Origin of the sequence: Streptomyces sp. SudanB25_2051 (assembly GCF_964272635.1) — a bacterium.
Taxonomy (GTDB): Bacteria; Actinomycetota; Actinomycetes; order Streptomycetales; family Streptomycetaceae; genus Streptomyces.
Genome location: NZ_OZ186787.1, coordinates 1141687 through 1197724, shown reverse-complemented (window position 1 = coordinate 1197724; position 56038 = coordinate 1141687). Strand labels below are relative to the sequence as shown.

General features: G+C 75.4%; 48 protein-coding genes and 3 pseudogenes (2 of these 51 running past the window's edge). 31 read left to right on the top strand and 20 right to left on the bottom strand.

Annotated elements, in window-relative coordinates; translation table 11 throughout:
• Positions 1-196, top strand: the end of a protein-coding gene (locus ACSUPT_RS05300; protein ID WP_351963240.1) for a lysophospholipid acyltransferase family protein. 392 nt of this gene lie to the left of the window's left edge; 196 of the gene's 588 nt are visible here — the last part of the coding sequence; the start codon falls outside the window, past its left edge; it ends in the stop codon at positions 194-196.
• Between the two features lie 74 nt (positions 197-270).
• Positions 271-1719 carry a ribosome biogenesis GTPase Der gene (gene der / locus ACSUPT_RS05295; RefSeq protein WP_351963191.1) on the top strand — a complete coding sequence of 483 codons (1449 nt, stop codon included), beginning with the start codon at positions 271-273 and terminating at the stop codon, positions 1717-1719.
• Between the two features lie 60 nt (positions 1720-1779).
• Here der and ACSUPT_RS05290 read toward each other — a convergent pair whose 3' ends face one another.
• Both ACSUPT_RS05290 and ACSUPT_RS05285 read right to left on the bottom strand, forming a co-directional pair.
• Positions 1780-2157 (bottom strand): hypothetical protein, encoded by a 378-nt coding sequence (locus ACSUPT_RS05290; protein ID WP_403502188.1) that lies wholly within the window; start codon positions 2155-2157, stop codon positions 1780-1782.
• 83 nt (positions 2158-2240) lie between these two features.
• Entirely contained in the window at positions 2241-3068 is an 828-nt protein-coding gene (locus tag ACSUPT_RS05285; RefSeq protein WP_351963190.1) for a hypothetical protein, read from the bottom strand.
• Between the two features lie 345 nt (positions 3069-3413).
• On the opposite strand from ACSUPT_RS05285, the gene ACSUPT_RS05280 reads away from it, so the two are divergent.
• Positions 3414-3947: a transglycosylase family protein gene (locus ACSUPT_RS05280; protein WP_404148314.1), complete on the top strand. Its 534-nt coding sequence runs from the start codon at positions 3414-3416 to the stop codon at positions 3945-3947.
• On the opposite strand, the gene ACSUPT_RS05275 is transcribed toward ACSUPT_RS05280, so the two are convergent.
• The 3 genes and pseudogenes from ACSUPT_RS05275 to ACSUPT_RS05265 form a co-directional block, all read right to left on the bottom strand.
• Complete coding sequence (locus ACSUPT_RS05275) at positions 3926-4612, bottom strand: ATP-binding cassette domain-containing protein (RefSeq protein ID WP_365730392.1); 687 nt, start codon at positions 4610-4612, stop codon at positions 3926-3928. The two genes, ACSUPT_RS05280 and ACSUPT_RS05275, sit on opposite strands and share 22 nt — an antisense overlap.
• The gene (locus ACSUPT_RS05270) at positions 4609-7287 is read right to left on the bottom strand and encodes an ABC transporter permease subunit (RefSeq protein WP_436943544.1); all 2679 of its coding nucleotides are present in this window, start codon (positions 7285-7287) and stop codon (positions 4609-4611) included. The genes ACSUPT_RS05275 and ACSUPT_RS05270 overlap by 4 nt, the downstream gene beginning before the upstream one ends.
• A gap of 164 nt (positions 7288-7451) precedes the next feature.
• Positions 7452-7847, bottom strand: a pseudogene (locus ACSUPT_RS05265) (hypothetical protein); the annotation flags it as partial.
• Positions 7848-7921: 74 nt separating this feature from the next.
• On the opposite strand from ACSUPT_RS05265, the gene ACSUPT_RS05260 reads away from it, so the two are divergent.
• The 5 genes and pseudogenes from ACSUPT_RS05260 (at position 7922) to ACSUPT_RS05240 (ending at position 13121) form a co-directional block, all read left to right on the top strand.
• The gene (locus tag ACSUPT_RS05260; RefSeq protein WP_351963186.1) at positions 7922-8542 is read left to right on the top strand and encodes a hypothetical protein; all 621 of its coding nucleotides are present in this window, start codon (positions 7922-7924) and stop codon (positions 8540-8542) included.
• The gene (locus ACSUPT_RS05255) at positions 8520-9848 is read left to right on the top strand and encodes an ABC transporter substrate-binding protein (RefSeq protein WP_436943543.1); all 1329 of its coding nucleotides are present in this window, start codon (positions 8520-8522) and stop codon (positions 9846-9848) included. The genes ACSUPT_RS05260 and ACSUPT_RS05255 overlap by 23 nt, the downstream gene beginning before the upstream one ends.
• Positions 9849-9904: 56 nt before the next feature.
• Positions 9905-11187, top strand: a pseudogene (locus ACSUPT_RS05250) (glycosyltransferase family 4 protein).
• Positions 11184-11987 (top strand): hypothetical protein, encoded by an 804-nt coding sequence (locus ACSUPT_RS05245; RefSeq protein WP_361659646.1) that lies wholly within the window; start codon positions 11184-11186, stop codon positions 11985-11987. Before ACSUPT_RS05250 ends, ACSUPT_RS05245 begins: the two are co-directional and overlap by 4 nt.
• A gap of 69 nt (positions 11988-12056) precedes the next feature.
• Positions 12057-13121, top strand: a complete 1065-nt coding sequence (locus ACSUPT_RS05240) for a helix-turn-helix transcriptional regulator (protein WP_436943542.1) — start codon at positions 12057-12059, stop codon at positions 13119-13121.
• Here ACSUPT_RS05240 and ctaD read toward each other — a convergent pair.
• Positions 13009-14706: pseudogene (gene ctaD, locus ACSUPT_RS05235) on the bottom strand (aa3-type cytochrome oxidase subunit I); the annotation flags it as partial. The gene ACSUPT_RS05240 and the pseudogene ctaD overlap by 113 nt on opposite strands.
• 359 nt (positions 14707-15065) lie before the next feature.
• On the opposite strand from ctaD, the gene ACSUPT_RS05230 reads away from it, so the two are divergent.
• On the top strand, positions 15066-15281 hold the full coding sequence (locus ACSUPT_RS05230) for an I78 family peptidase inhibitor (RefSeq protein ID WP_351963182.1): 216 nt from the start codon (positions 15066-15068) through the stop codon (positions 15279-15281).
• Positions 15282-15376: 95 nt separating this feature from the next.
• Here the strand turns inward: ACSUPT_RS05230 and ACSUPT_RS05225 are convergent, their stop codons facing one another.
• On the bottom strand, positions 15377-16402 hold the full coding sequence (locus tag ACSUPT_RS05225) for a phosphatase PAP2 family protein (RefSeq protein ID WP_436943541.1): 1026 nt from the start codon (positions 16400-16402) through the stop codon (positions 15377-15379).
• A 473-nt stretch (positions 16403-16875) separates the two neighbouring features.
• Between ACSUPT_RS05225 and ACSUPT_RS05220 the strand changes: the two genes are divergently transcribed.
• Both ACSUPT_RS05220 and ACSUPT_RS05215 read left to right on the top strand, forming a co-directional pair.
• Positions 16876-18624 (top strand): MFS transporter, encoded by a 1749-nt coding sequence (locus ACSUPT_RS05220; RefSeq protein ID WP_365729630.1) that lies wholly within the window; start codon positions 16876-16878, stop codon positions 18622-18624.
• A 79-nt stretch (positions 18625-18703) separates the two neighbouring features.
• Positions 18704-19894, top strand: coding sequence for an acyl-CoA dehydrogenase family protein (locus ACSUPT_RS05215; RefSeq protein WP_351963179.1), 1191 nt, complete (start codon positions 18704-18706; stop codon positions 19892-19894).
• A 51-nt stretch (positions 19895-19945) separates the two neighbouring features.
• On the opposite strand, the gene ACSUPT_RS05210 is transcribed toward ACSUPT_RS05215, so the two are convergent.
• Complete coding sequence (locus tag ACSUPT_RS05210) at positions 19946-20380, bottom strand: cell division protein SepF (protein ID WP_351963178.1); 435 nt, start codon at positions 20378-20380, stop codon at positions 19946-19948.
• Positions 20381-20656: 276 nt separating this feature from the next.
• Between ACSUPT_RS05210 and ACSUPT_RS05205 the strand changes: the two genes are divergently transcribed.
• From ACSUPT_RS05205 to ACSUPT_RS05195, 3 genes are all read left to right on the top strand, one after another.
• Complete coding sequence (locus ACSUPT_RS05205) at positions 20657-22048, top strand: DUF5685 family protein (protein ID WP_436943540.1); 1392 nt, start codon at positions 20657-20659, stop codon at positions 22046-22048.
• 170 nt (positions 22049-22218) lie between these two features.
• A complete protein-coding gene (locus ACSUPT_RS05200; protein WP_436943539.1) occupies positions 22219-23169 on the top strand; it encodes a S1 family peptidase in 951 nt (316 codons plus the stop codon).
• A gap of 368 nt (positions 23170-23537) precedes the next feature.
• Complete coding sequence (locus ACSUPT_RS05195; protein ID WP_361659765.1) at positions 23538-24626, top strand: S1 family peptidase; 1089 nt, start codon at positions 23538-23540, stop codon at positions 24624-24626.
• 175 nt (positions 24627-24801) lie between these two features.
• Here the strand turns inward: ACSUPT_RS05195 and ACSUPT_RS05190 are convergent, their stop codons facing one another.
• Positions 24802-25887, bottom strand: a complete 1086-nt coding sequence (locus ACSUPT_RS05190) for a DUF3533 domain-containing protein (RefSeq protein WP_436943538.1) — start codon at positions 25885-25887, stop codon at positions 24802-24804.
• A 189-nt stretch (positions 25888-26076) separates the two neighbouring features.
• On the opposite strand from ACSUPT_RS05190, the gene ACSUPT_RS05185 reads away from it, so the two are divergent.
• From ACSUPT_RS05185 to ACSUPT_RS05175, 3 genes are all read left to right on the top strand, one after another.
• Positions 26077-29643, top strand: a complete 3567-nt coding sequence (locus tag ACSUPT_RS05185; RefSeq protein ID WP_436943537.1) for a DNA polymerase III subunit alpha — start codon at positions 26077-26079, stop codon at positions 29641-29643.
• The gene (locus ACSUPT_RS05180; RefSeq protein ID WP_365728677.1) at positions 29640-30614 is read left to right on the top strand and encodes a DNA polymerase Y family protein; all 975 of its coding nucleotides are present in this window, start codon (positions 29640-29642) and stop codon (positions 30612-30614) included. Before ACSUPT_RS05185 ends, ACSUPT_RS05180 begins: the two co-directional genes overlap by 4 nt.
• A gap of 247 nt (positions 30615-30861) precedes the next feature.
• A complete protein-coding gene (locus ACSUPT_RS05175; RefSeq protein ID WP_399219067.1) occupies positions 30862-31746 on the top strand; it encodes an esterase/lipase family protein in 885 nt (294 codons plus the stop codon).
• 76 nt (positions 31747-31822) lie between these two features.
• Here ACSUPT_RS05175 and ACSUPT_RS05170 read toward each other — a convergent pair whose 3' ends face one another.
• A complete protein-coding gene (locus ACSUPT_RS05170; RefSeq protein WP_351963172.1) occupies positions 31823-32512 on the bottom strand; it encodes a response regulator in 690 nt (229 codons plus the stop codon).
• Positions 32513-32640: 128 nt separating this feature from the next.
• Here ACSUPT_RS05170 and ACSUPT_RS05165 point away from each other — a divergent pair, with 128 nt between their 5' ends.
• The 4 genes from ACSUPT_RS05165 to ACSUPT_RS05150 all read left to right on the top strand — a co-directional run bounded on the left by ACSUPT_RS05165 (position 32641) and on the right by ACSUPT_RS05150 (position 36177).
• A complete protein-coding gene (locus ACSUPT_RS05165) occupies positions 32641-33624 on the top strand; it encodes a Bug family tripartite tricarboxylate transporter substrate binding protein (protein ID WP_351963171.1) in 984 nt (327 codons plus the stop codon).
• Between the two features lie 122 nt (positions 33625-33746).
• Positions 33747-34229: a tripartite tricarboxylate transporter TctB family protein gene (locus tag ACSUPT_RS05160; protein WP_351963234.1), complete on the top strand. Its 483-nt coding sequence runs from the start codon at positions 33747-33749 to the stop codon at positions 34227-34229.
• Complete coding sequence (locus tag ACSUPT_RS05155) at positions 34229-35725, top strand: tripartite tricarboxylate transporter permease (RefSeq protein WP_351963170.1); 1497 nt, start codon at positions 34229-34231, stop codon at positions 35723-35725. The genes ACSUPT_RS05160 and ACSUPT_RS05155 overlap by 1 nt, the downstream gene beginning before the upstream one ends.
• On the top strand, positions 35722-36177 hold the full coding sequence (locus tag ACSUPT_RS05150) for a GNAT family N-acetyltransferase (RefSeq protein WP_351963169.1): 456 nt from the start codon (positions 35722-35724) through the stop codon (positions 36175-36177). Before ACSUPT_RS05155 ends, ACSUPT_RS05150 begins: the two co-directional genes overlap by 4 nt.
• On the opposite strand, the gene ACSUPT_RS05145 is transcribed toward ACSUPT_RS05150, so the two are convergent.
• Positions 36156-36638 carry a DUF402 domain-containing protein gene (locus ACSUPT_RS05145; RefSeq protein WP_351963168.1) on the bottom strand — a complete coding sequence of 161 codons (483 nt, stop codon included), beginning with the start codon at positions 36636-36638 and terminating at the stop codon, positions 36156-36158. The two genes, ACSUPT_RS05150 and ACSUPT_RS05145, sit on opposite strands and share 22 nt — an antisense overlap.
• Positions 36619-37542, bottom strand: coding sequence for a GNAT family N-acetyltransferase (locus tag ACSUPT_RS05140; protein ID WP_351963167.1), 924 nt, complete (start codon positions 37540-37542; stop codon positions 36619-36621). Before ACSUPT_RS05140 ends, ACSUPT_RS05145 begins: the two co-directional genes overlap by 20 nt.
• 72 nt (positions 37543-37614) lie before the next feature.
• On the opposite strand from ACSUPT_RS05140, the gene ACSUPT_RS05135 reads away from it, so the two are divergent.
• A complete protein-coding gene (locus ACSUPT_RS05135) occupies positions 37615-37989 on the top strand; it encodes a GntR family transcriptional regulator (RefSeq protein ID WP_351963166.1) in 375 nt (124 codons plus the stop codon).
• A gap of 78 nt (positions 37990-38067) precedes the next feature.
• Here the strand turns inward: ACSUPT_RS05135 and ACSUPT_RS05130 are convergent, their stop codons facing one another.
• Complete coding sequence (locus ACSUPT_RS05130) at positions 38068-39159, bottom strand: DUF5925 domain-containing protein (protein WP_399219070.1); 1092 nt, start codon at positions 39157-39159, stop codon at positions 38068-38070.
• 385 nt (positions 39160-39544) lie between these two features.
• On the opposite strand from ACSUPT_RS05130, the gene ACSUPT_RS05125 reads away from it, so the two are divergent.
• Positions 39545-40354, top strand: coding sequence for an SGNH/GDSL hydrolase family protein (locus tag ACSUPT_RS05125; RefSeq protein WP_351963164.1), 810 nt, complete (start codon positions 39545-39547; stop codon positions 40352-40354).
• Between the two features lie 277 nt (positions 40355-40631).
• A complete protein-coding gene (locus ACSUPT_RS05120) occupies positions 40632-40895 on the top strand; it encodes a hypothetical protein (RefSeq protein WP_351963163.1) in 264 nt (87 codons plus the stop codon).
• A 339-nt stretch (positions 40896-41234) separates the two neighbouring features.
• Here the strand turns inward: ACSUPT_RS05120 and ACSUPT_RS05115 are convergent, their stop codons facing one another.
• From ACSUPT_RS05115 to ACSUPT_RS05105, 3 genes are read right to left on the bottom strand one after another with little or no spacing between them, the layout of a single operon-like run.
• On the bottom strand, positions 41235-42449 hold the full coding sequence (locus tag ACSUPT_RS05115) for a CaiB/BaiF CoA transferase family protein (protein ID WP_351963162.1): 1215 nt from the start codon (positions 42447-42449) through the stop codon (positions 41235-41237).
• 33 nt (positions 42450-42482) lie between these two features.
• Positions 42483-43265 (bottom strand): ABC transporter permease, encoded by a 783-nt coding sequence (locus ACSUPT_RS05110; protein WP_351963161.1) that lies wholly within the window; start codon positions 43263-43265, stop codon positions 42483-42485.
• Positions 43262-44218 (bottom strand): ATP-binding cassette domain-containing protein, encoded by a 957-nt coding sequence (locus ACSUPT_RS05105; protein ID WP_399219071.1) that lies wholly within the window; start codon positions 44216-44218, stop codon positions 43262-43264. The genes ACSUPT_RS05110 and ACSUPT_RS05105 overlap by 4 nt, the downstream gene beginning before the upstream one ends.
• 63 nt (positions 44219-44281) lie before the next feature.
• Here ACSUPT_RS05105 and ACSUPT_RS05100 point away from each other — a divergent pair, with 63 nt between their 5' ends.
• On the top strand, positions 44282-44989 hold the full coding sequence (locus tag ACSUPT_RS05100) for a TetR/AcrR family transcriptional regulator (protein WP_351963159.1): 708 nt from the start codon (positions 44282-44284) through the stop codon (positions 44987-44989).
• A 157-nt stretch (positions 44990-45146) separates the two neighbouring features.
• On the opposite strand, the gene ACSUPT_RS05095 is transcribed toward ACSUPT_RS05100, so the two are convergent.
• The 3 genes from ACSUPT_RS05095 to hmgA all read right to left on the bottom strand — a co-directional run bounded on the left by ACSUPT_RS05095 (position 45147) and on the right by hmgA (position 48624).
• Positions 45147-46310 (bottom strand): type ISP restriction/modification enzyme, encoded by a 1164-nt coding sequence (locus ACSUPT_RS05095; RefSeq protein WP_436946170.1) that lies wholly within the window; start codon positions 46308-46310, stop codon positions 45147-45149.
• Between the two features lie 181 nt (positions 46311-46491).
• On the bottom strand, positions 46492-47241 hold the full coding sequence (locus ACSUPT_RS05090; protein WP_351963158.1) for a GntR family transcriptional regulator: 750 nt from the start codon (positions 47239-47241) through the stop codon (positions 46492-46494).
• A 48-nt stretch (positions 47242-47289) separates the two neighbouring features.
• The gene (hmgA, locus tag ACSUPT_RS05085) at positions 47290-48624 is read right to left on the bottom strand and encodes a homogentisate 1,2-dioxygenase (RefSeq protein WP_361659689.1); all 1335 of its coding nucleotides are present in this window, start codon (positions 48622-48624) and stop codon (positions 47290-47292) included.
• A 243-nt stretch (positions 48625-48867) separates the two neighbouring features.
• Between hmgA and ACSUPT_RS05080 the strand changes: the two genes are divergently transcribed.
• The 6 genes from ACSUPT_RS05080 to ACSUPT_RS05055 all read left to right on the top strand — a co-directional run bounded on the left by ACSUPT_RS05080 (position 48868) and on the right by ACSUPT_RS05055 (position 55720).
• Entirely contained in the window at positions 48868-49476 is a 609-nt protein-coding gene (locus tag ACSUPT_RS05080) for a TetR/AcrR family transcriptional regulator (RefSeq protein WP_436943536.1), read from the top strand.
• Positions 49477-49691: 215 nt separating this feature from the next.
• Positions 49692-50345: a hypothetical protein gene (locus tag ACSUPT_RS05075; protein ID WP_436943535.1), complete on the top strand. Its 654-nt coding sequence runs from the start codon at positions 49692-49694 to the stop codon at positions 50343-50345.
• 64 nt (positions 50346-50409) lie between these two features.
• Positions 50410-51198, top strand: coding sequence for a class F sortase (locus ACSUPT_RS05070; RefSeq protein WP_436943534.1), 789 nt, complete (start codon positions 50410-50412; stop codon positions 51196-51198).
• A 372-nt stretch (positions 51199-51570) separates the two neighbouring features.
• Positions 51571-52962, top strand: coding sequence for an aldehyde dehydrogenase family protein (locus tag ACSUPT_RS05065; RefSeq protein ID WP_351963153.1), 1392 nt, complete (start codon positions 51571-51573; stop codon positions 52960-52962).
• A gap of 55 nt (positions 52963-53017) precedes the next feature.
• Positions 53018-54100, top strand: coding sequence for a zinc-binding dehydrogenase (locus ACSUPT_RS05060; RefSeq protein WP_351963152.1), 1083 nt, complete (start codon positions 53018-53020; stop codon positions 54098-54100).
• Positions 54101-54367: 267 nt separating this feature from the next.
• Complete coding sequence (locus ACSUPT_RS05055; RefSeq protein ID WP_361659704.1) at positions 54368-55720, top strand: MFS transporter; 1353 nt, start codon at positions 54368-54370, stop codon at positions 55718-55720.
• A gap of 153 nt (positions 55721-55873) precedes the next feature.
• Here ACSUPT_RS05055 and ACSUPT_RS05050 read toward each other — a convergent pair whose 3' ends face one another.
• Positions 55874-56038 carry the 3' portion of a DMT family transporter gene (locus ACSUPT_RS05050; RefSeq protein WP_436943533.1) on the bottom strand. Its footprint extends 750 nt past the window's final position, so the window shows 165 of its 915 coding nt (coding positions 751-915); the start codon falls outside the window, past its right edge; its stop codon occupies positions 55874-55876.

Genomic DNA, 56038 nt, shown 5'->3' with positions numbered 1-56038 from the left:
CAGCGAGCGCCGCGGCCGGTTGATAAAGGGGCTGCCCCCGCTGCGCAGCCGCGTCGACGTCGTCTTCGGCGACGCCTTCGAGGCCGGCGACGGCAGCGGACGCCGCACCCGCAAGGCGCTGGACGACGCCACCGTACGCATCCAGGAGCGGCTCACCGCCCACCTGGAAAACGCCAGGCGCCTCACCGGGCGCTGAGCGACACTTCGAGTAGTGGACCCGGCCCCGGCCGGACCCCACCGACCACCACGAACGCACGAGGAACGGACTTCATGAACGACCAGCACGACCACGGGGCACTTGGCGACGCCGAGTACGCGGAGTTCATGGAGCTCGCCGCCGAAGAGGGCTTCGACATCGAGGACGTGGAGGGCGCCATCGAGGAGGCCGGGCACGGCCCGCTGCCCGTCCTCGCCGTCGTCGGCCGCCCGAACGTCGGCAAGTCCACCCTGGTCAACCGGATCATCGGCCGCCGCGAGGCCGTCGTCGAGGACCGCCCCGGCGTCACCCGCGACCGCGTCACCTACGAGGCCGAGTGGGCGGGCCGCCGCTTCAAGGTGGTCGACACCGGCGGCTGGGAGCAGGACGTGTTCGGTATCGACGCGTCCGTCGCCGCGCAGGCCGAGTTCGCGATCGAGGCCGCCGACGCCGTCGTCTTCGTCGTGGACGCCACCGTGGGCGCCACCGACACCGACGAGGCCGTCGTCAAGCTCCTGCGCCGCGCCGGCAAGCCCGTCGTCCTCGCCGCGAACAAGGTGGACGGCCCGTCCGCCGAGGCCGACGCCGCGATGCTGTGGTCCCTGGGCCTCGGTGAGCCGTTCCCCGTCTCCGCGCTGCACGGCCGCGGCACCGGCGACCTCCTGGACGAGGTCCTCAAGGCCCTGCCCGAGGCGCCCGAGCAGACCTTCGGCACCCCCGTCGGCGGCCCGCGCCGCATCGCGCTCATCGGCCGCCCGAACGTCGGCAAGTCGTCCCTCCTCAACAAGGTCGCGGGCGAGGAGCGCGTCGTCGTCAACGAACTGGCCGGCACCACCCGCGACCCGGTCGACGAGCTCATCGAACTGGGCGGCAAGACCTGGAAGTTCGTGGACACCGCGGGCATCCGCAAGAAGGTCCACCTCCAGGAGGGCGCGGACTACTACGCGTCCCTGCGCACCGCCGCCGCCGTCGAGAAGGCCGAGGTGGCCGTCGTCCTGATCGACACCACCGAGTCCATCTCCGTCCAGGACCAGCGGATCATCACCATGGCCGTGGAGGCGGGCCGCGCGCTCGTCATCGCGTACAACAAGTGGGACGAGCTGGACGAGGAGCGCCGCTACTACCTGGAGCGGGAGATCGAGACGGAGATGCAGCAGGTGGCCTGGGCCCCGCGCGTCAACGTCTCCGCCCGCACCGGCCGCCACATGGACCGGCTCGTCCCGGCGATCGAGACCGCCCTCGCCGGCTGGGAGACCCGGGTCCCGACCGGCCGCCTCAACGCCTTCCTCGGCGAGCTGGTCGCCGCGCACCCGCACCCGATCCGCGGCGGCAAGCAGCCCCGCATCCTGTTCGGCACGCAGGCCGGCACCAAGCCGCCCCGGTTCGTGCTGTTCGCCTCGGGCTTCCTGGAGCACGGCTACCGTCGGTTCGTGGAGCGCCGCCTGCGCGAGGAGTTCGGCTTCGACGGCACGCCGATCCACATCTCCGTACGGGTGCGGGAGAAGCGCGGCCGCAAGAAGTAGCCGCACGGCAGACGGCGGCGGGGCCGGGTGGACGATCGCGTCCCCCGGCCCCGCCGCCGTTCAGTGGCCCCGGCGCGGTGCCGGTGGCAGGGCCGCCTGCGCGGGGCCGCCGTGCGGCCGGGCCGCCGCGTAGCCGCCGTACGCCTGCGCCTGCCAGCCCTGCCCGTATCCGTGCGTGCCGGTCGTGTGGCCCGTGCCGGAGGGCCCGCCGCCCTGTCCCGCGTCCGCGGGATGGGAGGGAGGCAGCGCCCCGAACGCCCGGAACGTGAGGTCCTCCTCGCCGGTGCGGTCCCCGGGCAGCGCCCGGAACGACCGCCGGTACTCCGAGTACAGCGCGTCGTAGATGGGCGTGGCCGAGTAGGACAGCCCGTCCTGCGCCGGGCGCATGGCGGGGATGTGCTGGTACGGCTGGCGGGACGGCTCGTATGAGTGCTGCACGTAGGGGCCAACGACCCCGCCGCCCGGGGGATGCGGTCCACCCCCGGAATTCGCCTTCCACCGGGCGGGGAGCGGGGTGCCCATCAGGACGTGCCGGCGAGCGGCATGGCGGCGGCGACCAGGCGGCCGTTGGCGGCGGCCTTCTCCAGCGCGTCGCGCAGCAGGTCCTCGCGCGGCTGCTGGCCGATGGAGCCGACGGGCGCGGCGAACACCAGCACGGTCTTCGTCTTGTTGACCGTGGTCCGCCAGTCGTCGGTGACCTGGAGCGGCTGGTGCGCCTTCCACCAGGCGACCTGGCCGCCGCCGACCGGGTTCGGCTGGAGGATCGCGTGGAGCTGCCCCACGGCGAGCAGCACCGACCAGCCGCCGAGCAGCGCGGGTGCCGCGTTCAGATCGGACACGGGGTGGAAGCCCTGCTCCATGAGGAGCGGCAGGAACTCGTCCTCCGTGCCGTACGAGCCGGGGCGGGCGATCGGCGCGGTCGGCTCCACGACGAGCGCCGGGTGGAGCGCCCCGTCGATCGCGACCAGCCCGCTCGTCACACCCAGGACGGCCTGCTGGGTGCCCGGCGGGACCTGCGCGGGCGCGGCGCCCTGCGGGGCCTGGGCCGGGGCGGGCGCGGGCCGCTGCGGCTCCTCTCCGGTGATCGACCGGACGGCGCCCTGGAGCTGCTCCTCCGAGACGCGGACGACCTGGGAGGGGATGCAGGTGGCGTGGGCGAAGGCGAGGACGGCGGTCTCGTCGCCGACGAACAGCACCGTGCTGGTGCGTTCCTGCTCGGGGTCGCCCGGGGTGCGGCAGGAGGTGCAGTCGTAGCTGCCCGGGGCGTTCTCGCCGGCGAGCAGCCGGTCGGCTTCGTCGTCGCCGATCTCGGCGCGTACGTCCTCGCTGACGTCGAGCATGCGCGGCACGGGGGGCTCCTCGGACTCGTTGATGCGGGCGGTACCGGGCGGCTCCCGGCACATCTCATGACGAGTTCAACGGCCGAGCGCCGGACGGGGTCACGCGCCCGGGGCAACCGAATCCGGCCACCGGGGTCTGCCGACCGGGTGGGATCGCGCGGCGCGGGCGCGGCGCGCCGGGGCGGGAGCGGCACGGGGGTGCGGGGGCGTGCCTAGCGTGGCGCGATGCCGAAGCAGCTGAAACCTTCCGTCAGCCCGTACGGGCCCCGGGCCGCCGCCCCGCGGGGCGGCACCGCTCCGGACGGGCCGCCCGCGCGGCGCGGGGCCGTCGCGGTGCCGTACGCGCGCACCGGCCTGACGGCGCTCGTACTGGCGCTGGGCCTCGCCCTCGTACCGGCCCTGCCGCAGGGCGCGGCGGCCCGGGCGGCCGTCCCCGCGACGGCGCCCGCGGCCGTCCCCGCCGCCACGTCGGCCGACTGCCCCGGTGACTGGCCCTGGGGGTGCATCGCCCTCTGCGAGTCCAGCGGCCGCTGGGACGCGAACACCGGCAACGGCTTCTACGGCGGGCTGCAGTTCAAGCAGTCCACGTGGGAGGAGTTCGGCGGCCTGGAGTACGCGCGCCGCGCCGACCTGGCGACCCGCGCCCAGCAGATCACCGTCGCGCAGGAGGTGCTGCGCTGGCAGGGGTGGAAGGCGTGGCCGACGTGCTCGCGCCGCTACGGGCTGTCCGGGCGGTACCACACGGTCGAGCCGGGCGACTCGCTGAGCGCGATGGCGCGCCGCTTCCGCGTCGCGGGCGGCTGGCAGGCGGTGTACGAGGCGAACCGGGACGTGGTGGGCCCCGATCCCGACGTCATCCGGCCGGGTCAGCTGCTGGCGATCCCCTGAGGGCCGTCGAGGAACCGGCGCGCGGCCGGCTCTGCGGCCTCGCCGCTGAACGCGACCGTGCCGCGCCGCAGCACGTGCACCAGCGTGCCGCGCGGCAGGCCGGCGGGGAGCCGCTGCTCGGCGGCGACCAGCGCCGTGCCCCGCGCGCACAGGGCGCCCAGCAGGGCGTACGTGCGCGCCGCGAGCGGCGGTGACATACCCAGCACCGGCTCGTCCACCAGGACGACGCGCGCGGGCACCGCCAGCGCACGCGACACGGCCAGCATCCGCCGCTCGCCGCCCGACAGGGTGCCCGCCCGGCGGGGGAGCAGGGGCCGCAGCTCCGGGTACGCGTCGAGCGCCGCGTCCGGGCCCCCGGCGAGCCGCAGGTTCTCCGCGACGGTCAGCGCGGCGTACACGGCCCGCAGGTCCGGTACGAAGCACAGCCCGCGGCGGGCCCGCAGATGCGCCGGGACCCGCGTCACGTCGGCTCCCCGCCACAGGACCCGGCCGGCCGACGGGCGCACCGCCCCGGCCAGCGCCCGCAGTACCGTCGTGCGGCCGGAGCCGTTGCGGCCCAGCAGGACCGTCGCCGTGCCGGCCGGGACGGGCAGGTCGACGCCGTGCAGCGCCTCCAGCGGGCCGTAGCGGACGCGCACGGCCCGCAGCTCCATCTCGACGCTCACCCGACGATCCTCCCGGCCTCCATGACGTGGACCGTGTGCGCGATCCCGGCGACCAGGTCCGGGTCGTGCTCGACGACCAGGACGGCCGTGCCGTCGGCGGCCAGGGCGGCCAGGACCCGCGCGAGCCCGGCGGCCTCCGCCGCGTCAAGGCCGGCCGCGGGCTCGTCCAGCAGCAGCGTGTGCGGGCGCCCCGCGAGCGCCCGGCCCAGCTCGACCCGGCGCAGCAGGCCCGTGGGCAGGCCGGCGGCGGGGTGGTGCCGTACGGGCCCGTCCAGCCCCAGCAGCCTCAGCGCCTGCTCCGTGGCGGCGTCCGGGGCGTCGCGGACGCGGCCCCGCTCGGCGCCGACGCGAACGTTCTCCTCGACCGTCAGGGAGGGGAAGACGGCCAGTTCCTGGAACGTCCGGGCGACACCGAGCCGGGTACGGGCGTGGGCCGGGGCGCGGGTGATGTCGGCCCCGTCGAGCGCGACCCGCCCGGCGGTGGGGCGCACGGTGCCGGCCAGGCAGTGGAACAGGGTGCTCTTGCCGGCCCCGTTGGGCCCCACGAGCGCGGTGATCCGGCCGGGCGCCGGCGACAGGTCCACCCCGTCCACCGCGGTCACCCCGCCGTACCGGACGACGAGCCCGAGGGCCTGGAGGCGGGGCGGGGGGCCGGCTTGAGGGGTGGCTGGGGTGCCTTGGGCGGCTGGGGTCTGTGGGGTGTTCCCGGTGCCTCGGGTGCGTCGGGTGTCCGGGGCCTGTGGGGTGCTCCCGGGGGCATGGCTGCCGGTGGTCCGCGAGGTGCCGGGGGCGTGGGTGGCGGGTCCGGGCCGGGCGGCGCCGGGGCCGGGGCCCGTCGCCGCCGGGACGCGGCGTGCCGCGCGGGGCCCGGGCAGCAGGGACGTCAGGGGCGGTACGCGGGCCGTCAGCGCCGCCAGCAGGCCGACGACCGCCGCCGCCGCGCCGCCCCGCGCGCCCGCGTCCAGGCCGACCAGCAGGGCGGCCGCCAGCAGCGGCGACAGCAGGCTGTCCGCGCCCAGCACCAGGACCGCCGCGAACCACAGCAGCGCCCGCACCGGGTCGAAGGCCGCCGCGTCGAACGCCCGGACGCCCATCGCCAGCAGCCCGCCGCCCAGCGCCGCCAGCGCCGCGCCCGCCACGAACGCCAGCACCTTCAGCACGGGCACCGGGACACCCGCCGCCGAGGCGCCCGCCTCGTGGTCCCGCAGCGCCGCCAGCGCCCTGCCGGTACGGCCCCGGCGCAGCCCCGCCACGGCCGCCAGCGCACCCGCCAGGACGGCGAGCTCCAGCAGGTAGTAGCCCCGGTCCGTCAGGAACCCGGTCGGCCGCTCCACCGCCAGGCCCGCCGTCGCGTACGGCTGCGCCAGCACGAACCGGCTCACCGCCACGCCCACCGCCAGCGTCACCAGCGCCAGGGCGAGCCCGCGCCGCCGGATCGCCGGCCACCCGGTCAGCAGCCCCAGCGGCGCGACCAGCACCACCGCCGCGCCCAGCGCCACCAGCTCCGGAAGCGCGGGCAGCCCCGGCATCCGCCCCGCCGCCAGAAGCGCCGTGAACAGGGCGCCCAGACCCGCGTACGCCGCCTGCCCCAGCGAGATCTGACCGCCCCGGCCCGTCACCACCACCAGCGAGAGCAGCACCACGGCCAGCGCGGGCACCTGCACCGACGTGCGCAGGTCCGCGCCCGCGAACCCCAGCGGCAGGGCCAGCGCCACCGCCACGCACAGCCACAGGCCCGGCGGCGCCCCCGCCCCCGCCGTCGTCCCGCGCGGCAGCACGTCCGCGGCGGCCGGGCCCGGACCGCCCGCATCCCGTCCGTCGCCCGCGCCCACCGCCGGCACCGCGAGCGCGGCCACCAGGAGCGCCACCACGAACAGGTTCGCGCCGAGCGCCTGCACCAGAGGCCCCGCCCAGCCCGCCGGATGGAACCGCGTCAGCTGCGCCTGGGCCACGCCGATCGCCAGCGCCGCCCCCACCGCGACCGGCAGGCTCCGCATCCGCGCCACCACGGCCACGGCGATGACCTCCACGACGAGCAGCGGCAGCCCGTACGGGTCGAGCCGCACGTGCGGCGCCAGCAGCACCCCCGTCAGCCCGGCCGTGAACGACCCGAACGCCCACCCGGCGGCCGCCACCCGGTCGGCGGCGATCCCGCCCAGCGCCGCCAGCTCACGGTTGTCCACCACGGCCCGCAGCTCCCGCCCCGGCCGCGTCCAGCGGGTCGCCGCGCCCACCGCGCACGCCACCGCCACGGCGACCGCCACCTGCGCCCACGGCTCGTCGCCCAGCAGCACCGGCGCGTCCGCCCGCGCCCCGCCGCCCCACAGCAGCGCGGCGCCGCCGACCAGCAGCACGAACACGCCGATCGACGCCACCAGCGTCCGCGCCGGACCGGCCTCCGACAGCGCGGCGGGCCGGAACACCACCCGGTCCAGCACGAGACCGGTACCGGGCGCGACCACCAGCAGCGTCACGCACGCGGCGGGCCCGAGCGGCCAGCCCCACTCCACGACCAACTGGCGCAGCACATAGGCGCAGACCATGGCGACCGCGCCGTGCGCCAGGTTGAGCACGCCCGTCGCCCGGTACGTGACGATGAGCCCGACCCCGGTGAGCGCCGCCGCGCTGCCCACGGCGAGGCCGGCGAGGAACAGCTCGTACGTCAGCGGGCTCACGGCCGCCCGGCCCCGCCGCCCGGAGCACCCCCCTCACCCGGCCCGTCCGCCGGACCACCCTCGTCATCCGGCCCGCCCGCCAGAGCACCGCCTCCACCCGGCCCGTCCGCCAGAGCACCGCCCCCGCCCGGCCCGTCCGCCGCCTCACCCGGTCCGTCCCCGCCGGGCTCGCACACCGGGCACGGGTCGAGCGTCGCGTCGCCCACGGGGACGGCGTCCGGCCGGCCCGCCACCAGGGGGCAGTCGGGGCGGTGCGCCAGGGTGCCGTCCGGCACCCGTACGGGCGGCGCTCCGGACGAGGGCCTGAAGGCGCCGCCGCCGGGCTCGTCCGACGGCCCGTCACCGCGGGGGGACGCAGCGCCCCCGGAGCCCGCCGCGCCCACCGCCGTCCACACCGCGCCCGCCACGATCAGCGCGGCGCCCGGGACCGTGCCGGACGCCAGGTAGGGCAGCTGCCGCTCCGCGAAACGCTCGCCGGACGCGCCGTACCAGCCGAGGACGCACAGCACGGCGCCCCCGGCGAGGGCGGCGGGACCGGCCCACCACAGCAGTCGCGGCATCGGGACCCCTTCGCGCTACTCCACTGGCGACACATAGTGATTCCTTGCACTATGCCCGTGAATGCCCTTTTCCCGTGCAGTCAGAGACCCCGGTGGTGACCCAGATGGTCCACGCGACCCCCCGCAGGGCCCGTACCCGCAGCGCGGCGCTGGCGACGGCCGCCGTCCTCGCCCTCGTACCGCTGGCCGCGGCGTGCGGCGACGGCGACGACGCCAGCGTCGGCCCGCAGTCCCCCGACATCCAGACGACCGGCGGGGCCCAGACCCCCACGGCGTCGCCGACCGCCTCGCCCACGGGCTCGCCCGCCGACTCGCCCGCGGCGACCGGCACCGCGCCCGCCGACCCGAAGGAGGCCGAGCAGGAGATCCGCGAGAACTGGGCGGAGTTCTTCGACCCGAAGACCACCACCGAGGACCGCGTCGAGCTCCTGGAGAACGGCCGGCAGATGCGACCGGTCCTGGAGGCCTTCGGCAAGAACCCCGACGCCTCCAAGTCGTCCGCCCGCGTCAAGGCGGTCTCCTTCACCTCGGCCACCCAGGCGGACGTCACCTACGACGTGCTCGTCGGCGGCCGGCCCGCGCTGCCCGACTCCAAGGGCACCGCGGTCCTCCAGCAGGACACCTGGAAGGTCTCCCGCAACACCCTCTGCGCGCTGGTGAAGCTCAGCGGCAATGCGGCCGTCCCGGGCTGCTGACCCGCTCATCCGGGCGGCGCTCGCGCTCCTGACCGCGCTTCTGCTCGTGCCGAGCGCCGCCTGCGGCAGCCGCCTGCCCGAACGGGACTCCACCACCCGGCGGCCCGCCGCGACACCGGACGGCGGGCCGCCCATCCGGGTCGGCGTCATCACCAGCGCCACCAGCCCCGTCGGGGGCGACGCGTTCACCGGCCCCCGCGACGGCGCGCTCGCCTACTTCGCCGCGCTCAACGCGCGCGGCGGCCTCGACGGCCGCCGGATCGAACCCCTCACCTGCGACGACGGAGGCAGCGGCGTCGGCAACCACACCTGCGTCACCGAACTCGTCGACGACAGGAAGGTCTTCGCCCTCGTCGCCACCACCGCCCTCGACTACGCCGCCGCGTCCCGCGTCTCCCGCGCCGGCGTCCCCGACATCGGCGGCCAGCCCATCGGGCCCGCCTACGACACCTACCCGCACCTCTACGGGATCTACGGCAGCTCCGCACCCCGCACCGGAGGCCGCCCCGGCTGGAACGGCGTCCTCTACGGCGGCACCGAGGTCTACCGCTACTTCAAACGGGTCCACGGCGCCCGCACCGCCGCCGTCGTCTCGTACAACCAGGCCTCCTCCGCCGCCTACGCCCGCCTCGTCACCCGCGGCCTGGAGGCGGAGGGCTACCGGGTCGTCGCCGAGCAGGTCGACTTCGCGCTGCCCAACTTCCGCGCCGTCGCGGCCGACCTGCGCGCCCGCCGCCCCGATCTGGTGCTCGACGCCCTCGACAGCCACGGCAACGCCCGGCTGTGCGAGGCGATGGACGCGGTCGGCGCGATCCCCACCGCCAAGGTCACCCACGTGCAGAACTGGAACTCCACCGTCCCCGACGCCTACGCCAAGGCCCCGCGCTGCCGCAACGCGCTGTGGGCGACCGGCTCCAGCCGCAACCACGACGACACCTCCCACCCGGCCGTACGGGAGTTCCGCGCCGCCATGGACGCCCGTGCCGGAGGGGTGGCCGTGCGCTCCCAGTGGCAGCTGGAGGGCTGGGCCGCCGCCATGTGGTTCACCGACGCGGCGCGCTCCTGCCTCGCCGCCGGGCCGCGCGGCCTCACCCGCGCCTGCGTCGAGCGGTATCTGAACCGCCCCGAGCCGTACACCGCGCGGGGACTGCTGCTGCCCGTACGGTTCGAGCGCCTCGACCGGCCGCCGCGCACCCGCCGCGCCTGCCTGTCCGTCGCCCGCTGGCGGGACGGCGAAGGCTGGGTCACTCAGGGCGACATGACGGCCAACTGCGCCACCGTCCCCCAGCTCGGCTACCGCCCGTGAAGGCCAAGTACAGTCCACCCTTGACGACCTATCGACCTGGGGGACCCGGCCACGCGATGCACATCTCCTTCCTGCTCCACAACGCGTACGGGATCGGCGGCACCATCCGCACGACCTTCAACCTCGCCGAGGCGCTCGCCGCCCGCCACGACGTGGAGATCGTCTCCGTCTTCCGCCACCGCGACGAGCCGACCCTCGGCGCCCCCGCCGGCGTGACCATGAAGCACCTCGTCGACCTGCGCAAGCACAGCCCCGGCTACGACGGCGACCACCCCGACTACCGGCGGCCGGCCAGGGTCTTCCCGCGCGGCGACGGCCGCTGAAGCAGTACAGCCGCCTCACCGACGCGAGGATCGCCGCGCACCTCAAGACCGTCGAGGCGGACGTCGTCGTCGGCACCCGCCCCGGTCTCAACGTCCACATCGCCCGGCAGACCCGCCGCGGGCCCGTCCGCGTCGGCCAGGAGCACCTCACCCTCGACAGCCACGGCTACCGGCTGCGCCGCGAGATCGGCTTCCGCTACCCGCTGCTCGACGCCGTCACCACCGTCACCGAGGCCGACGCCCGCTCCTACCGCACCCGGCTGAAGCTGCCCGGCGTCCGCATCGAGGCCGTCCCCAACAGCGTTCCCGCCCCGGCCGTCGCACCGGCCGACTCCACCGCCAAGTGGGTCGTCGCCGCCGGCCGGCTGACCAAGGTCAAGCGGTACGACCTGCTCGTCGAGGCGTTCGCCAAGGTCGTCGCCGCCCGCCCCGACTGGCGGCTGCGGATCTACGGCTCCGGCGACGCCACCGGCAACGAGAAGAACGCCCTGCGCGCCCTGATCGAGCGCCACGGACTGCACAACCACGTCTACCTCATGGGCCCGGCCAACCCCCTGGAACCCGAGTGGGTCAAGGGCTCCGTCGCCGCCGTCACCTCCCGCCTGGAGTCCTTCGGCATGACCATCGTCGAGGCGATGCGCTGCGGCCTCCCGGTCGTCTCCACCGACTGCCCGCACGGACCCCGCGAGATCATCGAGGACGGCGTCGACGGCCGGCTCGTCCCCGTCGGCGACGCCGACGCCGTCGCCGAGGCGCTGCTCGCCCTCATCCAGGACGACGAGCTGCGCCGCCGCTACGGGCGCGCCGCCCTGGAGGCGGCCGGCCGCTTCGACCCCGCGCGCATCGCCGAGCGGCACGAGGCGCTCTGGGCCGAGCTGGTCGCCCGCGGCCCCGCCGCCGCCTCCCGCGGCCGCGCCAGGGACGCCCTCCACCGGGCCCGCGGAGCCGTCCTCGACGTCGCGTTCACCGCCCGCTACAAGGCGGCCGACATCCTGCGGAAGGGGAAGCCCGCATGACCGGGACCACGGGCGCGGCCCGGCACCACAGCCCGCACGCGGACTGCGTCGCGGACGCGGCGGGCGGCCTGACCTTCGACATAGGGGGCCATGACCCGGGCCGCACGCCGGAGCCCGCCCTCGTGCTGCGCCGCCGGGGCGCCGACCCCGCCGAGGAGGTGCGGCTCCCGCTCACCCCGGCCGCCGAGGGCCGCCTGCGCGCCGTCCTGCCGAGCACCGTCGAACTGGCCGAGGGCCACTGGGACGTCTCCCTCGGCGACCGTCCCGTCGAGCCGGGCGTCCGCGATCTGCGCGCCCTGGTGGACCGCGCCCCCGAGCGTTCGGGCCCGGTGTGCGCCCGCGTCCCGTACCCCACGCCCGAGGGGCGGCTCGCCGTGCGCAGCTGGCTGCGCCCCCGGCACGCCGAGGCCGGCGACCTGGCCTTCGGGGGCGGCGGCTGCACCGTCGAGGGCCGGCTGTACGGCGCCGAGCTCGGCGCAGGGGCGGTGGCCGAGGCGCGGTGGGGCTCCCTGGTGCGCGAGGCGCCGGTGGACGGCGGCGAGGACGGGGCGTTCGCCTTCACGCTGCCGTACGGACCGCTCGCCGAGCCGGCGCCGGACAAGCAGCGGATGTGGCACCTGTGGCTGCGGCCCTTTGCCGGGGCGGAGCCGGTGCGGATCGCGCGGGTGCTGGACGACGTGTGGGACCGCAGGGGCGTCTTCGTGTACCCGGAGGCCGAGGGCGCCGGGTTCCGCGCGGCGCCCTGCTACAGCGCCGACAACGAGCTGTGCGTGCGGGTGGTCCCGGTCCCCGCGCCGTAGCGCCGCGAGGCGGGCGGCCGCGGGGAACGAGGACCGTTCCCGTCCGCGACGGCTGGCAGACTCGCGCCCATGTTGGAGACCTCGGCACGACTGCTGCGCCTGCTGTCCCTGCTCCAGGCCCACCGGGACTGGTCCGGCGCCGCCCTCGCCGAGCGGCTGGGCGTCACCGCGCGCACCGTGCGCCGCGATGTGGACCGGCTGCGGGAGCTCGGCTACCCGGTGCACGCCACGCCGGGCACGGGCGGCGGCTACCAGCTCGGGGCGGGCGCGCGGCTGCCGCCGCTGCTGCTGGACGACGAGGAGGCCGTCGCCGTCGCCGTGGGGCTGCGCACCGCCGCCGGGCGCGGCGTGGCGGGCATCGGCGAGACGTCCCTGCGCGCCCTGGCCAAACTGGACCAGGTGCTGCCCGCGCGGCTGCGGCGCCGGGTGAGCGCGCTGACCTCGTACACCGTGCCGGTCATGCGCGCCCCGCGGGAGGACCGGCAGGTGGACGCGGCGGTCCTGACCGAGCTGGCGGGCGCCTGCCGGGACGGCGAGCGGCTGCGCTTCGCGTACCGGGACCACAACGGCGCGACCAGCCGCCGCACGGTCGAGCCGCACCGGCTGGTGTGCACCGAGCAGCGCTGGTACCTGGTCGCCTGGGACGTGGACCGGGCCGGCTGGCGGACCTTCCGCGCGGACCGGATCACGCCGACACCGCCGCACGGGCCCCGGTTCGAGCCGCGCACCCCGCCCGCCGACGACCTGGCCGCCTATGTGGCGCGGGGCCTGTCCACGGCGGCGTACACCCGGCGCGCGGTGGTGCGGCTGCACGCCTCCACGCGGGAGGCCGCGTCGGCCGTCGGGCTGTTCGACGGGGTGGTGGAGGCGGAGAGCGACACGACCTGCCTGCTGCACACCGGCGCCGGCACCCTGGACGTCCTGGTGATGCACGTGATGCTGCTGGGCCTGGAGTTCGAGGTGGTGGAGCCGGTGGAGCTGGTCGGGCACCTCAGTTCGGTTCGCGACCGCCTGAACCGCGCCCTGGACCGCTCGGCCGCTCCGCCGGGTCCGCCGGGGCGTCCCGCTCCGGGCGCTGGTAGGTCGCGTGGCGCGGATGGTGCAGGTCGAACGCCGGGGACTCCGACCGGATGAGCGGGACGGCGCGGAAGTTGTGCCGGGGCGGCGGGCAGGAGGTCGCCCACTCCAGCGACCGCCCGAACCCCCACGGGTCGTCCACCGCCACCTTCGGCGCGTACCGGGCGGTCCGCCACACGTTGTAGAGGAACGGCAGCGTGGAGGCGCCCAGCAGGAACGAACCGATGGTGGACGCCGTGTTGAGCGCGGTGAACCCGTCGGCGGCCAGGTAGTCGGCGTACCGGCGGGGCATCCCCTCCGCGCCGAGCCAGTGGTGGACCAGGAACGTCAGATGGAAGCCGGCGAACAGCGTCCAGAAGTGGATCTTGCCCAGGCGCTCGTCCAGCATCCGCCCGGTGAACTTCGGCCACCAGAAGTGGAAGCCGGCGAACATCGCGAAGACGACCGTGCCGAAGACGACGTAGTGGAAGTGGCCCACGACGAAGTACGTGTCGGTGACGTGGAAGTCCAGCGGGGGAGAGGCCAGCAGCACGCCCGTCAGCCCGCCGAAGAGGAACGACACCAGGAAGCCGACCGCCCACAGCATCGGCGTCTCGAAGCTGAGCGACCCCTTCAGCATGGTGCCGGTCCAGTTGAAGAACTTCACCCCGGTCGGCACGGCGATCAGGAACGACAGGAACGAGAAGAACGGCAGCAGCACCGCCCCGGTGGCGAACATGTGGTGCGCCCACACGACCACCGACAGACCGGTGATGGCCATGGTCGCGGCGACCAGCGTCAGATAGCCGAAGATCGGCTTCCGGGCGAAGACCGGGATGATCTCGGTGATGATGCCGAAGAACGGCAGCGCGATGATGTACACCTCGGGGTGGCCGAAGAACCAGAACAGGTGCTGCCACAGCAGCGCCCCGCCCCACTGCGGCGCGAAGACCACGGACCCGAACTGCCGGTCCGCCTCCAGGACCAGCAGCGCCGCCGCGAGGACCGGGAACGCGATCAGCACCAGCACCGAGGTGAACAGCACGTTCCAGGTGAAGACCGGCATCCGGAACATCGTCATCCCCGGTGCCCGCATGCCGATGATCGTGGCGAGGAAGTTCACCGCGCCGAGGATCGTGCCGAATCCGGAGAGCGCGAGCCCCATGATCCACAGGTCGGCGCCGATTCCGGGCGTGTGGACCTCCGAATTGAGCGGGGCGTACGCGAACCAGCCGAAGCTCGCCGGGCCCGTCGGCACCAGCAGCGAGCTCAGCACGATCAGCCCGCCGAAGAGGAACAGCCAGTAGGAGAGCATGTTCAGCCGGGGGAAGGCCACGTCGGGGGAGCCGATCTGCAGCGGCACGATCTCGTTGGCGAAGCCGGCGAAGGTGGGCGTGGCGAACAGCAGCAGCATGATCGTGCCGTGCAGCGTGAACGCCTGGTTGAACTGGTCGTTGCTGATCAGCTGCAATCCCGGGCGGGCGAGTTCCGCGCGCATCAGCAGCGCCAGCACCCCGGCGATCAGGAAGAAGGCGAACGCCGTGATCAGATAGAGGTGGCCGATCTTCTTGTGGTCGGTGGTCGTCAGCCAGTCCACCACCACCCGGCCGCGCCGCCGGTAGCGCGGCGCCGGGGCGGCAGCCCGGACGGTGTCGATCCCCATCAGTACCCCTCCGTATCGGCTCCTGTCGGCCCGTTCCCGCCCCACGATGCTCGCGGCCGCCCTCCGCCGACAGCGGCGTTCACGCCGTCCGGAAATGCGGGAATTCTGTGGAGAGGCGGTGAACCAGACGTGCCCGAAGGCGTTCGGATGACGCCGTACGGGGGAATTCGCGGGGCCGTCGAATACCCGTCCCCCCGATGTCGGGAATTATCCGCGGCAGCACCTCCCACCAGCCGCTTTCAGACGGCCGGACGCGGAAAACCGTCCGATGGCCGCCGACCGGTTCGCTGTGACATACATGTGACAGACCGCGTACAGGAAGATGGCGATACCCGTGTAGGGCCGCCTACGGTGAGGGCATGGCACCGATACCCACCACACCCCCCGCACGGCCCGACGAACCCGAGGCGTACGTCGGCCTCGACGACCGGGAGGCCGAGCGCCGCGCCCGCTCCCGCGGCTGGACGACCGTACGGGCGCTCCCGCCCGGCGCCGTCATCACCCTCGAGTACCTGGAGGGCCGGATCAACTTCGAGGTGCGGGACCACACCGTCACCCGCTGCTGGGTGGGCTGAGCCCCCACCCGCGGGCGCCGTGAGCCGCGGACAGGGGAAGGCCCCGGCGACATACCGCCGGGGCCTTCCCCTGTGCCGTCGGGCCTCCGCCGCGCTCAGCCGCCCGTCGCCGGGCGGGAGCGGGGCGGCCTGCGGCTGCCCGCCGGGGTGACCGGCGTCCGCTCCGACCGCAGCACCGCGTGCGCACGCGGCTGCGACAGCGTCGTACGGATGCTCGGCGCGTGCGTCCCGGCGCCGACCGCTCCGGCGCCGGCCGCGGGCTCGCGCACCGGCTCCTCGGCGCCCTCGGCGGCCGGCCGCTGCTGCTGCATGGCCGGCAGCAGCCCCGCCGTGGCGAGCGGCGCCACCGGCAGCGCGGGCACGGAGGCCCGGCCGCGACGGCCCTCCCGCAGCCGCTCGCGCAGCCGGTCGCGGGCCGAGAGGATCGCGACCTCGGCGCGCCCGATGAGCGGCTCGCACCACGGCAGCCCCAGCAGGATCAGCAGTCCTGCGGCCCAGCCCAGCAGCACATCGCTCAGCCAGTGCGTACCGAGGTAGACGGTGGTGAGACCGACCCCCAGGGCGACCACGGCGGAAAGCGCCGACAGATAGCGGCGGGCCCGCGGCGTGGTGGCCAGATAGGAGAGGATGCCCCAGGTCACCACGGCATTCGCGGTGTGCCCGGACGGGAATATATCGCCGCCGGCGAACAGCTCGGCCGAGCCGATCTGCGTCGCGTAATGCGGGCCGAGCCGGCCCAGGCCGATCTTCACGGCACCCACCGTGACGTTCAGCAGCAGCAGCGCCGTGCCGAGCACGAGCAGCGGGCGCAGCGTGTGCTGCCGCCACGACCGCCAGCCGAGCCAGGCCGCCACCATCACCGCCGTCGGGCCGCGCTGTCCGAGCACCACGAAGTAGTCCAGCGGCGCGTGCAGCTCCGGCCACTGCTGGTAAGGCCGGAACAGCATGACCTTCCAGTCGATGAGCACCAGCCAGGTCGACGCGAGCACGGCTACGACGATGGCCAGATAGAACACGGACGTCCCGCCGAAGAGGGCGAGACGCGTGCGGCTCATCCGCGGGATCTCTATCTTCGGCGGTTCCGGCTCCCGGTCCAGTCGGGCAAAGATGTCGGTACGCACCCAATCGACGTTACAGGGAGTGAGCGTCCGGCCAGGCCGTTCCGGTCTCTTTGTGATGACGATGTGATGTGGAGTGGGTCTCGGCGGCTGTTTATCCGATGCTTATCCATAAAGCCGTCGGACAGCACTTTGAATGATGTGCGGCCTTCTTCCGTAAGTCTGTTTGTGTGCCGCGCGAAATCCCGCCCGGCCGGTCACGGCGTGGAATTCGTACGCCGTTCGGGGGCCGCCCCGGCGTGTCGCGCCCGCCGTCCCGCGTGGCGCACGCCACACTCCCGCCCCGCTCCGGGTGAGAGGTGGGCCACGCACCAGCGGCCCCCCGTCACGTAGGCTGACGTCTCGCTCGCCCGCCCCCGACAGGGCCGACCGCTCGGCCAGGGGGGCCACCGGATGCCGGGCCGCCCCGCCGGAACGTCCCCTCCCGGCCGGCGCCCGCCGAGCGCGAGAGTTCGTTCCACGCGGGAGGTACCTACATGTCGGGAACGACCACGACCGGAGCGCGTCTGCGCGCGGCCGGCGGCGGTGCCAACCGCTGGGTCGTCCTGTTCGTCCTCTGTGTGAGCCTGCTGCTGGTCGCCCTGGACGCGACCGTCCTCCACGTCGCCGTCCCCGCGGTCACCGAGGACCTCCGGCCCAGCTCCACCGCCCTGCTCTGGATCGTCGACGCCTACCCCCTGGTCTGCGCCTCGCTGCTGATCCTCTTCGGCACGCTCGGCGACCGGGTGGGCAGACGGCGTGTCCTGCTCGGCGGATACACGCTCTTCGGCGTGGCGTCCGCCGTCGCCGCGATGGCCGACACGCCGGAGGTGCTCATCGCCGCCCGGGTGCTGCTCGGCGTCGGCGGCGCGATGATCATGCCGGCCACGCTCTCCATCCTCCGCGCCGTCTTCCCCGACCGGCGCGAACGGGCCACGGCCATCGGCATCTGGACGGCCGTCGCCGCGATCGGCGCCGCCACCGGGCCCGTGCTGGGCGGGTTCCTGGTCGAGCACTTCTGGTGGGGCTCGGTCTTCCTGATCAACATCCCGCTGATGGCGCTGATCCTCCCGGCCGGGCGCTGGCTGCTGCCCGAGTCGCGGGGCAGCGGCGACGGCCCCTGGGACGTGCTCGGCGCGCTGATGGCCGCCGCCGGCGTCCTCGGGGTGGTCCTCGGCGTCAAGCGGACCGGCGCGGGCGACCCCTTCCTGGATCCCGCCACGCTCGGCCCCCTCCTCGCGGGCGCCGCGCTGCTCGCCCTGTTCGTGCGGCGGCAGCGGCGACACGCCCATCCGCTCATCGACATGCGGCTGTTCTCGCGGGCCGGGTTCACCACGTCCGTCGGCTGCATCGTCCTCGCCATGCTGGCGCTGGTCGGCCTCCAGCTGATCGCCGTCCAGTACCTCCAGCTGGTCCTCGACCTGGGCCCGATGGAGACCGGGCTGCGGCTGCTGCCGCTGACCTTCGCCGCGATGGCGGCCGGCGCCACCGGCTCGTACACGCTCGCCCGGCTCGGCCCGCGCCGGATGGTCTCCGGCGGCTTCGTGCTCACCGCGGGCTCGGTGCTGCTGCTCGTCCTCATGGGCGAGCACGACCGGCCGCTGCTGCTCACCGTGGGCTTCGTCCTGCTCGGCTTCGGCCTCCAGACCACGCTGTTCGGGGCGTACGAGTCGATGCTCAGCGAGGCCCCGGCCGACAGCGCGGGCGGCGCGGCGGCCATCGGCGAGACGTCGTACCAGCTCGGCGCGGGCATGGGTATCGCCCTGCTCGGCAGCGTCATGAACGCCGCGTACGCCCCCGGCCTCACCGGCGTGCCGGGCGTCCCGGCCGAGGCGAGCGCCGCCGCGGCCAACTCGCTGGGCGAGGCGTACCAGGTCGCCGAGCGGCTCGGCGGCCAGGCCGGCGACGCGCTCTACCAGGCCGCGCGCCAGGCCTTCGTCCACGGGCTGCACGTCACGCTGGCGGTCAGCGCGGCGCTGCTGCTGGCCGGCGCGGTCATGGCGCTGCGGCTGCCCCGCGTGATGGACCCGCAGACCGCCGACCCCGACGACCTGCCGGGTCCCGGCCCCGACGGCGGCGGCCCGGACGGCGCGGGCCCGGTCCGCTCCGGCTCGGGGAACGTCAGTGTCCCCGTGCCGCGCGAGGTGCGGGACGCGCCCGACGGGGGCGACGCCCACGGCGTGTCGCGGACGGCCGTCCGGCACGCCCCGGCCGAGCCGGCCGGCTCTGGACGCGCGGCGCACTGAGCCGTAACGTCGGCGCCGAGTTGACGATCAACGCCCGTTCGCCCGTCGTTTCCTGGTGAGCCAGCCGCCGGAGGCCCCTATGCCCGCACCCTCGAAGCTCCCGCCGTTCGACCCGGCCGACCCGCTCGGCCTCGACGACCTGCTCGACCCCGAGGAGCTCGCCGTCCGCGACACGGTGCGCGGCTGGGCCGCCGAGCGGGTGCTGCCGCACATCGCGGAGTGGTACGAGAAGGGCGAGCTGCCCGTCATCCGGGAGCTGGCGCGGGAGCTGGGCGCGATCGGCGCGCTCGGCATGTCCCTGGAGGGGTACGGCTGCGCCGGGGCGAGCGCCGTCCAGTACGGGCTGGCCTGCATGGAGCTGGAGGCCGCCGACTCCGGCATCCGCTCCCTGGTCTCCGTGCAGGGCTCGCTCGCCATGTACGCGATCTGGAAGTACGGCTCCGAGGAGCAGAAGCAGCGGTGGCTGCCGTCCATGGCGGCGGGCGAGACGATCGGCTGCTTCGGCCTCACCGAGCCGGACCACGGCTCCGACCCGGCAGCCCTGCGCACCTACGCCAAGAAGGACGGCGCGGACTGGGTGCTCAACGGCCGCAAGATGTGGATCACCAACGGCTCGGTCGCCGGGGTCGCCGTGGTCTGGGCGCAGACCGACGAGGGGATGCGCGGCTTCGCCGTGCCGACCGACACGCCGGGCTTCTCCGCGCCGGAGATCCACCACAAGTGGTCGCTGCGGGCCAGCGTCACCAGCGAGCTGGTCATGGACGACGTACGGCTGCCCGCCGACGCGGTGCTGCCCGGCGTGACCGGTCTGAAGGGCCCGCTCAGCTGCCTGTCGCACGCCCGGTACGGGATCGTGTGGGGCGCCATGGGCGCGGCGCGCGCCTCGTTCGAGGCGGCGCTCGACTACGCGCGGACGCGGGAGCAGTTCGGGCGGCCCATCGGCGGCTTCCAGCTGACCCAGGCCAAGCTCGCCGACATGGCGGTGGAGCTGCACAAGGGCGTCCTGCTCGCCCACCACCTGGGGCGGCGGATGGACGCGGGACGGCTGCGGGCCGAGCAGGTCAGCTTCGGCAAGCTGAACAACGTACGGGAGGCGATCGAGATCTGCCGCACGGCGCGGACCATCCTGGGCGCCAACGGGATCTCCCTGGAGTACCCCGTCATGCGGCACGCCACGAACCTGGAATCGGTGCTCACCTACGAGGGCACCGTCGAGATGCACCAGCTGGTGCTGGGCAAGGCGCTCACCGGGCTCGACGCCTTCCGGTGAGCGGCCCCGCCGGGCAGGGGCTCCCGGCCGGACCGGTCCCGGCCCCCGCCCCTAGCTCTGGTTGAAGAAGCCGTCGTGGTCGCGGCCTCCGGGCTCTCCCGTGACGATCTGCGTGTCCGCGGGCGTCAGCAGGAAGACCCGGGTGGCCACGCGCTCGATGGAGCCGCGCAGGCCGAAGGTCAGGCCGGCCGCGAAGTCGACCACGCGCTTGGCGTCGTCGGGCTCCATGGTGGTGAGGTTCATGATGACCGGGACGCCGTCCCGGAACAGCTCGCCGATCGTACGGGCGTCGCGGAAGCCGTCGGGCGACACCGTGGCGATCCGGCGGCCCTCCTCCCGCGCGCTCTCGGAGGCGACCCGCACGCGGGGGTCGGTCACCCAGGCGTCGCCGTTCTCGGCAGTCTCGGCGTACTCGTCGTCGTAGTAGCGCTCGTCGTTGTCCTCGACGAGTCCCAGCCAGGCACTCGCCTTGCGCACCGATCCCATGGACGCCTCCTTTCAACGTGGTCACGTGTGGTCCCGCACCCCTATGGTCGTCCATGATGCGGATCGCACGCCAAGTGGATAGCCGCCGAGCGAGCGTTTCGTGACGCTACTGGTGCAGAAGATATGGCGATCTGTCAGGGTTCTTGCTGCGTACCGGCCTTCTTCTACCCCAAATATGAAATTCACACCGGATGGGCGCGTCGCGGCGCGTACGGGTGAACGGAAACCCCGGATACGATGCCCGCCGCAGGTGGTTTCAGGTCACGGGGGAAGCGCATGTTCGGAATCGTCAGGCCCTGTTCGCACCGGCTCACGGAGGGCCTCAGGACGGAGTGGATGGCGCATCTGTGCGGGCTGTGCCTCGCGCTGCGCGCCGACCACGGCCAGTTCGCCCGCGTGGCCACCAACTACGACGGCCTGATCGTCTCGGTCTTGACGGAGGCTCAGACCGAGCGCACCCCCGACGCCCGCCGTACCGCCGGCCCCTGCCCCCTTCGCGCCATGCGCACCGCCCCCGTCGCGCGCGGCGAGGGCGCCCGGCTGGCCGCCGCCGTCTCGCTGGTACTGGCCTCGGCGAAGGTACGGGACCACGTCTCCGACCGGGACGGACTGCTGGCCCGCAGGCCGGTCGCCGCGGCGGCCCGCCGGGTCGCGCACCGCTGGGACGCGGCGGGCGCCCGCGCGGGACGGGAACTCGGGTTCGACACGGCGGTCCTGCTCGACGCGGTTGACCGGCAGGCCGGCGTCGAGGCGCTGGCCGGACCCGGCACGTCCCTGCTGACGGTGACCGAGCCGACCGAGACGGCCACCGCCGCCGCGTTCGCCCACACCGCGGTCCTCGCCGGCCGGCCCGGGAACGCCGCGCCCCTCGCGGAGGCCGGGCGGCTGTTCGGACGCCTCGCCCATCTGCTGGACGCCGTCGAGGACCTGGACGCCGACGCCCGCGCCGGTGCCTGGAACCCGCTGACGGCCACCGGCACCTCCCTGGCGGAGGCGCGGCGCCTGGCCGACGACGCCGTGCACGGCATACGCCTCGCCCTGCGGGACGCGGAGTTCACGGACGACCGGCTGCTGCACCAGCTCCTCGCGCACGAGCTGCGGCGCTCGGTGGACCGCGCGTTCGCCACGACCAGCTGCTCGCACCAGGGGTACGGCGCGCCGGGCGCGGCCGGTGGTCCCGGTGCGGGCGGCGCGCCCGGCGGGCCGCAGTCGCCGTACGGCGGGCCGTACCAGGGCGGTGGCCAGGCCCCCGGCCCGTACGGCTCGCCGAATCCCTACGGCGGCGGGCCGGGCGCTCCGGCCGGGCACGGCGGGCAGGGCCCGTACGGCGGCGGGCATGGCGGGCAGGGCCCGTACGGCGGCGGTCATGGCGGTCATGGCGGTCATGGCGGTGGGCACGGCGGCCACGGTGGCCATGGCGGCGGCGGGTTCGGCGGTGGCGGCGGGTTCGGCGGGCCGGGCTTCGGCGGAGAGGGGCCCCGGCAGAAGCCGCCGCGCGGGCTGATCGCCGGGTGCGCGGTCTTCACCGGCCTCTTCTGCACCTGCCAGATCTGCTGCGCCAAGGAGTACGAGGGGCCCTGGTCGCGCAAGAAGCGCGAGGGCTGCTGCCGTGACTGCGACTGCCCGAACTGCAGCTGTGACTGCTGCTGCCCCTGCGACGGGTGCTGACGCCGTAACAGCACCACGCGCTCCTCGTGCCAGCCCTCTTGCGGAGCGCGTCCGACGCCTCAATACTCCCGAGCAGCGCTTGCCGGGTCATCCCCGGCCGCGCCTCACGGGCCCCCCGCCGCCCCACCCCCCACGGCAGGGCCCCCGATTCCCCTCGGGAGGAACGCGAAGTGAGGATCAGGCGCACCACCCCCCGCACCACCCCCTCCGGCACCACCCCCTCCGGCACCCCCGGCACCGGCTCCGCCGGACGGAGCCGGCTGCTCGCCGTCGCCGCCGGTCTGGCCGCCGCCGCGCTCACCGTCCCCGCCACCACCGCGAGCGCCGCCGACGCCCCGGCGGCCCCCGCCACCGCCGAGCGGCTCGCCGCCGCGGGCGAGGCGGTCCTCGCCGCGGATGTCGCCGGTACCGCCTGGCACGTCGACCCCGCGACCCGCACCCTCGTCGTGACCGCCGACTCGACGGTGACCCGCGCCGAGATCGCCCGGATCAAGCGGGCGGCCGCGGCCCACACGACCGCCGTCCGCGTGGAACGCACCCCCGGCACGCTGTCCCGGTACCTCGGCGGCGGCGACGCCGTCTACGCCGACGCCGGCTGGCGCTGCTCGGCCGGCTTCAACGTCGTCCGCGACGGCGTGTACTACCTCCTCACCGCCGGGCACTGCACCGACGGGGCCGGCACCTGGTACGCCAACTCCGCGCGCACCACGCCCATCGGGCCCACCGTCGGGTCCAGCTTCCCGGGCAACGACTACGGCCTGGTGCGGTACGACAACACGTCCCTGGCCCACCCGGGCACGGCCGGCGGCACGGACATCACCGGCGCGGCCGACGCCGCCGTCGGCATGTCCGTCACCCGTACCGGCTCCACCACCGGCACCCACCGCGGCACGGTCACGGGGCTGGACGCCACCGTCAACTACGGCGGCGGCGACATCGTGCGCGGGATGATCCGCACCGATGTGTGCGCCGAACCGGGCGACAGCGGCGGGCCGCTGTACTCGGGGAGCCTCGCCATCGGGCTCACCTCCGGCGGCAGCGGCAACTGCCGCACCGGCGGGACGACCTTCTACCAGCCCGTCACCGAGGCGCTCAAGGCGTACCGGGTCAGCGTCTACTGAGCCTTCGCCGGGCGCTGCCGGCGTTCCCGTACGGCCACTTCCGCGCCCCCGTCCGGTCCTGCCGGGCGGGGGCGCTCCGCTGTCCCGGTCCGCGCGGTCCGCGCGTACACCGGCTCATCGGCCGACTCGATCCGGCCAGGTCCGGACCTTACGCCGCGTCCACCCGGTCGTCGCGGTCGGTGTTCGCATTCGGAACCGACCAGTGGTGACCCGCGGTAGGCCGGAAAAGTCAGGAGCGGGCGCGGCGGGCGGGTCCCCGTCCGGAAGTCGGCCTTGTGCGCGGTCCTCCCGCCTCGGAATAGTGGGCGCCCCAACCTCCGTGCCAGGCACCCCACTTGCCCTGCACGGCCCCCCACAGGAGGTCGATGTTGAAGCACCGACGCACAACCAGGAGGCAGGCGGCCGCCGCCGGTGGAGCCGCGGTGGCGCTGCTGGGCGCCGCGGTCACCTTCCAGAGTGCGAACGCCAGTGACGACGTGGAGCGGTTCGAGGCCAAAACCCTGTCCGCCACCGCGGCCGGAAATCTCGCCTCCTCGCTCGGCGAGCGGCTGGACGCCGCCGACTCCGCCGGCGCCTACTACGACGCGGAGTCCCGCACCCTCGTCGTGAACGTCGTGGACGAGGAGGCGGCCGAGACGGTCCGCCGGGCCGGCGGCCGGGCGCGGGTGGTCGAGCACTCCCTGGCCGAGCTGAAGTCGGCGCGCGAGACACTGAAGGACCGGGCGACGATGCCCGGCACCTCCTGGGCCGTCGACCCGGTCACCAACAAGGTCGTCGTCACCGCCGACCGCACCGTCCAGGGCGCGTCCTGGGAGAGGCTCACCCGCGTCGTCGAGGGCCTCGGCGGCAAGGCGGAGCTGAAGCGGTCCGCGGGCGCCTTCAAGCCGTTCGTCGCGGGCGGCGACGCCATCACCACCGGCGGCGGCCGCTGCTCGCTGGGGTTCAACGTCCTCAGGGACGGCCGGCCGCACTTCCTCACGGCAGGCCACTGCGGCCAGGCCGGCTCCACCTGGTCCGCCGGGCAGGGCGGCACGCCCTTCGGCACGATGGTCGACTCGCGGTTCCCCGGCGACGACTTCGCGCTGGTCCGGTACGACCGCGACGTCAGCCGCCCGAGCGCGGTCAACCTGTACAACGGCACCGGGCAGCGGATCACCCGCGCCGCCGACGCCGCCGTCGGCATGCGGGTGGTCCGCAGCGGCTCCACGACCCAGGTGAGCGACGGCCGGGTCACCGGCCTGGACGCGACGGTCAACTACGGCAACGGCCAGATCGTCGAGGGGCTCATCCAGACCGATGTGTGCGCCGAGCCCGGCGACAGCGGCGGCTCCCTCTTCGCCGACGACGCGGCCATCGGCCTGACCTCCGGCGGCAGCGGCGACTGCACGAACGGCGGCGTCACCTTCTTCCAGCCCGTCACGGAGGCGCTCGCCGCGTACGGCGCGCGGATCGGCTGACGGGCCGGCACGGGCGGCGGCGTGCCGACGGGCGGCGCGCGGATCGACTGACGGCCACCCCCCGGCCTGCCGGCCCGGCGGTTGCCGGCAGGCGCCGAGCCCCCGGCCCCGGTGCCTCCGGGGCCGGGGGGCCCGTACGCGTACGGGGTGAGGCGTCCGTACCCGTGTACGGGGGCTATGCCCGGCCCGGCCCGGCCGGCCGCGCGCCGTCACCGTCCGCGTTCGCGCCCGCGGCCGTGTCCGCGCCCGTCCCCGCGCCCCCGTCGCCCTCGTCGCGGCGCAGCGACGAGACGACCAGGGTGACCACCGTCCCGGCGACCGCCCAGACCGACAGCACCTGGAGCGCCCCCGAGACGGCGTCGCCCCGGAAGTACGCGATGGACCGCGCCGCCCAGGTGCCCGCGCCCGGCGGCAGGCCGGGGCCGATCGTCCGCCAGAAGTCGGGCAGCATCGGGGCGGGGAACGCGCCGCCCGCGCTCGGGTTGCCGGCGATCACGATCAGCAGTACCGCCAGGCCGATGCCGACGATGCCGGTGACCGCCTGGAGGGCCAGGGTGACCGCGCCGACCGAGAAGACCACCAGCGCGCCCAGCCCCCACAGGGCGGCGACGTTCCCCGGCAGCGCGTCCAGCACCGGGCCCACGATGACCGCGCCGCCCAGCCCGCCGAGCAGCGCCGAGAGCGCCAGGACGGCCAGCCGGATGATCGCCCGGCGGGTGTTGGCGGGCCGGGACCCGGCGCTGATCGCCAGGATCGAGGCGAGCAGGTAACCGCCCACGCACCAGCCGACGACCAGGTAGAACGCGGACAGGCCGTTGAAGTCCCGGGCGGAGGCCGGCGCCACGTCCACCGTCCTGACCGTGCGCCGCTGGGCCTGCTCGGCCTCGGCCGTGATCCGCTCCAGGGCGGTCGCCAGGGCCTTGCCGCCGCCGGAGGCGACCAGCAGCGTGTCGGTGGTGCCGCGCGGGTCGACCACGAGCGCGCCGTCGATCCTCCGCTCCATGATCTGCCGCCGCGCCTCCGCCTCGCCGGACAGCACCCGCGGGTCGAGCGGGTCGCCCGGCAGCGCGGCCAGCCGTCCGGCCGCCTGCTCCGCGGCCGGGCCGGGCGCGACCACGCCGAACGGCACGTCCCGCGGCTTCGGGTCGTGCAGGGCGCCCACGTAGGAGGCGATGAACAGCAGCTGGAGCGCCAGCACGCCGATGACCAGCAGGGCGGCCCTGGGCGTGACGGCGCTGCGCACCTCGGCGGCGAACGTCATGCCCCCACGCTCCGTTCGGACCGGTGTCCGCGCAGGTGGGGCGGGTCCGAATGGCTGAGACCCGGACCCGTGCGGGGCCGCCGGCGGCGTGTCGCCGACCCCCCGCGAACGAAATCGTACAACCATTCGAACTTGGTCTATGGTGGTGTGCGAGGGGGTGATGAGGTCCGGAACGACGAGGAGGTGCGGATGCCGCGGTTCACGCATCTGCGTACCGTCTCCGGCTTCTCCCTGCGCTACGGCGCCTCGCACCCGGAGGCGCTCGCCGCCCGCGCCGCCGAACGCGGCATGGACGCCGTCGCCCTCACCGACCGCGACACCGTCGCCGGGGCCGTCCGCTTCGCCCGCGCCTGCGCGAAGGAGGGCGTACGCCCCCTGTTCGGCGCCGACCTCGCGATCGGCGAGCGCACCGCGCCTTCCCCCGCCGCGCCCACCGAACGGCGCCGCGCCCCCGTGCGCGGCGGCGCCTTCGTCGACGAGTCCGCGCCCCGCGCCGTCTTCCTGGCCCGCTCCAAGCGGGGCTGGGCCGAGCTGTGCCGGCTGATCACCGCCGCCCACGCCGCCACCGGGACCTCCGCCGCCACCGCGACCGGCGCCCCCGTCCTGCTGCCCTGGGCCGACAACCACGGCGACGACCTGACCGTCCTGCTCGGCCCCGACTCCGATGTGGGCCGCGCCCTGTCCGCCGGCCGCCCCGACCGCGCCGCCCGGCTCCTCGCCCCCTGGCGCGAGGCGTACGGGGACGCGCTGCGCCTGGAGGTCGTCCACCACGGCCGCTCCGGCACCGGCCCCGGCTCGCTCCGGCAGGCCGCCCGCACCCTGGGCTTCGCCGCCGAGCAGCGCGTCCGCCCCGTGCTGAGCAACGCCGTGCGGTACGCCGACCCCGGTCAGGGCCCGGTCGCCGACGTGCTGGACGCCGCCCGCCGCCTCGTCCCCGTGGACCCGCGCCGGGGCCTGGACGGCGGGGAGCGCTGGCTGAAGGACCCCGCCGCCATGGCCGCCGCCGCCGAGCGCGTCGCGCAGGCCGCGGGGCTGCGCCGGGACACCGCGCACCGGCTGCTCGCCGTCACCGAGGAGACCGCCGCCGCGTGCCTGGTCGACCCCGAGGACGACCTCGGCATCGGCACGGTCCACTTCCCCGAACCCCATCTGGTGGGCGCGGACCGCCGTACCGCCGAGCGGGTGCTGCGCTCCCGGTGCGCCGCCGGGATGGTGCTGCGCGGCCACGACCGCAAGCGGGCCTACTGGACCCGCCTGGAGGACGAGCTGCGCACCATCGAGCGGCTCGGCTTCGCCACGTACTTCCTCACCGTCGCCCAGGTCGTGGACGACGTGCGGGGCATGGGCATCCGGGTCGCCGCGCGCGGCTCGGGCGCCGGATCGCTCGTCAACCACCTGCTGGGCATCGCCCACGCCGACCCGGTCGAACAGGACCTGCTGATGGAGCGGTTCCTGTCGGTGCGGCGGCCCGCGCTGCCCGACATCGACATCGACGTGGAGTCCGCCCGCCGCCTGGAGGTCTACCGGGCGATCCTCGACCGCTTCGGCCCCGAGCGGGTCGCCGCCGTCGCCATGCCCGAGACGTACCGGGTCCGCCACGCCGTACGGGACGTGGGCGCCGCCCTGTCCATGGACCCGGCCGAGATCGACCGCATCGCCAAGGCGTTCCCGCACATCCGCGCCCGCGACGCCCGCGCCGCCCTGGACGAGCTGCCCGAGCTGCGCCGCCTGGCGGGGGAGCGGGAGCGGTACGGCAGGCTGTGGGAGCTGGTCGAGGCGCTGGACGCGCTGCCGCGCGGCGTCGCCATGCACCCGTGCGGGGTGCTGCTCTCCGACGCCTCGCTGCGCGCCCGCACCCCCGTGGTGCCGACCAGCGGCGAGGGCTTCCCGATGTCCCAGTTCGACAAGGACGACGTGGAGGAGCTGGGCCTGCTCAAGCTGGACGTGCTCGGGGTGCGGATGCAGTCCGCGATGGCGCACGCCGTCGCCGAGATCGCCCGCACCACGGGCGAGGAGGTCGACCTCGACGACCCGCGCCAGGTGCGGCCGGGCGACCCCGAGACGTACCGGCTCATCCGGTCCGCCGAGACGCTCGGCTGCTTCCAGATCGAGTCGCCCGGCCAGCGCGACCTGGTGGGGCGGCTCCAGCCGGCCACCTTCCACGACCTGGTCGTGGACATCTCCCTGTTCCGGCCGGGCCCGGTCGCCGCCGACATGGTGCGGCCGTTCATCGAGGCCCGGCACGGCCGCGCGCCCGTCCGCTACCCGCACCCGGACCTGGCGGAGGCGCTGGCGGAGACGTACGGGGTGGTGGTCTTCCACGAGCAGGTCATCAAGATCCTGGACATCATGACCGGCTGCGGCCGGGACGAGGCCGACGCCGTGCGGCGCGGGCTGTCCGACCCCGAGTCGCAGGGCCGCATCAAGGTGTGGTTCGCGCGCCGGGCGACGGAGCGGGGGTACGCGGACGAGGTGGTCGCGCGCACCTGGGAGATCGTGGAGGCGTTCGGCTCGTACGGCTTCTGCAAGGCGCACGCCGTGGCGTTCGCCGTGCCCACCTACCAGTCGGCGTGGCTGAAGGCCCATCACCCGGCCGCCTTCTACGCCGGGCTGCTCACCCACGACCCCGGCATGTACCCGAAGCGGCTGCTGCTGGCGGACGCGCGGCGGCGGGGCGTGCCGGTGCTGCCGCTGGACGTGAACAAGTCCGGCGCCGCACACCGTATCGAACTGGTGTCTGGTTCTACGTCAAGTGGCGTGTCCGGTTCACCCGGTACGTGGGGATTGCGGCTGGCGCTCTCCGATGTGCACGGCATCAGCGAGGCGGAGGCCGCCCGCATCGAGGCCGGCCAGCCCTACACCTCGCTGCTCGACTTCTGGGAGCGCGCCCGCCCCAGCCGCCCCGTCGCGGAACGGCTCGCCCAGGTCGGCGGGCTCGACGCGTTCGGCGGCAACCGGCGCGACCTGCTGCTCCACCTCGCCGAACTCCACCGCGCCCAGCGCGGCACCGGCTCGTACGGCGAGCAGCTCCCGCTCGCGGGCGGCCGCAGGTCCGCGCCCGTCGGACTGCCCGACCTGACCGACGCCGAACGGCTCAGCGCCGAACTGGGCGTCCTCTCCATGGACGCCTCCCGCAATCTGATGACCGACCACCAGACGTTCCTGGACGAGCTGGGCGTCGTCACCGCCCAGCGGCTGCGCACCGCCCGGCACGGCCAGACCGTGCTGGTCGCCGGGGCCAAGGCGGCCACCCAGACCCCGCCGATCCGCTCCGGCAAGCGCGTCATCTTCACGACGCTGGACGACGGCACCGGCCTGGTCGACCTGGCGTTCTTCGACGACAGCCACGAGCGGTGCGCCCACACGGTGTTCCACTCCTGGCTGCTGCTGGTGCGCGGCACCGTCCAGCGGCGCGGCCCGCGCAGCGTCAGCGTCGTCGGCTCGGCCGCCTGGAACCTCGCGGAGCTGGTCGAACTGCGCCGCGACGGCGGCCTCGACGCGGTCGCCGCGCGCCTCGCGGAGCCCCCGGCCGCACCGCCCGCCGGTGCGGGACCCGCCGACGGGGGCGTCCCCGCCGGTGCGCGGGCCGCCGGTGCGCCGCCGTCCGACGCGCCGCCGTCCGGTACCGGCCGCCGCATCACCCTGCCCACCGGGTACGAGATGCACCCCTGGGCCGATCTGCGCCCCGCGGGGGAGGGCGCCGCCACTCCGCCGCCGCGCAAGCTGTGGCACCAGAGCCAGGGGAGCGCGGGATGACGAACGACGCCACGGTCCTCTGCGTACGCTTCCGGCTCCCGCCCATGTACGAGGCGCTGCTGCCGCAGCTCCTCGCCCTGCTCGGCGAGTTCACCCCCGTCGTGCAGGCCGAGCCGCCGGACGGCGCCCTCGCCGATCTGCGCGGCGCCGTACGGTACTTCGGCCGCGGCCCCGCCGAACTGGCCGCCGTGATCCGCGTCCGGGCGCTCGCCCTGTACGGCGTGGACTGCGTCATCGGCGCGGGCCCCAACCCGATGCTCGCCCGCATGGCCGCCCGCCGCGCCGCGCCCGGTACGACCCGCGTCGTCACCGACCCGGCCGGCTTCCTGCGCGACCGGCCGGTCGCCGAACTCGACGGGGTCGGCCCGTCCACCGCCCGCACCCTGTGCGCGTACGGACTCGACACGGCCGGCCGGGTCGCGGACGCCCCGCTCGCCGTGGTGCAGCGCGTCGTCGGCGCCCGCGCGGGCCGCGACCTGTGGGAGCGGGCGCACGGCACCGACCGCTCGCGGGTCGTCCCCAACGCCGCCGCCCGCTCCACCGCGGCCGAGCGGTCCTTCCCGCGCGACGAGACCGACCGCGACCGGCACCGCCGCGCCCTGCTCTCCGCCGCCCAGGAGCTCGGCGTCCGCATGCGGGGCGAGGGCCAGGTCTGCCGCACCCTCACCCTCACCGTGCGGTACGCCGACCGCTCCACCACCACCCGCACCCGCACCCTGCGCGAACCGACCGCGCACTGCGCCGAGCTGACGTCCGCCGCGTACGCCCTGTACGACGCCCTCGCCCTCCAGCGCGCCCGGGTGCGCGGCGTCACCCTGCGCGCCGAGGGCCTGATCCCCGCCGAACAGGCCGCCCACCAGCTGTCGCTGGACCCCGCCGACGAGAAGGCGCGGCGCCTGGAGGCGGTGGCGGACCGCGCCCGCGCCCGCTTCGGCCCCGGCGCGATCATCCCCGGCTCCCTCGCCGCGTAGCCCCGCGCCCGCACCCCGCCCGTGTCGCGCCCGTGCCCGTGCCGGGGCTGTCGGCGGCGTCTGCGCCTACCGTGCCCGCGCCGGGCCCGCCGAGTTTTTACCGACGCGTAACTTCCCTCCTGCGGCCGCCCGTACGTAACTTGGCCGAAGCGCGGCCCCCACGCCGCGCACCTCCCCCCATCAGTGGTCCGGGCCGCTGGGGCGTACCGCCGTCGCCCTTTCCCTTGAGCCGCCAGGAGACCACTCGATGCTGCCCCCACGCCCGCGTGCCGCTCTGCGGCGCGCCCTGCGGACCCTGACCGCCGCCCTCGTCCTCGTCGTCGCCGCCGTCCTCGCCCCGGCCGGCACCGCCCACGCCGCCGCCACCGCGCCCGGCTCGGGCTGGAACGACTACTCCTGCAAGCCCTCCGCCGCCCACCCCCGCCCCGTCGTCCTCGTCCACGGCACGTTCGGCAACTCCGTCGACAACTGGCTCGGACTCGCCCCCTATCTGGTGCGGCGCGGCTACTGCGTCTTCTCCCTCGACTACGGGCAGCTGCCCGGCGTGCCGTTCTTCCACGGCCTCGGCCCCGTCGCGAAGTCCGCCGAGCAGCTCGACGCGTACGTCGACCGGGTACTCGACGCGACCGGCGCCGCCGAGGTGGACCTCGTCGGGCACTCGCAGGGCGGCATGATGCCCCGCCACTACCTGAAGTTCCTCGGCGGCGCCGCCGAGGTGAACGCCCTGGTCGGCATCGCCCCCGACAACCACGGCACGACCCTGCTCGGACTCACCCGGCTCCTGCCGCACTTCCCCGGCGCCGCCGACCTGATCAGCGAGAAGACCCCGGCCCTCGCCGACCAGATCGCCGGCTCGCCGTTCCTCCAGAGGCTCAACGAGGGCGGCGACACCGTGCCCGGCGTCCGCTACACGGTCATCGCCACGAAGTACGACGAGGTCGTCACGCCCTACCGCTCGTCGTTCCTCGACGGGCCGGGCGTCCGCAACGTGCTGCTCCAGGACCTGTGCCCGCTCGACCTCTCCGAGCACCTGGCGATCGGGCTGTTCGACCGCATCGCGTTCCACGAGGTCGCGAACGCGCTCGACCCCGCCCACGCGACGCCCACCACCTGCGCGTCGGTCCTCGGCTGAACGGCGCGCGCCGCCCGGTCCCGGGCGCCGGGACCGGCACCGGGGCCCGGGCGGCGTACCCGTGTCCGCCCGCGCCTCAGCCCACGCGGCGGTAGCGGCGCTCCGGGCGGCCCGTGCCGCCGTAGCGGAGGGTGACCTCGGCGCGGCCCGTCTCCGCGAAGTACTCCAGGTAGCGGCGGGCGCTCACCCGCGACAGGGAGCCCGCCTCCGCGCACTCCGTCGCCGACAGCCCCGCCGGGTGCTCCCGCAGGATGCGCTCCACCAGGTCCGCCGTGTGCGCGGCCAGCCCCTTCGGCAGCTCCCGCGAGGCCCGCGGCCGGGTGCCGAAGATCCGGTCCACGTCCTCCTGCCGCGCCTCGGCCAGCCCGGCCAGCCGCGACCGCACGGACGCCGCGTGCAGCAGCTGCTCCCGCAGCGCCGCCTGGCTGAACGGCTTGATCAGATAGTGCAGGGCGCCCGCCCGCAGCGCCGAGCGGACCGTCTCCGCGTCCCGGGCGGCCGTGATGAACAGGGCGTCCGCGTGCGCCCCGCCGCGCCCGGCGCGCTCCTCCTCCGCCCGCACCGCCCGCAGCACGTCGATGCCGTCCATGTCCGGCAGGTACACATCGAGCAGCAGCAGGTCGGGGCGCAGTTCACGGGCGGCGCGCAGCGCGTCGGCGCCGCTGTGCGCCACCCCGGCGACCGTGAAGCCGTCCACCGCGGAGACGTAGCGGCTGTGCAGCTTGGCGACCATGAAGTCGTCGTCGACCACCAGCACCCTCGTCATCCACCGAACGCTAGGCGGCGACCACAACGACCACAACGTCCGTTGATTGCGGAACGGAGACATGTTCTTAACGCGCGGGCAACATGTGGGCCACCTCACCCGGAACCCAGTACCGAAAGGCGGCACCCGTGCGACTGCGCACTCCCCTCGCCCTGCTCGGGGCGGCACTGCTGGTGCTCGTGGGGCCGCCGCTGCTCCAGCCCGGCAGCGGCTCCGACACGGGCACCCACATCCCCGGCCTGCGCCTCATGGTCCCCAACACACCCGGCGGCGGATACGACATCACCGCCCGCACCGCCGCGAAGGACGCCGAGGAGGCGGGCCTGACCGGCGATGTCGAGGTGTTCAACCTGCCCGGCGCGGGCGGCACCGTCGGCCTCGCCTCCCTGGTGGGCGAGCACGGCAACGGCCGGCTCGCCATGTCCATGGGCCTCGGCGTCGTCGGAGCCGTCCACACCAACAAGGCGCCCCGGACCCTCGCCGACACGACGCCCATCGCGCGGCTCACCGAGGAGCAGGACATCGTCGTGGTGTCCAAGAACTCCCCGTACCGCACCCTCGGCGAGCTGCTCAAGGCGTGGAAGGCCGCACCCGGCAAGCTGCCCGTCGGCGGCGGCTCGTCGCCGGGCGGCCCCGACCACCTCGCGCCGATGCTGATGGCGCAGGCCGCCGGCATCCCGCCGAAGCAGGTCAACTACGTGCCGTTCGACGGCGGCGGCGAACTCCTGGCGTCGATCCTCGGCGACAAGGTGGCCTTCGGCGTCTCCGGTGTCGGCGAGTACCTCGACCAGATCGAGGCGGGCGAGCTGCGCGTCCTCGCCGTCACCGGCGCGCAGCGCGTCCCGGGCCTCGACGCGCCGACCCTCCGCGAGTCCGGACTCGACACGGAGTTCACCAACTGGCGCGGCATCGTCGCCCCGCCCGGCCTCACCGAGACCGAACGGGACAAGCTCGTCGGCCTGGTCACCGCGCTGCACGACTCCCCGCAGTGGCGGGCGTCCCTGGAGAAGAACGGCTGGACCGACGCGTTCCTCCCCGGCGAGGAGTTCGGCGCCTTCCTCGACGCGCAGGACCAGCGCGTCGCCGACGTCCTGAAGGAGCTCGGCCTGTGACTACCCGGCCCCCCCACCCGAACCCGGCCCCGGGCCCCGAGACCGGTGCCGCCCCGGCCCCGGACGCCGAGGCCCGTGCCGCCCGTGCCGCGGCCCCGGCGGCCGCCGGCCGCCGCGCCTGGCTGCGCGAGCACTCCGAGCTCGGCGTCGGCGCCCTCCTCTTCCTCCTCGGCGTCCTCGTCCTCACCGACGCGGTCACCATGAGCGTCGACCTCGCCCAGCGCGGCCCCGTCGGCCCCCGCACCGTGCCGCTCCTGGTCGGCGCCGGACTCCTCCTCGTCGCCGTCCTCCTCACCGCGGACGTGCTGCGCGGCGGGCGCGGCGAGGCCGAGGGCGGCGAGGACGTCGACCTGTCCGAGCCCGCCGACTGGCGGACCGTGCTGCTCCTCGTCGGGGTGTTCCTCGGCAACGCCGTCCTCATCGAGCCGCTCGGCTTTCCCCTCTCGGGCGCGCTGCTCTTCTGGGGCTGCGCGTACGCGCTGGGCAGCCGCCGCACCGACCGCGACCCGCTCGTCGCGGCGGTCCTCTCCCTCGTCACGTACGTCCTCTTCGACCACCTGCTGGGCGTTCCGCTCCCCGGCGGCCCGCTCATGGGAGTGATCTGATGGATGCCCTGAACTCCCTCGTCGACGGCTTCGGCACCGCCCTCACCCCGGTCAACCTGCTGTGGGCCGCCGTCGGCGTGCTGCTCGGCACCGCCATCGGCGTGCTGCCCGGCATCGGCCCCGCCATGGCCGTCGCGCTGCTCCTGCCCGTCACCTACGGACTGGAGCCGACCGGCGCGTTCATCATGTTCGCCGGCATCTACTACGGCGCCATGTTCGGCGGGTCCACCACCTCGATCCTGCTTAACACGCCCGGCGAGAGCGCGGCCGTGGTCGCCGCGATCGAGGGCAACCCCATGGCGAAGGCCGGGCGCGGCGCGCAGGCGCTCGCCGCGGCGGCGGGCGGCCACTTCGCGGGCGGCCTGATCGGCACGGTCCTGCTGGTCGCCCTCGCCCCGGCCGTCGCCGCGCTCGCCGTGGACATCGGCGCCCCCGACTACTTCGCGATCATGGTCCTGGCGTTCATCGCGGTCACGTCCGTCCTCGGCAGGTCCCGCGTGCGGGGCTTCGCCGCCCTGCTGATCGGCCTCACCCTCGGCCTCGTCGGCCTCGACCGGATGACCGGCCAGGCCCGGCTCACCTTCGGCTCGCTCCAGCTCGCCGACGGCATCGACGTGGTGATCGTGGCGGTCGGCCTCTTCGCCATCGGCGAGGCCCTGTGGGTCGCCGCGCACCTGCGCCGCCACGGCCCCGACGCCATCCCCGTCGGCCGCCCCTGGCTGGGCCGCTCCGACCTGCGGCGCACCTGGAAGCCGTGGCTGCGCGGCCCGCTCATCGGCTTCCCGTTCGGCGCGATCCCGGCCGGTGGCGCGGAGATCCCGACGTTCCTGTCGTACGTCACCGAGAAGCGGCTGTCGAAGCACCGGGACGAGTTCGGCAGCGGCGCCATCGAGGGCGTGGCGGGCCCCGAGTCCGCCGCGTCGGCCTCCGCCGCGGGGACGCTCGTCTCGATGCTGACGCTGGGGCTGCCCACGACGGCCGTCGCCGCCGTCATGCTCGCCGCGTTCCAGCAGTACGGCATCCAGCCGGGACCGCTGCTGTTCGAACGCGAACCGCAGCTCGTGTGGGGCCTCATCGCCTCCCTGTTCGTCGGGATGGTGCTGCTGCTCGCGCTGAACCTGCCGCTCGCCCCCGTGTGGGCGAAGCTGCTGCGGGTGCCGCGCCCCTATCTGTACGCGGGCATCCTCTTCTTCGCCTCCGTCGGCGCGTACGCGGTCGGCGGCGAGGCGCTGGACCTGGTGATCCTGCTGCTCATCGGCCTCATCGGGTTCGGCATGCGGCGCTACGGGCTGCCGGTGCTGCCCGCCGTGATCGGGGTCATCCTCGGCCCGGCCGCCGAGCAGCAGCTGCGCCGCGCCCTCCAGATCAGCGACGGCAGCGTCACCGGCCTGGTGAACACGCCGTTCTCCGTCGCCGTGTACGCGGTGGTCGCGCTGCTGCTGGCCTGGCCGCTGATCCGGAAGGTGATCACCCGCCGCCGTAATCTGACGGTATGACACACACCCCCGACGACATCCGCCCCGCCGGCCCCGCCGACGTGCCCGCCGTGCGCGCCGTCACCGACGCGGCCTACCACCCCTACATCGAGCGGATCGGCCTCGTACCGGCCCCGATGGAGGCGGACCACGCCGCCGACGTGGCGGCGGGGCGGGTGTTCGTCGCCGGGGACCCGGTGCGGGGCCTGGTCGTGGTCCGCGCCGAGCCCGGCCATCTGTACCTCGACAGCGTCGCCGTCCACCCGGACGTACGGGGCACCGGCCTCGGCCGCCGCCTCCTCGCCTTCGTCGAGGACCGCGCCCGCGCCCTGGGCCTGCCCGAGGTGCGGCTGCTGACGAACGCGATGATGTGGGAGAACCAGCGGATGTACGAGCGCTACGGCTACGAGGTCGTCGAGCGCCGCAAGGACGGCCCCTACGACCGCGTCCACTACCGCAAGCCGCTGCCCTGACGGGCCGCCGCCTCCAGCGCGTCCAGCGCCTCCACCGCGCGGGCCGCCGCGTCCGGGTCCCGCTCCGCGAGGCCGCTCGCCGCGAACTCGTCCTCGTCCAGCCGCAGCACCAGCCGCCGGTCCGCCGACACCCACAGGTCCAGGTCCAGGTCCTCCACGACCACCTCCGCCGCCCGCACATCGGCGGGCCGGGTGATGTCGCAGTACCAGCCCTTCAGCGTCCCGTCGGCGGCCCGCACCTCCTTCACCGAGTACCACCGGTCCCGCCGGTAGTGCTCGGTGAACACGTCCCCGGGCTCGAACCGCACGAAGCCGAAGTCCCGCACCCCCTCGCCCGCCCACGCGGCCCGGACGGTGAGCACCGTGCCGTCGTCAAAGACCACCTCCGCCGGGTAGCGGATCTTCGTACGCCCCGCCTTGACGAGGACGACGTCCACGACGTCACCCGAGCGTGCCGACATGGCGCACCTCCGTCGCGCACGGCTCGTACCCGAAGCGCCGGTTGATCGCGAGCATCGGCCCGTTCTCGGAGTCGTTGCTCGTGTACGCCTCCACGCAGCCGGCCGCGCGGGCCCGGCGCAGCGACTCGGCCTTGGCGAGCGTGGCCAGCCCCCGCCCCCGGTGGGCGCGCAGCGTGCCCGTCATCGCCGACACGTACCGCCCCCCGCCGTCCGTGTGGGCGGCGCTGAACGCGGCGACGGCCCCGTCCACCAGCACCACCGCCGTCAGCTCCCGGTCGAGCAGCGGGTCGTTCCAGGTGTCGGCGAGCCACTCCTCGTAGTCGCCCAGGCCGAAGGGGATGTCGCTCGGTTCGTCCGCGGTGACCTCCATGTCCGCCGCGTACACCGGCCGCGGGTCGGCGGCGAAGTCCGCCGCCGTGCGCAGCTCCACACCGGGCGGCAGCACGGCGGGCCGCTCCGGCAGCTCCGCCGACGCCAGGTCGAGCCGCTGGTAGCGCAGGGTGCGCGTGGGCCGGTAGCCGCGCGCCCCGGCGAACGCCCGGCACTCCGGCGCGTCCTGGACCCAGGTGTACACCTCGCGCGCGCCGAGGCCGGCCAGGTACTCCTCGGCGGCGCGCAGCAGCGCCCCGCCCACGCCGCGGCCCCGGTGGGCCGGGTGCACGACGGGGGTGGCGAAGGCCTGGCCCGGTTGGGGGGACTCGTACACCAGGCCCGCGTTGGCGTAGCCGGCTACCTCGCCGTCCAGCTCGGCGACCAGCATCAGATAGCGGCGGGCGGGCGGCGCGGCGCGGTACTCGTTCACCATGGAGGCGGGCGTCGTCACGATGTACGGCGCCGCGCCGCGCCGTACCCGTACGGCCGCCGCGGCGTCCTCGGGCAGGAACTCACGGACGATCACAGTCATGGACGCCGACGCTACGCGCGCACCCCTCCCCGGCGCCTCCCGATTTCCGCCCGGTGGGGGAGAATCGGCGGTGTGACGCTGAAGCTCGCCCTCGACCCGGAGTCGACGACCGCCCCGTACGAACAGCTGCGCGCCCAGATCGCCGGGCAGGCCCGCTCCGGCCGGCTGCCCGTCGGCTACAAGCTGCCCACCGTCCGGGGCCTGGCGGAGGAGCTGGGCCTCGCGCCGAACACCGTCGCCAAGACGTACCGGGCGCTGGAGGCGGACGGGGTGATCGAGACCCGGGGCCGCGCCGGCACGTTCGTCGCGGCGGCCGGCGACGCCGCCGAACGCCAGGCGGCCGCGGCGGCCGCCGCCTACGCCCGCGAGGCCCACCGCCTGGGCCTGTCCCGCGCGCAGGCGCAGTCGGCGGTGACCGACGCGCTGCGCGCGGTGTACGGGGCGTAGGGCGTACGCGCGGGGGCGGCGGGCGGCTCGTACCGCCCGCCCCGCACGGCGCGCGCCTACCGGTGCGGCGGCGGACGCCTACAGGTACAGCCCGGCGGACGCCCCGCGGGGTTCCGGCAGCGCGGTCGGGCCGGTGCCGCGCCGCAGGGCGTACAGCTCCGCCAGCGTGGCGCCCTCCCGGCCGACGCCCTCCTCGCGGCCCAGCCAGCCGACCGCCTCGGCGCGGGTGAGCGGCCCGACCTCGACGCGGGCCAGGCACCGGCCGGGCCGGACGACCGCGGGGTGCAGCCGCTCCAGGTCCTCGTTGGTGGTGACGGCGACCAGGACGTTGCGCCCCTGGCCCAGCAGGCCGTCCGTCAGGTTCAGCAGCCGCGACAGGGCCTGGCCCGCGGTGTGCTTGGCCTCGCCGCGGATCAGCTCGTCGCAGTCCTCCAGGAGCAGCAGCCTCCACCGGCTCTTGGAGGTGCCGTCCTCCTCGCCGATCGCGATGTCCATGAGATAGCCGATGTCCCCGAACAGCCGCTCCGGGTCGAGCACGCAGTCCACCTGGCACCAGTCCCGCCACTCCCGCGCGAGGGTGCGCAGCGCGGACGTCTTGCCCGTGCCGGGCGGCCCGTGCAGAAGCAGCAGCCGGCCGGAGATGTCCTCGGGCGTGACCTTCATCAGCCGGTCCAGCGCGCCCGCGACGGGCGCCGTGTAGTTGTGCCGCACGTCCTCCCAGGTGCCGGCCGCGATCTGGCGGGTCGTCCGGTAGGGGCCGCGCCGCGGCGACATGTACCAGAACCCCATCGTGACGTTGTCGGGACGCGGTTCGGGCTCGTCCTGCGCGCCGTCCGTCGCCTGCGCGAGGACCCGTTCGGCGAGGTCGTCGTCGACGGCGGTGACCGTAACGTCGGCGCCGCGGCTCCAGCGCGAGACGAGCAGCGTCCAGCCCTCGCCCTCCGCGAGGACGGCGCTGCGGTCGTCCGCGCGGGCCGAGCGCAGCACGGTCGCGCCGGGCGGCAGCAGGGTCGCGCCCGGCTTCACCCGGTCGAGGCTCCGGCTGCGGGAGTGCGGCTGCTCGCCGGTCGTGAAACGGCCGAGGAACAGGGCGTCGACCACATCGGAGGGGGAGTCGCTGTCGTCCACGGTGAGCCGGATCGGCAGGGCGTCCTGCGGGTTGGCTGACATGGGCCCATGATCGGTCACTCCCGTCGCCGCCGCACCGGTTTTCCGCCCGCCGCGCGGGGTGTCCCGGCCGGGCGGGGGCCGCCGGAACGCCGTACGCGGGAAGGAAGGTTGTCCGTCGGGCGGGTGAACGCCGGGTGTGCCGCGGAAATCCGCGGGCCGGGCACGTGCGGCACCGGGGAGGCGCGGTCGGCGGGCGCGGGGCGGAGGCGCGCTGGTCAGGGCAACGCCACCGGCGCACGACGGAGTTGGCCGGTGCGCGCAGGGCGCCGTGGAACGCGCCGCTCCGTTCGGGGGAATGTGCAAGCGATTGCCGTCGTGTGTATTGGCATGAACACGGCACCCTGCTACCAAGGGTCACGCAGTGATCCTGCTAACAGGGGGTTCCATGAAAACGTCCCGCACCGCCGCTCTCGCGTCCTCGCTCCTGCTCGGCGCCGCCCTCACCCTCGCCGGTGCCGGGGCCGCGCAAGCCGACTCCTCGGCCGCCGCCGTCGACTACGTGGCGCTCGGCGACTCCTACTCCTCGGGCGTCGGAGCCGGTGCGTACGACACCGCCAGCGGCTCCTGCAAGCGCACCCCGCGCGCCTACCCGGCCCTCTGGGCGGCCGCCAACGCCCCGTCGTCCTTCGCGTTCACCGCCTGCTCGGGCGCGCAGACCACGGATGTGACGGCCAACCAGCTCGGCCCCCTCAACAGCGGCACGGACCTCGTCTCCCTCACCGTCGGCGGCAACGACGCGGGCTTCGCCGACGTGATGACCACCTGCGTCCTGCAGTCCGAGGCCACCTGCCTCTCGCGCATCAACCAGGCGAAGAGCTACGTCGACACGACGCTGCCCGGCCGCCTGGACACCGTGTACCGCGCCATCCGCGGCAAGGCCCCGGCCGCCCGCGTCGTCGTCCTCGGCTACCCCCGCTTCTACAAGCTCGACGGCACCTGCATCGCCGGGCTGACCGAGAACGAGCGGCGCGCCATCAACGGCGCCGCCGACCACCTCAACGCCGCCACCGCCAAGCGCGCCGCCGACCACGGCTTCGCCTGGGCCGACGTCGTGCCCAACTTCACCGGCCACGAGATCTGCTCCGGCTCCTCGTGGCTGCACAGCGTCAACTGGCTGAACATCGGCGAGTCGTACCACCCCACGGCCGCCGGCCAGTCGGGCGGCTACCTCCCCGCCTTCCGCAACGCCGCCTGACCGCGGAGGCGACGACCGGCCGGGCGGCGGGGGACGGGCACACCCCGCCGCCCGGCCGCCCAGCCCGCGCGCACGCCCCCGCCGGGGCCCCTTCCCGCGCGTCCCGGCACCCCTCCGCGGCGGTCCAACTCTCCCCGGAGCCGCGCGTGTTCGAAGAGTCACCCCAACCCGCTTGCGTGTGCGGGGAATCGCCCCACCGGGATACACGACTGCGATGCGGGGACGATAGGGTTAACGTTGGCCCGGGCCGGGTGCCCTTGTACGGGTGGGGAGTGTCATGGAACAGATAGCAATGCGCAGCAGGCCACGCGTGCCTGCCATCACCTGCGGGAGCAGCGCGACCAGTTCGCGTCTCGACCGCCACCTCGCGGTGCTCGGCGGCCCCGCCGTCCCGCAGCGCGAGACGGCCGAGGCCACGTCACTCATGCTGGAACTGACGACGCGTGATGTCGCGCACCGGCACCGCAGCAAGAGCGCGCGCGTCTCGCTCTTCGCACCGCTCCGCCGACTGCGCCGCTCACTCTTCGGCAACCACGGCTGAGACGGGCCCCCTCAGGACGCTTCGGCTCCGGGGCGGCCGAGCCTGTGCCGACACGACCCTGCTCGCCCGCCCCGCATTCCCCAGGGACCGCACCCCCGCCCGCGTCCCTGCGCCCCGCCGCCGCATCCCGCCCCCGTTTCCACCGGCACGCCTCCCGCGCCTTCCGTACGCACGCCGCCAGACCGCCCGCGCCCGACCCGCGCGGCCGCCGTCCGTCCGCACCCCGCACGCCTCCCGTACGCGAACGCACCGCCCGGCTCACCTCACCGCATACGCCGCTCGCGCCACCCCGCGAGCCCGCCCGGTCCCCGAGGCACGGCGAACCGTCCGCCCCTCCGCTCACGCCACCACGCCCTCCCGGCGCAGCCGCGCGCGTTCCCGCTCGTCCACGCCCAGTTCGCGCAGCACCGCGTCCGTGTGCTCGCCCAGGCCCGGCACCGGGCCCATCGCCGCCTCGGGGCCGCCCGGCAGGGTGATCGGCGGCAGCAGCGCCCGCAGCGGGCCCACCGGTGAGCCGACCTCGCGCCATCGGTCCCGCGCCGCCAGCTGCGGATGCGCGGCCACGTCTGCGACCGTGTTCAGCCGCGCGCACGCGATGCCGGCCGCCTCCAGCCGCTCCACCGCCTCCGCCGTGCCCAGCGCCCCCAGCGCCTCGCCGACCACCGCGTCGGTGCGCTCCCGGTTCGCCACCCGCGCCCGGTTCGTCGCGAACGCCGGGTCGTCGCCCAACGCGGGCCGCTTCAGCACCTGTTCCGCGAGGCGCCGCCACTCGCGGTCGTTCTGCACCGACAGCAGGACCTGCCCGCCGTCCGCCGTCGGATAGGCGTCGTACGGGGCGATCACCGCGTGCGCCACGCCCGTGCGCGCCGGGGCCTCGCCGCCGTGCATCCCGTGGTGCAGCGGATGGCCCATCCACTCCGCCAGCGCCTCCAGCATCGACACCTCCACGGGCCCGCCGACCCCCGTCGACGCCCGCCGCAGGAGCGCCGCCAGCACCCCCGAGAACGCGTACATCCCCGCCGCGATGTCCGCGGCGGGGACACCCGCCTTCACCGGCTGCTCCGGCGTGCCCGTCACCGACACGAGCCCCGCCTCGCACTGCACGAGCATGTCGTACGCCCGCTTGTGGGCGTACGGACCGCCCGCCCCGTACCCGGAGACGTCCACCGCCACCAGCCGCGGGTGCGCCGCGCACAGCGTCGCCGCGTCCAGGCCGAGCCGGGCCGCCGCGCCCTGCGCCAGGTTCTGCACGAACACGTCCGCGCGTCCGATCAGCCGCCGGACCAGGGCGATCCCGCGCGGGTCCTTCAGATCGACGGCCAGGGACTCCTTGCCGCGGTTGCACCAGACGAAGTGGGACGCCAGCCCGCGCGCGGCCGTGTCGTAGCCGCGCGCGAAGTCGCCCCCGTCCGGCCGCTCCACCTTGATCACCCGCGCCCCCAGATCGGCGAGCTGCCGGGTGGCGAAGGGGGCCGAGACGGCCTGCTCGACGGCGACGACGGTGACCCCGTCGAGGGGCAGCGGCAGCGGTGCGGGTGCGGGGCGGGAGCTCATGCCCCCGTGCCTACCGTGCGGGGGACGCCTTTGTCACCCCTCCGGCCGCGCGTAGCGCCGTACCGCCGCGGGCGCCGCCAGGGCGAGTAGGACCAGCGACCAGGCGACCGCGCCGGCCACCGGGTGCGCGACCGGCCACGCGGCGTCCGCCGGGACCGGGGCGTTGCCGAAGAGGTCCCGTACGGCCGTCGTCACCGCCGAGATCGGGTTCCACTCCGCCACCGTGCGCAGCCAGCCGGGCATCCCCTCGGTCGGGATGTACGCGTTCGACAGCAGCGGCAGCATGAACGTGGCGCTGCCCAGCTGGCCCGCCGCCTCCTCGCTGCGCGACGCCAGGCCCAGCAGGATGCCCACCCAGGTCGTCGCGAACCGGAACAGCAGCAGCAGCCCGAACGCGCCCGCCGCGCGCAGCGGCCCGCCCTCGATCCGCCAGCCCATCGCGAGCCCCACCAGGATCAGCGGCACCATCCCCGCCGCCGCCGTCAGCAGATCCGCCACCGCCTGCCCGAGCGGCACGGCCGCCCTGCTCATCGGCAGCGTCCGGAAGCGGTCCATGACGCCCCGGTGCGCGTCCTGCGCGGCGGTGAACATCCCCGTCATCACGCCGTTCGCGGCCGTCGCGACCAGCAGTCCGGGCACCAGGAACGCGCGGTAGTCGGCGCCCGGCATGGCGACGGCGCTGCCGAAGACGTACCCGAAGAACAGCAGGAACACGACGGGCATCGTCTGCGTCATGACCGTGATCGCCGGGGCGTGCGCGATCCGGCGCAGATGGCGTCCGACGACGGCGGTCCCGTCGTGGGCGAGGGCGTTCACGCGGCGGCCTCCTCGGGGCGGGCGGAGCGGGGGGAAGCGGTGAGGCGCAGGAACACCTCGTCGAGCGTCGGCGGGCGCAGCGCCGCGTCGAGGACCAGGACCCCGGCGGCGTCCAGCTCCCGTACGACGCGGGGCAGGGTCAGGGTCGGGTCGGCCACCGCGGCGCCCGCCGTCCGGGCGTCGGCGTCCAAGGCCGGCGGCGCGCCGGTGAGGCGGTCCAGCACGGCCGCGGCGGCCGGGAGCGCGGCGGCGTCGCCGACGACGACCTCCACGCGCCGGCCGAGCGTCGCCTTCAGCTCGGCGGGGCTGCCCCGGTGGGCGACCCGGCCGCCGTCGATCAGCGCGATGTCCCCGGCGAGCCGGTCGGCCTCCTCCAGGTACTGGGTGGTGAGCAGCACGGTCGTGCCGTCGTCGGCCAGCTCCCGCACCGCGTCCCAGATGCCGTTGCGGCTGTGCGGGTCCAGGCCGGTCGTCGGCTCGTCCAGGAACAGCACCCGCGGCGGCACGATCAGGCTCGCCGCCAGGTCGAGGCGGCGGCGCGTCCCGCCCGAGTAGGTGCGCGCCGGGCGGTCCGCCGCCTCCGCGAGCCCGAACCGCTCCAGCAGCTCGTCGGCGCGGGACCTGGGCGCCCGCAGCAGCCGGGCGAACAGGCGCAGGTTCTCCGCGCCCGTCAGATCGCCGTCGACGGAGGCGTACTGCCCGGTCACGCCGATGTGGCGGCGCACCTCGGCCGGCTGCCGCCGCACGTCGTAGCCGGCGACGCGGGCGCTGCCCGCGTCCGGCGCCAGGAGCGTCGTCAGCACCCGTACGGCGGTCGTCTTGCCCGCCCCGTTCGGCCCGAGGACCCCGCAGACCGTGCCCTCCGCGACCGCGAGATCCAGGCCGCGCAAGGCGTGGACCGCGCCGAAGCGCTTCTCCAGACCCTCACTAAGTACAGCGTACGTAGTTGTCATGGCGCGACTGTAGCGCACTACGTACGGTGTACGTAACTACGATGGTGGGCGAGGTGATGATCCATGGCGGGCCGAGCGGCCGAACCCGAAGTGATCTGGGAGCGCCCCGAGCGCGCCGGCAGGGGGCCCAGACCCGCGTACAGCCGCGCCGACATCACGGCGGCCGCGGTGCGCCTCGCCGACGAGCACGGCGTCGACGCCGTGTCGATGCGCCGTGTCGCCGCCGAGCTGGGCTGCGGCACGATGTCGCTCTACAACTACGTGCCGCGCAAGGAGGACCTGTACGAGCTGATGGTCGACGAGGTCAGCGGCGAGTACGAACTGCCTCCGCCGTCCGGCGACTGGCGCGCGGACATGCTGGCGACGGCCCGCCAGACGCGGGCGATCATGCACCGCCACCCGTGGCTGCACCGCGTGATGACCACGCTGTACGCCTCGGGGCCCAACGCGCTGCGCTATCTGGAGGCGTGCCTGGGCTACCTGGAGCCGCTGGACGCGCCGCCGGGCACGAAGCTGGAGTGCGTCGCCATGGTGAACGGCGCCGTGATGACGTACGTCGTCAACGAGTTCGCCGTGGCGGAACGGGCCCGCGCGGTGCCCTGGTCGGCGGAGCAGGAGCAGGCCGTGCGCACCGCCTATCTGGCGCGGCGGCTGGCGACCGGCCGCTACCCGAGGCTCGCGGCCCTGTTCGCCGAGGCCCCGGCACCCCCGCAGGACCCGGACGCCGTGTTCGAGCGGGCCGTCCTGCGCGTCCTCGACGGCTTCGCCTGACGCTCTGTCGGCGCGGTGACGCCCCGGGGGCCGGTGGACCCGGGGCGGGCCCGCACGGCGCCGCCCCGACGCGGGCCCGGGGGCGCGGGCCCGGGGGGGGGGGGGGTCACAGGCCCCAGGCCCGGAGGCACAGGCCCGGGGGCACAGGCCCTGGGGGTCACAGCAGGGCGAACTGCCCCTCCGGGCCCTCCTCCAGGTGGTCCAGGACCGAGGCGGGGCGCCGGGCGGCCGGCGGGTGCGGCAGCACGCCCGCGGCCCGCAGCGCCGCGCGGCCGAGCGACCCGGTCCCGAGGCGGTCCGCGAGGGCGGCGCCCTCCCGGTCCAGCGCGGCGAGCAGCGCCAGGACGGTGATCAGCTCCAGCAGCTCGGACGTCCACTCCTGCTGCCACGCCGGCGGGCGGAGCGCCTCCAGGGTCCCCGGCTCGGCGGCGGCCGTCCGCCGCTCGAACCACAGCGGCAGCACCCGCACCCCGCCCACCCGGTACTCCCACGCCTCCACCGGCACGGGCGCGACCCGGCCCGCGCCGACCCGCAGGACCTCGTCCCCGGCGTCGTACTCCAGCGCCCCGGGCCACGGCGGCAGCGCGGCCCGCACGTAGGGCCGCCGCCCGCCCGGTAGCCTGGGCCGCTCCCCGCCCCGCGCGCCCCGCAGCTGAACGTCCCTCATCCGGCGCCCCAGCGCCACCCCGGCCGCCCACAGCTCCGGGTCGGCGGTCAGCGGCACCCGGCACCCGGCCGGGGACGGCGCCGCCACCGCGACCGCCCAGGCCAGCACCTCCTCGGGGGAGGGCGCCCGCCCGTGGTGGCCGCGCAGCAGTTCCGCGAGGCCCGGCGCGATGTTCGGCTCGCGCCCGCCGGGCCGCCGGTACAGGGGCCGCACCCGGCCGGGGCGCCCGGCGGGGGAGCGGCCGTCGGGGAGCGGGGCGGTCACCAGCAGCGCGGGGCCCGCCGCACCGGGCACGTACCCCTGCTCCACCGCGAAGACCTGCCGGTCGTCGGCGACCCGCCACAGCTCGGGGCGCGCCGCGTCGATCAGCCGGTGGTCCGGCAGCAGCCACCGCTCGTCGAACGGCCCGTACGCGATCCGCACCGGCTCCGGGCACGGCCCGTCCTCGCGCGCGAAGCGCGCCGTCCCCGTCCGCTGCCCCGGCAGCGCCGCCACCGCGCTGTGCGGCGTACGGGCCCGGCTCGGCCGGAACAGCGCCTCCCGCCCGGGGCCGTCCACCGCCATCAGCGCGTCCCAGCGGGCGCGGAGCGTGGACCGGTCCGGCGCGGTCACCCACTCCCGGCCCAGCCGCAGCGGCGGCACGGACCAGGGCATGAGGTCGTCCAGCAGCGGCACGTCGTCGGCGGGCACCCCGTCCGCAGGCACCCCGTCCGCGGACACCCCGTCCGCGGACACCCCGTCGGCGGGCGCGTCGGCAACGGGCACGTCGTCGGCAGGCACGTCGGCGTTCACGCGCCGCATGCTAGCCGCGCCCGCCCCGCCCGCGCGGCGGCCCTCAGTCCGCCTCGACCGTCACCGTGAACGAGAACCGGTCGCCCCGGTAGCGGATGCGGGCCACGTCCACCACCCGCCCGTCCTCGTCGTACGTCACGCCCGTGTAGTGCAGGATCGGCGACAGCAGCGGCACCTCCAGGAGGGACGCCGTCTCCGGGTCCGCGAGCCGGGCCTCCACCGTGTCGGTGATCCGGCTGATGCGCACCCCGACCGCGTCCCGCAGCACCTTCGTCATCGGCCACCGCTCCAGGTCCGCCACGTCGATCCGGTCGGCCAGCTCCGGGCGGACGGCGTTCTCCGCCCAGTTCGTCGGCTCGTCCGTCTCCACGTCACGCCGCAGCCGCCGGTACGTGACCACCTCCGCCACGTCGGGGAAGAACTCGGCCAGCTCCCCGGGCACTTTCGCCGTCCCGTGCCCGAGGACCGTCGTCCGCTCGCCCGACTGCTGCGCCACGATGGCGTCGACCGAGCCGAGCACCCGGCGCGGGGCGCTGCGCCGGGCGCCCGGCTCGATGAAGGTGCCGCGCCGCCGGTGCCTGCTGATCAGGCCCTCCTGCTCCAGCTCCTTGAGCGCCTGCCGCATGGTCAGGACGCTCACCCCGTAGTGCGCCGCGAGCTGCTCCTCGGTGGGCAGCCGCAGCGACGCGTCCGGGGAGCGCCCCAGTATCGAGGCGCGCAGGGACTGGGACACCTGGTACCAGAGCGGCAGCTTCCGGTTCAGGACCAGGGAGTCGGGGGCGAAGGCGGACACGGCATCTCCGTACTGCTGCGTGCGGCGTACGACCCTACGGCGGCGTACTCACGAGCGGAAGTGGCGCTCCAGACCCTGCCACACCTCGTCGTAGCCGCGCTGCAGGTGGTCCGCGTTCGCCGCCTGACCGGTGGTCGCGATGGGCCAGCGCGTCTCGAACATGAACGCGAGCCCGTCGTCGATCTTCTGCGGCTTCAGCTCGGCGGCGCTCGCCTTGTCGAAGGTCTCCCGGTCCGGTCCGTGCGCCGACATCATGTTGTGCAGCGACCCGCCGCCGGGCACGAAGCCCTCCGCCTTCGCGTCGTACGCGCCCTCGATGAGGCCCATGTACTCGCTCATCACGTTCCGGTGGAAGTACGGCGGCCGGAAGGTGTCCTCGCCCACCAGCCAGCGCGGCGCGAACACCACGAAGTCGACGCCCGCGAGGCCGGGGGTGTCGGTCGGCGAGGTCAGCACCGTGAAGATCGACGGGTCCGGGTGGTCGTAGCTGATCGTCCCGATGACGTTGAAGGTCCGCAGGTCGTAGACGTACGGGACGTAGTTGCCGTGCCAGGCGACGACGTCCAGCGGGGAGTGGCCGTACTCGGCCCGCCACAGGTTCCCGCAGTACTTGTTGACGACCTCGACCGGGCCCTCCACGTCCTCGTACGCGGCGACCGGCGCCCGGAAGTCACGCGGGTTGGCCAGGCCGTTGGCGCCGATCGGGCCGAGGTCCGGGAGCTGGAACGGCTGCCCGTAGTTCTCGCACACGTACCCGCGCGCCGAGTCGTCCAGCAGCTCCACGCGGAAGCGGACGCCGCGCGGGATCAGCGCCACCTCGCCGGGGCGCGCCGCGAGCAGGCCCAGCTCGGTGCGCAGCAGCAGCCCGCCGCGCTCCGGGACGATCAGCAGCTCGCCGTCCGCGTCGCTGAACACCCGCTCCATGGAGGCGTTGGCGTGGTACAAGTGCACGGCCATGCCGGTGCGCTGCGTCACGTCGCCGTTGCCGCCGAGCGTCCACAGTCCGGCCAGCCAGTCCGTGCCGGGCGCGGGCTCCGGGAGGGGGTTCCAGCGCAGCCGGTTGGGGTCGGGGACGGTCTCGGTGAACGGGGCCGACCGCAGCGCGCCGTTGTCCGCGCGGGTGAACGGGGGGTGCGCCGCCGAGGGGCGGACGCGGTACAGCCACGAGCGGAGGTTGCGGGCGCGCGGCTCGGTGAAGGCGCTGCCGCTCAGCTGCTCCGCGTACAGCCCGAGGGGGGCCCGCTGCGGGGAGTTCCGGCCCAGCGGGAGGGCGCCGGGAACGGCCTCCGACTGGTGCTCGTTGCCGAAGCCGGAGAGGTACTCCAGGCTCTCCGCGGTCTTTCTCGTCTGCTCGCTCGCCTGTGCGGCGCCGCCCATGCTCATCGCACGCTCCTGCTGCTCATGGAATCCTATGCATGACCGTAGGATTCCGGAGGGCCCACGTCAACGGGGCGGACCGCCGCGGTCCGAATCCCGCGGCTCGGACGGGACCGGCGGGCTGCGCCGGGCGGCGCGGCGGCTTCCCCGGTCCGCTTCCCCGGTCCGCTCTCCCGGCCCGCTTTCCCGGTCCGCTTTCCCGCCGGGGGCTTCCCGTGCGGGGCCGGGGCCGCCACTCTCTTCTGCATCATGGAATCCGTGCCCCCGCCGGCCCTGCGGCGGCCGCCCGTCCAGCGGCGCAGCGCCGAGCGCCTCGCCCGCATCCTCGACGCCTGCGCCGACCTCCTGGACCAGACCGGTTACGACGAGCTCACCACCCGGGACGTGGCCGCGCGCGCCGGCGTGCCGATCGGCTCGGTCTACCGGTTCTTCGCCGACAAGCGCGCCATGGCCACCGCCCTCGCGCACCGCAACCTCGACCGCTACGCCGCGCGGGTCACCGCCCGCCTCGCCGCCGGGCCCGCGCTCGGCCGGCACGCCGTCGTCGACGTGGTGCTCGACGAGTACATCGCCATGAAGCGCACGGTGCCCGGCTTCGCCCTCGTGGACTTCGGCGTCCCGGGCCCCGACGCGCCGCCCGCCGACGATTCCAACGGGCGCGTCGCGGACCTGGTCGCCCCGCTGCTCGCGGGGGGCGGCGGCGCCGACGCGGTGCTGCGCCGGAAGGTCCGCGCCGGCGTGGAGGCGGCCGACGCCCTGCTGCGGCTCGCCTTCCGGACCGACCCGTCGGGCGACCCGGAGCTGGTGGCGGAGACCCGTGAGCTGCTCCACGCCTATCTGGCCCCGGTCCTGGACTGACGCCGCCCCCTCCCGTACGGCCCGCCCAACCTCCGCGCGCCGGAGTGGAGTTCGGAGGCGGCGAGGGCCGGTGGCTCCCCGGCTGCGAGGGCTCCGATGGGCCGACCGGGGGAACCGGTGACGGCGCGCCGTCCGCAATGCGCGGTGTGTCCGTGCAGTGACAGATAGTCGGATTATCGGTTAATCCGTACGACATCCTCACGGAGGAACACGTCATGACCGCAGCCCGACCACTCCTGCGCACCGCAGTCGCCGGACTCGCTCTCGGCGGCATCGCCATCGCCGGCGCGCCGGCCGCCGTCGCCCAGCCCGGCGACAACGGCGACATCGCGATCCACGACACCGACACCCCGCCGCTCGACCAGCGCAGCGAGTCCAAGGTGTGCCGGTTCTACCTGGCCGCCTTCAACTTCGCGGGGCTGCAGCAGGTCACGTACACGATCACCCCGCAGCCGCTGCAGGTGGGCGACCCGACCGTGACGGGTGCCATCAACCTGGCGCCGACCGGCACCGGCCAGACCACCGAACTGACGCTGCCCGAGGGCCAGTACAGGCTGACCTGGACGTTCCCCGGCGCCACCGTGCCCGGCAACCTGAAGGTCTTCCGCGTCGACTGCGCGAAGGGCCACGGCGACAAGAACAAGCACGGGGACAAGAGCGACAAGGGGGACAAGAACAAGCACGACGAGCAGAACGGCGTCGGGCACAAGGGCCCGCACGGCGGCGTGGGCGCGGGCGGCGGCGGCATGGCGGCCCCGACCGGGGACTCGTCGGCCGTCGGTGTCGGAGCGGCGCTCGCGGCCGGCCTGGCGGGTACCGCCGGGCTGATCCTCGTCCGCCGTCGCCGCCGCGCCCATGGCGCCGCGTAGACCCCCGTACGCACGGTTCACCCGCCGGCAGCGGCGCCTCCTCCGCCTCACCAGGACGGTGGCCATGGCGGCGGCGCTCGTCTCCGGCGGGGTCTGGTGGGCCCAGGACGGCGAACCGTCCGGGCCCGCCCCGGCCGCGGTGGCGGCGCCGCCGCAGCCGGGGCCCGTGACCGCGCCACCGGCGGTCGCCGAGTCGAAGGCCGGACAGCGGGCGGGCCGGGGCGCCGCGCGGCCGGCGGGGGAGGCCGGGGCCGGGGCGCCGAAACCGCCGCAGTCGAAGTCGCCGCAGTCGAAGTCGAAGTCGCCGCAGTCGAAGCCGAAACCGCCGCAGTCGAAGTCGAAGCCGTCGCCGTCCCCGTCGGTGAAGCGGCCCCCCGCCCCGTTGCCGCCCTCGCCGCCCAGGCAGGTCGCGGTGCCGGCCATCACCATCGAGGCCCCGGTCATGCGCCTGGGCCTCGACGCGTCGGGCCGGTTGCTCTCGCCACCGGTCGACAACCCCCGGGTGACCGGCTGGTACGCGGGCGGCGCCACGCCTGGCGAGACCGGCACCGCGATCATGGTCGGCCACCGCGACACGCGCCGGGGCCCGGCGGTCTTCATCAACCTGGACGCGCTGAAGCCCGGGAACACCGTCCGGGTCACGCGGGAGGACGGGATCACGGCGGTGTTCACCGTCCACCGCGTGAGCACGTTCGACAAGGACCAGTTCCCCGACAAGGAGGTGTACGGGCCGGCGAAACGGCCCGAGTTGCGCCTGCTGACCTGTGGCGGGGCGTTCGACCGGGAGGACGGGTACGAGGCGAACATCGTGGTGTTCGCGCACCTCACCGCGACAGAGCCGTCCAAGGCCTGAGTCCCCACGCCCCTGGCGCCCACCCCCTGGGCGCCCGCCCTCGCCGCGCGCCGCCCCGCGCGGGTCGCCCTGTGGGCCCGCCGTACCCGCTGCGGTCGGGCCTCCCGCCCCGCGTTGCGCCGCCGCGCGCGTCCGCTGCCGCTGTGGGCATGCGTTCCTGGTGGGTGCGGGCGCGGGGGCGGGCCGTCAGGGGAGCGGGGCCGGCCGCGCAGAGCGGTGCGGGGGCAAGGGGGCTCCGCGAGGGGAGGTCCCGGGCTTCGGGTGGCGTACCGGGTGGCAGGATCGGAGCGGCGCGTACCCACCCGCCCCTGGCCAAGGAAAACTACCGTCGCTAGTTTGGTCGGTGACCCACCCCACCCCAAGGAGACACCGATGAAGCTCCACGACGGGATGTACATCGACGGCACCTGGCGCCCCGCCACCACCACCGGCACCATCACCGTGGTGAACCCGGCCACCGAGGAGCCCTTCGCCACCGTCCCCGCAGGCACCCCCGCCGACATCGACGCCGCCGTGCGCGCCGCCCGCGCCGCGTTCCCCGGCTGGGCCGCCACCCCGCCCGCCGAGCGCGCCGCCCGTCTGGCCGCCCTGCGCGACGCGCTCGCAGCCCGCCAGGACGAGATCGCCGAGACCGTCACCGCCGAGCTGGGCGCCCCGCCGAAGCTGGCCCACGCCGTGCACGCCGGGCTGCCGGTCACCGTGGCCGGCTCGTACGCCGAGCTGCTGGAGACGTACGCCTTCGAGGAGAAGGTCGGCAACTCCACGGTGCTCCTGGAGCCGGTCGGCGTGGTCGGCGCGATCACCCCGTGGAACTACCCGCTGCACCAGATCGTCGCCAAGGTCGCCCCGGCCCTCGCCGCGGGCTGCGCGGTCGTCGTCAAGCCGGCCGAGGAGACCCCGCTGACCGCGCGCCTCTTCGCCGAGTGCGTCCACGCCGCGGGCTTCCCGGCGGGCGTCGTCAACGTCGTCACCGGCCTCGGGCACATCGCCGGCCAGGCCCTCGTCGACCACGACGGCGTGGACATGATCTCCTTCACCGGCTCCACCGCCGTCGGCAAGCGCATCGGCGCGGCCGCAGGCGGCGCCGTCAAGCGGGTCGCCCTGGAGCTCGGCGGCAAGTCCGCGAGCGTGATCCTGCCCGGCGCCGACCTCGCCAAGGCCGTCGCGGGCAGCGTCGCCGGCGTCATGTCCAACTCCGGTCAGCGCTGCAACGCCCTCTCCCGCGTCCTCGTCGACGCCGACCGGTACGAGGAGGCCGTCGCCCTCGCCGCCGAGGCCGCCGCCAAGTACCCGGCCGGCGACCGGATCGGCCCGCTCGTCAGCGCCGCCCAGCGCGACCGCGTCGTCTCGTACATCGAGAAGGGCGTCGCCGAGGGCGCCAGGATCGTCGCGGGCGGCCCCCGACCGCCGCTGGAGCGCGGCTTCTACGTGGCGCCGACCGTCTTCGCCGACGTGACCCCCGGCATGACGATCGCCCAGGAGGAGATCTTCGGCCCCGTCGTGGCGTTCCTCCGCTACGAGGACGAGGAGGACGCCCTGCGCATCGCCAACGGCACGGTGTACGGCCTCGCGGGCGCCGTGTGGGGCGAGCCCGAAGCGGCCGTCGCCTTCGCCCGCCGCATGGACGCCGGGCAGGTGGACATCAACGGCGGCCGCTTCAACCCGCTGGCCCCGTTCGGCGGGTACAAGCAGTCCGGCGTCGGCCGCGAGCTCGGCGCCCACGGCCTGACCGAGTACCTCCAGACGAAGTCCCTCCAGTTCTGACGGGCCCCGTCGCCCTTCGGACCCTCCGCCCCCAACCAGTCGGGAGAAACCGCTCGTGGTCGTCCGCGCCGCCGTCCTGCCCTCCGTCGGGTCTCCGCTGGAGATCACCGGCATCCACCTGCCCGAGCCGGGCCCCGGCGAGGTCCGCGTCCGGCTGGCCGCCGCCGGGGTGTGCCACTCCGACCTGTCCCTGTCGGACGGCACCATGCGGGTGCCCGTCCCCGCCGTCCTCGGCCACGAGGGCGCCGGCACCGTCGTCTCCGTGGGGGAGGGCGTCACCCATGTCGCCCCCGGCGACGGCGTCGTCCTCAACTGGGCCCCGTCCTGCGGCTCCTGCCACCACTGCCGCATCGGCGAGGTCTGGCTGTGCGCCGACGCGCTGACCGGTATCGGCCGCCCGCACGCCGTCACCGAGGACGGCCGGGAGCTCCACCCCGGCCTGAACGTCGCCGCGTTCGCGGAGGAGACCGTCGTCCCCGCCCGCTGCGTCCTGCCCGTCCCGGACGGGGTGCCGCTCATCGACGCGGCCCTCCTCGGCTGCGCGGTGCTCACCGGGTACGGCGCCGTCCACCACTCCGCGCGGGTCCGGCGCGGCGAGTCGGTCGTGGTGTTCGGCGTCGGCGGGGTCGGCCTGGCCGCGCTCCAGGCCGCCCGGATCGCCGGCGCGGGACCGATCGTCGCGGTGGACGTGTCGGCGGAGAAGGAGGCGCTCGCGAAGGCCGCCGGCGCCACCGACTTCGTGGTCGCGTCGGACACGACCGCGCGGGAGGTCCGCAAGCTGACCGCCGGGCGCGGCGCCGACGTGGCCGTGGAGTGCGTCGGCCGGGCCGTCACGATCCGCACCGCGTGGGACTCCACCCGGCGCGGCGGCCGCACCACGGTCGTCGGCATCGGCGGCAAGGACCAGCAGGTCACCTTCAACGCCCTGGAGATCTTCCACTGGGGCCGCACCCTGTCCGGCTGCGTCTACGGCAACTGCGACCCGGCCCGTGACCTGCCCGTCCTCGCCGAGCACGTCCGCGCGGGCCGCCTCGACCTGAACGCCCTGGTCACCCACCGGATCGACCTGGACGGCATCCCCGAGGCGTTCGCGACCATGCTGGCGGGCAAGGGCGGCCGCGCCCTGGTCGTCTTCTAGCCCGCCGCCCGCCGCGGCAGCCGTACGCGGCGGCCGCCCGCGCGGGGGCCCGCCGCCCACCAGCGGCGCGCCCCACGGCACCCCGGCCGCCTCCGCGCGGCCGGGGTCCGCGCGCTGCCCGGACACCTCCGCCGAGCCGTACGCGCTGGTCACGGGGGCGGTGAATTGGTGCGGTCCAGGCCGTTGACGCCATACCAGCCGGTCGGTACGTTCCCGGCCAGCAAGGCGCCGCCCTCCCGTCCCCCGCACCCTCTGGAGCGTGCACGCATGGACACGGCCCCCTCTTCCGCCCCCGCCGCCGACCGCCGCCGACGCCGCGTCGCCACCGCCGCCGCGCTCGCCTCGGCCGTGGAGTGGTACGACTACTTCGTCTTCGGCATCGCCGCCGCCCTCGTCCTGGGCGACCTGTACTTCCCGGCCGACAACCCGTCGGCCGGCGTCCTCGCCGCGTTCGCCACCTTCGCGGTGGGCTTCCTCGCCCGCCCCGTCGGCGGCGTCATCGCCGGCCACCTCGGCGACAAGCGCGGCCGCAAGCCGATGCTGGTCCTCGCGCTCGCCCTGATGGGCCTCGCCACCGTCGGCATCGGCCTGCTCCCCACGTACGGGACGATCGGCATCGCCGCCCCCGTGCTGCTGGTCCTCTTCCGCGTCCTCCAGGGCGTCGCGGTCGGCGCCCAGTGGGGCGGGGCGATGCTCATGGCCACCGAGTACGCCCCCGAGGGCAGACGCGGCCTGTACGGCAGCCTCGTCCAACTCGGCGTTCCCATCGGCGTGGTGACCGCCAACAGCGTCTTCCTCGTCGCGGGGGCGCTCACCGGCGACGCGGCGTTCGCGTCCTGGGGCTGGCGGGTGCCGTTCCTCGTCGGCTTCCTCGTCCTCGGCCTCGCCTGGTACATCCACGCGCGGGTGGAGGAGACCCCGGACTTCAAGGCCGCCGAACGGGCCCTCGCCGAACAGGAGAAGGGCAGGCCCCGCTCGCCGCTCGGCACGATCCTGCGCCACCACCTCGGCACGGTCCTCCTGGCGGGGGGCTCCTTCGCGGTGAACACGGCCACCTTCTACATCGTGATCACCGGCGTCCTCGACTACGCGACCCGCGAACTCGCCATGGAGCGCGGCGCGGTGCTGATGGTCTCCCTCTGCGTCAGCCTCACCCAGCTCGGGCTGATCCCCTGGGCGGCGTCCCTCTCCGACCGGGTCGGACGACTGCGCGTCTACGCCCTCGGCGCGCTCGGCCTGCTGGTGTGGGCGGTGCCGATGTTCCTGCTCATCGACACCGCGTCGCTGCTGTGGCTCGCCGTGGGGACCTTCGTCGCGAGCTGCTTCCTCAGCGTCATGTACGGGCCGCAGGCGGCGCTCTTCGCCGAGCTGTTCACGGCGGAGATGCGCTACACCGGGGCGTCCCTCGGCTATCAGATCTCCGCCGTGCTCGGCGGCGGCCTCGCCCCGTTCGTGATGGTGCTCCTGCTGGAGGCCACCGGCACGTCGATGTCCGTGGCCGCCTACATCATGGTCCTCGCGGTGGTCGCCCTCGCCTCCATCGGCGTCCTCGCCCGGCGTGCCTCCGCCTCCGCCTCCGCCCCCGCGGCACCGGCCGCCGCCCCGGCCGACGCGAGCTGACCCGGACCGGACCGCGGCCCGGCCCCGCCGAAGACCCGCTCCGGGCACAGGCCGCCGCCCCCATGAGCAGGCCGCCGCCCCCGGACGTCGGCCATCCCCCGGACGTCGGCCACCCCCCGGACGTCGGCCGCCGCCCCCCGGCTCGGGCCCCGCTCAGGCGGCCCGGGCCCGGGGGCGGGACCGCGAGACGGCCACCCCGGCCAGGCACAGCGCCCCGCCCGCCAGCGTCAGCGCCCCGGGCACCTCGCCCAGCGCCGGCCACGACATCAGCACCACCAGCGCGGGCACCGCGTACGTCGTCGCGCCCATCCGCCCGGC

Bases quoted from the DNA above. Each gene is read 5' to 3' on its own strand.
- der (WP_351963191.1), top strand. From the start codon at position 271: ATGAACGACCAGCACGACCACGGGGCACTTGGCGACGCCGAGTACGCG.
- ACSUPT_RS05255 (WP_436943543.1), top strand. From the start codon at position 8,520: ATGCGGCCGTCCCGGGCTGCTGACCCGCTCATCCGGGCGGCGCTCGCG.
- ACSUPT_RS05245 (WP_361659646.1), top strand. From the start codon at position 11,184: ATGACCGGGACCACGGGCGCGGCCCGGCACCACAGCCCGCACGCGGAC.
- ACSUPT_RS05240 (WP_436943542.1), top strand. From the start codon at position 12,057: ATGTTGGAGACCTCGGCACGACTGCTGCGCCTGCTGTCCCTGCTCCAG.
- ACSUPT_RS05230 (WP_351963182.1), top strand. From the start codon at position 15,066: ATGGCACCGATACCCACCACACCCCCCGCACGGCCCGACGAACCCGAG.
- ACSUPT_RS05220 (WP_365729630.1), top strand. From the start codon at position 16,876: ATGTCGGGAACGACCACGACCGGAGCGCGTCTGCGCGCGGCCGGCGGC.
- ACSUPT_RS05215 (WP_351963179.1), top strand. From the start codon at position 18,704: ATGCCCGCACCCTCGAAGCTCCCGCCGTTCGACCCGGCCGACCCGCTC.
- ACSUPT_RS05210 (WP_351963178.1), bottom strand. From the start codon at position 20,380: ATGGGATCGGTGCGCAAGGCGAGTGCCTGGCTGGGACTCGTCGAGGAC.
- ACSUPT_RS05205 (WP_436943540.1), top strand. From the start codon at position 20,657: ATGTTCGGAATCGTCAGGCCCTGTTCGCACCGGCTCACGGAGGGCCTC.
- ACSUPT_RS05190 (WP_436943538.1), bottom strand. From the start codon at position 25,887: ATGACGTTCGCCGCCGAGGTGCGCAGCGCCGTCACGCCCAGGGCCGCC.
- ACSUPT_RS05185 (WP_436943537.1), top strand. From the start codon at position 26,077: ATGCCGCGGTTCACGCATCTGCGTACCGTCTCCGGCTTCTCCCTGCGC.
- ACSUPT_RS05180 (WP_365728677.1), top strand. From the start codon at position 29,640: ATGACGAACGACGCCACGGTCCTCTGCGTACGCTTCCGGCTCCCGCCC.
- ACSUPT_RS05175 (WP_399219067.1), top strand. From the start codon at position 30,862: ATGCTGCCCCCACGCCCGCGTGCCGCTCTGCGGCGCGCCCTGCGGACC.
- ACSUPT_RS05170 (WP_351963172.1), bottom strand. From the start codon at position 32,512: ATGACGAGGGTGCTGGTGGTCGACGACGACTTCATGGTCGCCAAGCTG.
- ACSUPT_RS05155 (WP_351963170.1), top strand. From the start codon at position 34,229: ATGGATGCCCTGAACTCCCTCGTCGACGGCTTCGGCACCGCCCTCACC.
- ACSUPT_RS05150 (WP_351963169.1), top strand. From the start codon at position 35,722: ATGACACACACCCCCGACGACATCCGCCCCGCCGGCCCCGCCGACGTG.
- ACSUPT_RS05145 (WP_351963168.1), bottom strand. From the start codon at position 36,638: ATGTCGGCACGCTCGGGTGACGTCGTGGACGTCGTCCTCGTCAAGGCG.
- ACSUPT_RS05140 (WP_351963167.1), bottom strand. From the start codon at position 37,542: ATGACTGTGATCGTCCGTGAGTTCCTGCCCGAGGACGCCGCGGCGGCC.
- ACSUPT_RS05130 (WP_399219070.1), bottom strand. From the start codon at position 39,159: ATGTCAGCCAACCCGCAGGACGCCCTGCCGATCCGGCTCACCGTGGAC.
- ACSUPT_RS05125 (WP_351963164.1), top strand. From the start codon at position 39,545: ATGAAAACGTCCCGCACCGCCGCTCTCGCGTCCTCGCTCCTGCTCGGC.
- ACSUPT_RS05120 (WP_351963163.1), top strand. From the start codon at position 40,632: ATGGAACAGATAGCAATGCGCAGCAGGCCACGCGTGCCTGCCATCACC.
- ACSUPT_RS05115 (WP_351963162.1), bottom strand. From the start codon at position 42,449: ATGAGCTCCCGCCCCGCACCCGCACCGCTGCCGCTGCCCCTCGACGGG.
- ACSUPT_RS05105 (WP_399219071.1), bottom strand. From the start codon at position 44,218: ATGACAACTACGTACGCTGTACTTAGTGAGGGTCTGGAGAAGCGCTTC.
- ACSUPT_RS05100 (WP_351963159.1), top strand. From the start codon at position 44,282: ATGGCGGGCCGAGCGGCCGAACCCGAAGTGATCTGGGAGCGCCCCGAG.
- ACSUPT_RS05095 (WP_436946170.1), bottom strand. From the start codon at position 46,310: ATGCCCTGGTCCGTGCCGCCGCTGCGGCTGGGCCGGGAGTGGGTGACC.
- hmgA (WP_361659689.1), bottom strand. From the start codon at position 48,624: ATGAGCATGGGCGGCGCCGCACAGGCGAGCGAGCAGACGAGAAAGACC.
- ACSUPT_RS05080 (WP_436943536.1), top strand. From the start codon at position 48,868: ATGGAATCCGTGCCCCCGCCGGCCCTGCGGCGGCCGCCCGTCCAGCGG.
- ACSUPT_RS05075 (WP_436943535.1), top strand. From the start codon at position 49,692: ATGACCGCAGCCCGACCACTCCTGCGCACCGCAGTCGCCGGACTCGCT.
- ACSUPT_RS05070 (WP_436943534.1), top strand. From the start codon at position 50,410: ATGGCGGCGGCGCTCGTCTCCGGCGGGGTCTGGTGGGCCCAGGACGGC.
- ACSUPT_RS05065 (WP_351963153.1), top strand. From the start codon at position 51,571: ATGAAGCTCCACGACGGGATGTACATCGACGGCACCTGGCGCCCCGCC.
- ACSUPT_RS05055 (WP_361659704.1), top strand. From the start codon at position 54,368: ATGGACACGGCCCCCTCTTCCGCCCCCGCCGCCGACCGCCGCCGACGC.